Origin of the sequence: Candidatus Enterococcus murrayae (assembly GCF_017315985.1) — a bacterium.
Lineage (GTDB): Bacteria > Bacillota > Bacilli > Lactobacillales > Enterococcaceae > Enterococcus_A > Enterococcus_A murrayae.
Genome location: NZ_JAFLVR010000072.1, coordinates 1 through 57,671 on the forward strand (window position 1 = coordinate 1; position 57,671 = coordinate 57,671).

General features: G+C 41.7%; 43 protein-coding genes and 1 other annotated feature (1 of these 44 running past the window's edge). Of the genes, 11 read left to right on the forward strand and 32 right to left on the reverse strand.

Features of this window, described 5'->3' with window-relative positions:
- Nucleotides 1-104 precede the first annotated feature (104 nt).
- From JZO85_RS20880 to yjbM, 3 genes are read right to left on the reverse strand one after another with little or no spacing between them, the layout of a single operon-like run.
- Nucleotides 105-998 carry an RluA family pseudouridine synthase gene (locus tag JZO85_RS20880; protein WP_347401816.1) on the reverse strand — a complete coding sequence of 298 codons (894 nt, stop codon included), beginning with the start codon at nt 996-998 and terminating at the stop codon, nt 105-107.
- Nucleotides 999-1,002: 4 nt separating this feature from the next.
- The gene (locus JZO85_RS20885; protein WP_207110453.1) at nt 1,003-1,806 is read right to left on the reverse strand and encodes an NAD kinase; all 804 of its coding nucleotides are present in this window, start codon (nt 1,804-1,806) and stop codon (nt 1,003-1,005) included.
- Nucleotides 1,778-2,443 carry a GTP diphosphokinase gene (yjbM, locus tag JZO85_RS20890; protein WP_207110454.1) on the reverse strand — a complete coding sequence of 222 codons (666 nt, stop codon included), beginning with the start codon at nt 2,441-2,443 and terminating at the stop codon, nt 1,778-1,780. The genes JZO85_RS20885 and yjbM overlap by 29 nt, the downstream gene beginning before the upstream one ends.
- 205 nt (nt 2,444-2,648) lie before the next feature.
- Here yjbM and JZO85_RS20895 point away from each other — a divergent pair, with 205 nt between their 5' ends.
- Together JZO85_RS20895 and JZO85_RS20900 are read left to right on the forward strand one after the other, a co-directional pair.
- A complete protein-coding gene (locus JZO85_RS20895) occupies nt 2,649-3,257 on the forward strand; it encodes a CYTH domain-containing protein (RefSeq protein WP_207110455.1) in 609 nt (202 codons plus the stop codon).
- Nucleotides 3,254-3,901 (forward strand): DsbA family protein, encoded by a 648-nt coding sequence (locus JZO85_RS20900; protein WP_207110456.1) that lies wholly within the window; start codon nt 3,254-3,256, stop codon nt 3,899-3,901. The genes JZO85_RS20895 and JZO85_RS20900 overlap by 4 nt, the downstream gene beginning before the upstream one ends.
- A 32-nt stretch (nt 3,902-3,933) precedes the next feature.
- Here the strand turns inward: JZO85_RS20900 and JZO85_RS20905 are convergent, their stop codons facing one another.
- The 5 genes from JZO85_RS20905 to JZO85_RS20925 all read right to left on the reverse strand — a co-directional run bounded on the left by JZO85_RS20905 (nt 3,934) and on the right by JZO85_RS20925 (nt 10,398).
- Nucleotides 3,934-5,073: a class C sortase gene (locus JZO85_RS20905; RefSeq protein ID WP_242550478.1), complete on the reverse strand. Its 1,140-nt coding sequence runs from the start codon at nt 5,071-5,073 to the stop codon at nt 3,934-3,936.
- A 40-nt stretch (nt 5,074-5,113) separates the two neighbouring features.
- Nucleotides 5,114-6,292 carry a class C sortase gene (locus tag JZO85_RS20910; protein WP_207110458.1) on the reverse strand — a complete coding sequence of 393 codons (1,179 nt, stop codon included), beginning with the start codon at nt 6,290-6,292 and terminating at the stop codon, nt 5,114-5,116.
- Between the two features lie 323 nt (nt 6,293-6,615).
- A complete protein-coding gene (pepF, locus tag JZO85_RS20915) occupies nt 6,616-8,433 on the reverse strand; it encodes an oligoendopeptidase F (RefSeq protein WP_207110459.1) in 1,818 nt (605 codons plus the stop codon).
- A gap of 164 nt (nt 8,434-8,597) precedes the next feature.
- Nucleotides 8,598-9,596: a competence protein CoiA gene (locus JZO85_RS20920; RefSeq protein ID WP_207110460.1), complete on the reverse strand. Its 999-nt coding sequence runs from the start codon at nt 9,594-9,596 to the stop codon at nt 8,598-8,600.
- Nucleotides 9,597-9,753: 157 nt separating this feature from the next.
- Complete coding sequence (locus tag JZO85_RS20925) at nt 9,754-10,398, reverse strand: adaptor protein MecA (RefSeq protein ID WP_207110461.1); 645 nt, start codon at nt 10,396-10,398, stop codon at nt 9,754-9,756.
- Between the two features lie 278 nt (nt 10,399-10,676).
- Here JZO85_RS20925 and JZO85_RS20930 point away from each other — a divergent pair, with 278 nt between their 5' ends.
- On the forward strand, nt 10,677-11,282 hold the full coding sequence (locus tag JZO85_RS20930; protein WP_207110462.1) for an HAD family hydrolase: 606 nt from the start codon (nt 10,677-10,679) through the stop codon (nt 11,280-11,282).
- Between the two features lie 40 nt (nt 11,283-11,322).
- Here JZO85_RS20930 and spxA read toward each other — a convergent pair whose 3' ends face one another.
- On the reverse strand, nt 11,323-11,721 hold the full coding sequence (gene spxA / locus JZO85_RS20935) for a transcriptional regulator SpxA (RefSeq protein WP_010739854.1): 399 nt from the start codon (nt 11,719-11,721) through the stop codon (nt 11,323-11,325).
- A gap of 780 nt (nt 11,722-12,501) precedes the next feature.
- Between spxA and JZO85_RS20940 the strand changes: the two genes are divergently transcribed.
- Nucleotides 12,502-13,212, forward strand: a complete 711-nt coding sequence (locus JZO85_RS20940; RefSeq protein ID WP_207110463.1) for an HAD family hydrolase — start codon at nt 12,502-12,504, stop codon at nt 13,210-13,212.
- A 68-nt stretch (nt 13,213-13,280) separates the two neighbouring features.
- Here the strand turns inward: JZO85_RS20940 and JZO85_RS20945 are convergent, their stop codons facing one another.
- Genes JZO85_RS20945 through JZO85_RS20955 form a run of 3 tightly spaced genes read right to left on the reverse strand, consistent with a single transcriptional unit; the run spans nt 13,281 to nt 20,716 of the window.
- Nucleotides 13,281-16,460 carry a DEAD/DEAH box helicase gene (locus tag JZO85_RS20945; protein ID WP_207110464.1) on the reverse strand — a complete coding sequence of 1,060 codons (3,180 nt, stop codon included), beginning with the start codon at nt 16,458-16,460 and terminating at the stop codon, nt 13,281-13,283.
- Nucleotides 16,461-19,583, reverse strand: a complete 3,123-nt coding sequence (locus JZO85_RS20950; RefSeq protein WP_207110465.1) for an AAA family ATPase — start codon at nt 19,581-19,583, stop codon at nt 16,461-16,463.
- Nucleotides 19,583-20,716, reverse strand: coding sequence for an exonuclease SbcCD subunit D (locus tag JZO85_RS20955; RefSeq protein WP_207110466.1), 1,134 nt, complete (start codon nt 20,714-20,716; stop codon nt 19,583-19,585). The genes JZO85_RS20950 and JZO85_RS20955 overlap by 1 nt, the downstream gene beginning before the upstream one ends.
- 156 nt (nt 20,717-20,872) lie before the next feature.
- Between JZO85_RS20955 and JZO85_RS20960 the strand changes: the two genes are divergently transcribed.
- On the forward strand, nt 20,873-21,601 hold the full coding sequence (locus tag JZO85_RS20960) for a DUF554 family protein (protein WP_207110467.1): 729 nt from the start codon (nt 20,873-20,875) through the stop codon (nt 21,599-21,601).
- An 18-nt stretch (nt 21,602-21,619) separates the two neighbouring features.
- On the opposite strand, the gene JZO85_RS20965 is transcribed toward JZO85_RS20960, so the two are convergent.
- Nucleotides 21,620-22,243 (reverse strand): lysophospholipid acyltransferase family protein, encoded by a 624-nt coding sequence (locus tag JZO85_RS20965; protein ID WP_207110468.1) that lies wholly within the window; start codon nt 22,241-22,243, stop codon nt 21,620-21,622.
- A 75-nt stretch (nt 22,244-22,318) separates the two neighbouring features.
- On the opposite strand from JZO85_RS20965, the gene JZO85_RS20970 reads away from it, so the two are divergent.
- Nucleotides 22,319-23,053, forward strand: coding sequence for a tRNA1(Val) (adenine(37)-N6)-methyltransferase (locus tag JZO85_RS20970; RefSeq protein WP_207110469.1), 735 nt, complete (start codon nt 22,319-22,321; stop codon nt 23,051-23,053).
- The gene (locus JZO85_RS20975; RefSeq protein ID WP_207110470.1) at nt 23,043-23,318 is read left to right on the forward strand and encodes a GIY-YIG nuclease family protein; all 276 of its coding nucleotides are present in this window, start codon (nt 23,043-23,045) and stop codon (nt 23,316-23,318) included. The genes JZO85_RS20970 and JZO85_RS20975 overlap by 11 nt, the downstream gene beginning before the upstream one ends.
- A gap of 22 nt (nt 23,319-23,340) precedes the next feature.
- Here the strand turns inward: JZO85_RS20975 and JZO85_RS20980 are convergent, their stop codons facing one another.
- The 4 genes from JZO85_RS20980 to hisS all read right to left on the reverse strand — a co-directional run bounded on the left by JZO85_RS20980 (nt 23,341) and on the right by hisS (nt 29,693).
- Complete coding sequence (locus JZO85_RS20980) at nt 23,341-25,215, reverse strand: acyltransferase family protein (protein ID WP_207110471.1); 1,875 nt, start codon at nt 25,213-25,215, stop codon at nt 23,341-23,343.
- 309 nt (nt 25,216-25,524) lie between these two features.
- Nucleotides 25,525-26,403 carry a YitT family protein gene (locus tag JZO85_RS20985; RefSeq protein WP_207110533.1) on the reverse strand — a complete coding sequence of 293 codons (879 nt, stop codon included), beginning with the start codon at nt 26,401-26,403 and terminating at the stop codon, nt 25,525-25,527.
- 159 nt (nt 26,404-26,562) lie between these two features.
- Nucleotides 26,563-28,335 carry an aspartate--tRNA ligase gene (aspS, locus tag JZO85_RS20990; RefSeq protein WP_207110472.1) on the reverse strand — a complete coding sequence of 591 codons (1,773 nt, stop codon included), beginning with the start codon at nt 28,333-28,335 and terminating at the stop codon, nt 26,563-26,565.
- 59 nt (nt 28,336-28,394) lie between these two features.
- Nucleotides 28,395-29,693 (reverse strand): histidine--tRNA ligase, encoded by a 1,299-nt coding sequence (gene hisS, locus JZO85_RS20995; protein WP_207110473.1) that lies wholly within the window; start codon nt 29,691-29,693, stop codon nt 28,395-28,397.
- An 870-nt stretch (nt 29,694-30,563) separates the two neighbouring features.
- Nucleotides 30,564-30,770, reverse strand: a binding site (T-box leader).
- 173 nt (nt 30,771-30,943) lie between these two features.
- Between hisS and JZO85_RS21000 the strand changes: the two genes are divergently transcribed.
- The gene (locus JZO85_RS21000; protein ID WP_207110474.1) at nt 30,944-31,879 is read left to right on the forward strand and encodes an aldo/keto reductase; all 936 of its coding nucleotides are present in this window, start codon (nt 30,944-30,946) and stop codon (nt 31,877-31,879) included.
- A 127-nt stretch (nt 31,880-32,006) separates the two neighbouring features.
- Here the strand turns inward: JZO85_RS21000 and JZO85_RS21005 are convergent, their stop codons facing one another.
- The 15 genes from JZO85_RS21005 to JZO85_RS21075 all read right to left on the reverse strand — a co-directional run bounded on the left by JZO85_RS21005 (nt 32,007) and on the right by JZO85_RS21075 (nt 55,381).
- Nucleotides 32,007-33,011, reverse strand: coding sequence for a hypothetical protein (locus JZO85_RS21005; RefSeq protein ID WP_207110475.1), 1,005 nt, complete (start codon nt 33,009-33,011; stop codon nt 32,007-32,009).
- A 405-nt stretch (nt 33,012-33,416) separates the two neighbouring features.
- Entirely contained in the window at nt 33,417-34,388 is a 972-nt protein-coding gene (locus JZO85_RS21010; RefSeq protein WP_207110476.1) for a D-2-hydroxyacid dehydrogenase, read from the reverse strand.
- 176 nt (nt 34,389-34,564) lie between these two features.
- Nucleotides 34,565-35,248, reverse strand: a complete 684-nt coding sequence (locus JZO85_RS21015) for a winged helix-turn-helix domain-containing protein (protein WP_207110477.1) — start codon at nt 35,246-35,248, stop codon at nt 34,565-34,567.
- 100 nt (nt 35,249-35,348) lie between these two features.
- Nucleotides 35,349-35,579 (reverse strand): hypothetical protein, encoded by a 231-nt coding sequence (locus tag JZO85_RS21020; protein WP_207110478.1) that lies wholly within the window; start codon nt 35,577-35,579, stop codon nt 35,349-35,351.
- 54 nt (nt 35,580-35,633) lie between these two features.
- Nucleotides 35,634-38,993 (reverse strand): hypothetical protein, encoded by a 3,360-nt coding sequence (locus JZO85_RS21025; protein WP_207110479.1) that lies wholly within the window; start codon nt 38,991-38,993, stop codon nt 35,634-35,636.
- A complete protein-coding gene (locus JZO85_RS21030; RefSeq protein ID WP_207110480.1) occupies nt 38,986-39,354 on the reverse strand; it encodes an LPXTG cell wall anchor domain-containing protein in 369 nt (122 codons plus the stop codon). Before JZO85_RS21030 ends, JZO85_RS21025 begins: the two co-directional genes overlap by 8 nt.
- Nucleotides 39,355-39,365: 11 nt before the next feature.
- A complete protein-coding gene (locus tag JZO85_RS21035) occupies nt 39,366-40,409 on the reverse strand; it encodes a WxLIP family cell surface protein (RefSeq protein ID WP_207110481.1) in 1,044 nt (347 codons plus the stop codon).
- A 62-nt stretch (nt 40,410-40,471) separates the two neighbouring features.
- The gene (locus tag JZO85_RS21040) at nt 40,472-41,167 is read right to left on the reverse strand and encodes a WxL domain-containing protein (RefSeq protein ID WP_207110482.1); all 696 of its coding nucleotides are present in this window, start codon (nt 41,165-41,167) and stop codon (nt 40,472-40,474) included.
- A gap of 70 nt (nt 41,168-41,237) precedes the next feature.
- On the reverse strand, nt 41,238-41,918 hold the full coding sequence (locus JZO85_RS21045; protein WP_207110483.1) for a response regulator: 681 nt from the start codon (nt 41,916-41,918) through the stop codon (nt 41,238-41,240).
- A 443-nt stretch (nt 41,919-42,361) separates the two neighbouring features.
- Nucleotides 42,362-48,820 (reverse strand): InlB B-repeat-containing protein, encoded by a 6,459-nt coding sequence (locus JZO85_RS21050; RefSeq protein ID WP_207110484.1) that lies wholly within the window; start codon nt 48,818-48,820, stop codon nt 42,362-42,364.
- A gap of 297 nt (nt 48,821-49,117) precedes the next feature.
- Entirely contained in the window at nt 49,118-50,170 is a 1,053-nt protein-coding gene (locus tag JZO85_RS21055) for a hypothetical protein (RefSeq protein WP_207110485.1), read from the reverse strand.
- Nucleotides 50,157-51,545: a sensor histidine kinase gene (locus JZO85_RS21060; RefSeq protein ID WP_207110486.1), complete on the reverse strand. Its 1,389-nt coding sequence runs from the start codon at nt 51,543-51,545 to the stop codon at nt 50,157-50,159. Before JZO85_RS21060 ends, JZO85_RS21055 begins: the two co-directional genes overlap by 14 nt.
- A gap of 314 nt (nt 51,546-51,859) precedes the next feature.
- On the reverse strand, nt 51,860-53,299 hold the full coding sequence (gene proS / locus JZO85_RS21065) for a proline--tRNA ligase (RefSeq protein ID WP_207110487.1): 1,440 nt from the start codon (nt 53,297-53,299) through the stop codon (nt 51,860-51,862).
- A 317-nt stretch (nt 53,300-53,616) separates the two neighbouring features.
- Entirely contained in the window at nt 53,617-54,468 is an 852-nt protein-coding gene (locus JZO85_RS21070; protein ID WP_207110488.1) for a DUF368 domain-containing protein, read from the reverse strand.
- A 346-nt stretch (nt 54,469-54,814) separates the two neighbouring features.
- A complete protein-coding gene (locus tag JZO85_RS21075; RefSeq protein WP_207110489.1) occupies nt 54,815-55,381 on the reverse strand; it encodes an NAD(P)H-dependent oxidoreductase in 567 nt (188 codons plus the stop codon).
- A gap of 207 nt (nt 55,382-55,588) precedes the next feature.
- On the opposite strand from JZO85_RS21075, the gene JZO85_RS21080 reads away from it, so the two are divergent.
- From JZO85_RS21080 to JZO85_RS21090, 3 genes are all read left to right on the forward strand, one after another.
- Nucleotides 55,589-56,116, forward strand: a complete 528-nt coding sequence (locus JZO85_RS21080) for a CDP-alcohol phosphatidyltransferase family protein (RefSeq protein WP_207110490.1) — start codon at nt 55,589-55,591, stop codon at nt 56,114-56,116.
- A 95-nt stretch (nt 56,117-56,211) separates the two neighbouring features.
- Complete coding sequence (locus JZO85_RS21085; protein WP_207110491.1) at nt 56,212-56,688, forward strand: MGMT family protein; 477 nt, start codon at nt 56,212-56,214, stop codon at nt 56,686-56,688.
- 254 nt (nt 56,689-56,942) lie between these two features.
- Nucleotides 56,943-57,671, forward strand: partial view of a phosphotransferase gene (locus JZO85_RS21090; RefSeq protein WP_207110492.1) — the 5' portion only. Its footprint extends 459 nt past the window's final position; the window shows 729 of its 1,188 coding nt (coding positions 1-729); its start codon is at nt 56,943-56,945; its stop codon lies off the right edge, out of view.

Genomic DNA, 57,671 nt, shown 5'->3' on the forward strand with positions numbered 1-57,671 from the left:
TTTTTTATAAAGCAAAAAATAGCTTATTGTCGGTTCGGATATCATTCTGCTATTCTGCCCGACTCTTTTTTTCGTTTAAATTATTTGACGGTGTATTATAATTCCTAAATTGTTTCAGCTATTGTTGCCATATCAGGTGCTAATGGCAGCTTGAAATGCAGCTTTTCATTGCTGAAGGGATGGGGAAAGGATAAGGAGTAGCAATGCAGCGCCTGTCGTTCGATCCCTAAATCCAATCGGCCGTCATAGAGTTCATCCCCTAACAATGGACACCCAATTGCCGAAAAATGAACCCGAATCTGATGGGTGCGCCCCGTATGCAGCTGAACATCCACTAAAGCACATGTCTGATCGCGTTTTTCTAACCAGTATTCTGTTTCTGCCGTTTGTCCGGTTTCAATTACTTGGCGCTTCAATAAGGAAGACAAGTCACGGCCGATTGGCAAGGATATGTTGCCATGAGATTGTAAGGTTTCAACCGCACCAGAAACCAACGCCTGATATTTTTTGACAAATTGCTTCTGCTGCAATTTTTGGTCCAATTTTGCATGGGCAAAGCCATGCTTTGCAAACAGCATCAAACCTGTTGTATCCCTATCCAAACGTGTAACTACATGAACGACCTGATTGGCGTAGCCCTGTGCCACATAGTAGGCCTTGGCCCGATTGGCCATCGTCCCACGCGGATGATATTGAGCTGGGATCGAGGCGATTCCAGCTGGCTTGTTTACAACCAGCAGGTGTTCATCTTCGAATACGATCTCAATGGGAATGTTGTCAGCCAGCAGAGTCTCATGAGGTTCCTCGTCTGGAATCACAACAGTTACAATATCACGTGGTTTTAAAGAAAACAAGACGTTTTGTTCGGTCCCGTTCACTAAAATTTTTCCACCTTGAAATTTGATTTTAGCCAGTAATTTTTTTGAAATCCCTTGGCGTTTTAAAAAAGTCCGTACAAGTGAGCTGGTCTGCTCTTGATAAGTCCATTTGAATTCCACAAAATTAATCCTCTCGAATAAAGGCATCCTTCACTCGATGCCAAAAATGCATATGCCGATAAGAAGCGAAATGAATTCGTTCCTCCGCAATTTTATATTTAATCGACGTAATCCCTTTGCGATTGATATCAAGCTGGTCGATCGTAATCAGATGCTGCTCATTGCCCTTCAGCCGTACATCGATCCATTCATGGGAACCGATGATACTTGGCGAACCCAATGTACGAAAGACTCGGTTGTTCAATGAAGCAATTTCCGCTAATTGCATCGCGTTGATGCTTGGGTGAACCACAGCACCGCCGACACTTTTATTATAGGCGGTCGAGCCTGTAGGCGTAGAAATAGCCAAGCCGTCTCCGCGAAAACGCTCGAATAATTCTTCTTTAATATAAACATCCGCCACCATTGTGCGGCTGCCTTTACGAATCGTGGATTCGTTTAAAGCTAAGAAGTGTTTTTTCTCACCATCTATCGTTGTCAAAACAACATCCAAAAGAGGATAGCTGACGCTTTTCCCTTGTTCCTCACTTAAACTGTTCACCAATTCTGGCAGCTCATAATCGCGCCAATCTGTGTAAAATCCCAAGTGACCTGTGTGAACACCTAAAAAACGAACTTCATCTAACCGATGATTGTACCGGTGAAACGCCGATAGCAAAGTTCCGTCTCCGCCAATCGTAATCACCAGCTCTGGATTACGATCCACGATTTCTAAATCATCCTTCTTCGCTAATAAGCCACGCAGCCGCTGCAACACTCGAATTGATTTTTCTTCTTGATTATGGATGATTCCGATTCGTAATCCCACGTTGTCCCACTTCCTTTTTTTGCTCCTTACGATTAAACACGTGCTGTGCTTCTTGGATCTCATCACGAATGCTGGACATTTCCTCGTCTAACTGATAAGCCGCCTCTGCAGCGCGGAATAATCGTTTCTGGATATTTTCAGGTATTTGGCCTTCATATTTATAATTCATTGAATGCTCAATCGTTGCCCAAAAATTCATGGATAACGTTCGAATTTGGATTTCAGCTAACAGCTTTTTCTCTCCCTCCAGCATTTGAACAGGATATTCAATTACTAGATGATACGAACGATACCCGCTGGCTTTTCGATTTGTTATATAATCTCGCTCTTGAATAATCTTCATGTCATTTCTGCGGCGCAATATTTCTACGACTAAAGGAATGTCTTCAACAAATTGACACATGATGCGCATCCCCGCCATATCAGACATTTCATCTTCTAGACGATTCAGCGCGATTCCCCGCAGCTCTGCTTTATTAAGGATGCTTTCCACTGGCTTGACCCGTCCGGTCACAAATTCGATTGGGACATGATCCCCGCTCGTACGGTATTGCTTACGCAGTCCCCGCAATTTTATCTTCAACTCCGCTACTGCCAATTCATAAGGAGCAAGAAATGAATCCCAGTCTCTCTCCATCGCATATCCCTCGCTTCATTTTTCCATTCTTTCTTATCTTATCACAAACCTTCCGCAGAAAGAATTATCATATTTTTCACGCTTAACAAATATTACAAAATACTAACATTTTTATGGAATTAGTTCTAATCGTTTGACTATCTAGGTTATTCTATGTGAGGATGTCTTATATTAGGAATTTTCTAGAATCCGAGGTAAAATAAGTTTGAGTGAAGAAATTGAAATCGAATTCAAGAGTATGCTAACACAAAACGAGTACGAAGGATTGTTACGTTACTATGATATTACAAGTGATCAATTTGTAATACAAACCAACCTTTACTTTGATACAGCTGATTTCCAATTAAAAAAGCAAGGGATGGGCTTAAGAATCCGTCGCTTTGCTGACAGTGCCGAGGCGACTTTAAAAATACCGCGAGCGGTTGGGCTTTTGGAGGTCACGGATGATCTCACACTTGCTGAAGTAGATCGAGCCCTTGAAAAGACGCGCTTTGCCGCTGAAGCTGGCGAGATTTTAGACCGTTTGAAGCAATTATCTATTTCCCAATTAGACTTGCACCTAATTGGGAAATTAATCACAAAACGTGCAGAATTTACAATTCCTGAAGGAAAGCTCGCACTAGACGAAAGCTGGTACGGTGAGATGCATGACTTTGAATTAGAACTAGAGGTCAGTGATGCGGATTTCGCTGAAGATGAGTTTAATCAACTCTTAAAAACATTCGATTTGCCTTACCGAAAAACACAAAATAAAATTGCTCGAGCAGTAACTGAACAGCAACAGCGAGAGAAGGAAATGGAGGGGCTCCAATGATCGAAATTTATTTGTTTGTTAACCCGATCGGGAAAAAGTGTCTATCGCTTGAGCGACGGATCATTGATTTGATTAATGAGTATGATATGAAGATTCAGTTACGTCTGATTCCTATCATGAACTTAAACACCGTCTCGGAATTCATGCACCGAATCGGCGCCTCCGAAAAAGATATTCAATTGCGTACAGAGTTATCACAGGAGATTCATTCCGCGGCTTTAGATGTCAAGGCTGCCCACCTTCAAGGGAAAAAGCGTGGACGTGATTTTTTAGTTGAACTACAAGAAACAGTCGGCGTACAAAAGCAGCCCTACTCAAAGAAGCTGGCGATCCAACTATTTACTAAAGTTGGCGGTGACCTGGAGATGTTCTTAGAAGACCGTCATTCGGCATTTGTGCAGGAAGCTTTTCTAACGGATCAGCAGATTGCTCATGAAATGTCCATCACCTCACACCCTTCCGCCGTGATTTATAACTATGGCGGCGATTGTGATGCCGGGATTCGTATCGAGGGCTGTGATACGATCCATCATATTTTAGATACATATAATACGAAAGATTCATTGATTGCCTTCTTAGAATCTCAAAGTAAAAATACTCCGATCAGACAATCGGATGTTGATAATCACTTATCGCTAATCTAATAAAGAGTCATTGCCTAAAAAGCAATGACTCTTTATTTTTTGATTTGAACTGCATTGTTATTGGTAAAAATATAGCTCTTTTGTTGCTTAGTTAAATAGAGAGTTATTTTATCCTGCCGCAATTTCTTGATCCCTACTTTGAAGCTGAGCCCGTCACTATCTTTAATACAATAAACACCGCCAGGAATATTTTCAAAACGAGCGTGCCCTTCTTCATTTGTCGCTACCATTAATGGAATCCCCTGCCTTTGAACGGGGTGTTTCCCATTTTTAGTGTACATGGCGATTTCTCTGTTAGCCAAAACATTCCCCGCTTGATCTGTTCGCAGAATATTTAGATTAAATCGGCGCTTCTTCAAAAGATACATGTGAACCGCACGATAAATACCAAAAAGCAGGAGCAGCACAGTCAGCCCGACACCGGCTAAAATCAATAGTTCTTTTAACTTCCGAGTATCATCTGCCTTTTTAATTGCTTTTGCCATTTTTTCCGTATAAGGAACTCGGTGTCCCTTCACTAATAAGCGATGGCTATTAATCATGTATGGTGTACAGGTCAATAAAGTCACGACATCTCGGCCAGGTTCGATTTCGATCACTGAGGTATCACTTGGCTCGACCACATCAATTTTTTCTACCTCATAGGCTAATTTCTTTTCGAACAGTGTTATGACAAATATCTCACCCTTTTTTACATCCTCTAAATCGGTAAAAAGTTTTTTCTCCGGCAGCCCGCTATGAGCAGAAATAACTGAGTGCGTGTTGGGCCCACCCGTTGGAAAGGAGGTTCCCTGCAAAACCGTTGCCCCTTCTTGCAGCAGCTTTTCATTTGTTGTATCGAACAAAGGGAGCGTGACCTCAATCGTTGGAATACTGATTGCTCCGATCAAATGTTTACGGATATAAGCATCACTGACGATCTTTCGTTCATTATCATTCGTAAACTTAGGTGCTTTCGGAACCAGACCATTTTTTTTCAATTCTTCGTTGCGCTTTTTCATTCGCTCCTTCGCCTTGCGAACTTCTTCTTTATTTTGCTGTTTATTTTTTTCCTGTACCTCTTCCAATCTTTTTTGATCAACAAAGTCATTGACCGCATTGATATAGAAGGGATACATCATGACCAGCACCCCAGCCAAAAAGACGACGATCATTAAGATCTTACTGATCATTTGCTGTTTGGCACTTCTAGTCTTAGGCGGCCTTTTCACCCTAGTTCACCTTGCTTTCAATAATAAAATGCTTAATCTTCTGTTTGATATTCTTGTATCCACGGTGTTTAAGAATCTTGAATTTTTTATCCTTCAGCCGCCATACTTTTCCTTTTACGCTCAGGCCATTTTCTGTTTCAACACGATAGACACCGCCGGGAATTTGCTTGAACTCAATTTTTCCATAGCCGTCACTGACTGTATGAACAAGCTTGCCGTCAATCCGTACAACATCTTTCTTATGAGTGAGCAATGCGCGCACTCCTGGTAATGGCTCTCCATTTTCATATAGATAGAAGACAAAATTGTATTCCCGTTTTTTCGATTGGTAAAGGATGATTTTCCGCCAAACGAAATAACCAAAAATCAGTGAGAAGAATAGACAGCCGGCAATGAGATAATACACGCGTCGCCGATGATACTTTTCTGTTTCCTTGATTTTTTTAGCCGCCTCGATCGGATAGCCTACTCGATGCCCGGTAACAAGTAAACGATGACTATTGACCCCATAAGGTGTACAGGTCAACAGCGTCACCAAATCACGGTCCGCTTCGATTTTAAGCGCATTAAACTTATCAGGTTTCACAATCTTGATACGATCGACCTGATAAGCCAGTTTCTTCCCTTCAATATGTAAAAAGAACTTATCCTTCTTCTTAAGCTGCTCTAAATCCGTAAACAGCTTTTTTTCTGGTAAGCCTGTGTGCCCGGTGATTACCGAGTGTGTCCCTTTTCCACCTACTGGAAAAGAGGTCCCTTGCAGAACGGTGGCTCCTTTATCCAGTAAAAAGTCATTCGTCTCATCATAAACCGGCAAACTGACTTTTATTTTGGGAATGAATATTGCTCCGATCATATGCTTCTCATAATATTCCTTCTTTGGACTTTTCGTTCCCCGCAGAGAGGATTCAAATGGGTCATCGAAACTCCCGGCTCCGGGAATGATCGTCTTCAATTTTTCATTTTCCTTTTTCAGCTTCGCCAGCCTTTCTTTCTTTTCAGCTTCTGAGCGTGCCTCCATTTTATCCTGAACTTCTTCGAGACGCTGCTGATCAATGTAATTATTGACGGAGTCCACGACGAACGGGTACATAAAAATCAAAAAACCAGTAATAAACATGACCGCAATTGACAGCTTTAAAAACAAATCAATCTTGTCTCTTTTATTTGGTTTTGTCATTATGATCCCCCCCTCTATTCACGCTAATTTTCGCACAATAATTAACAAAAGAGAAATTCCATTTGTAAAATTTCTTTCAACTATTTGAATAAATCTATCTTATGAATACGAGGTTTTCCGCATGAAACAGGCGTTAAACCGAATTATTAATTATCGCTTTTTATAATTAGCTAGCTTCCTATAAATCGTTAAAAAGCATCAATCTTTAATAAAAATAAATATTTTCACCCTACTTATAAGTTTCACTCCTACGTCCTTTTTTTGTGAATGAGCCGACAAAAAAGCAGAAGCTTTCGCTTCTGCTTGCTTTTTTTATATTTCAATTAAGCCTTTAATTCTTCAACTAGTTGCTCTAGTTCGTCTAAACGCAAAGCAAAGATTTCCATAGCATCTTCAATATACGTTGGTTGCGTCATATCGACTCCGGCTTTTTTCATGACCTCGATCGGATAATCACTGCTGCCGGACTTCAAGTATGCCAGATATTTTTGTAGTGCTTCTGGTTCCCCTTCAACGATCCGCTTCGCTAGAGCACTTGCCGCTGAGAAGCCCGTCGCATATTGATAGACATAATAGTTATAGTAGAAATGCGGAATTCTTGACCACTCATCCTTGATTTCCTCATCGTTTACAACGATCGGTCCATAGTACTTCGCATTCAGCTCACCATAGAACTCGCTTAGGTGTTCGCTTGTCAATGGATTTCCGGCCGCATCTTCTGTGTGAATGAAATGTTCAAATTCGGCAAATTGAGTTTGACGGAAGATCGTTCCCTTAAAACCATCAAGAAAATGATTGATGATATATGCGCGAATCTTTGGATCTTTTTCCGTTTCCAATAAATAGCTCGTCAAAAGATTTTCATTCGTCGTCGATGCGATCTCGGCTAAAAAGATCGAGTAATCGCCGTAAACATACGGTTGGGTGTGGCGAGTAAAGTAGCTGTGAACACTGTGGCCCATCTCATGAACCAAGGTATACAGCTCATCCAAACGATCATGCCAATTCAGCAAAATATATGGCTGCGTGTCATACGCACCAGAAGAATAAGCACCGCTGCGTTTCCCTTGATTCTCTACTACGTCAATCCAGCGTTCAGCAAAAGCTTTCTTTACAACCTCTAAATATTCTTCGCCTAGTGGTTTTAATGCTTCGAGCGCCTTGGCCTGAGCTTCCTCATAGGTAAATTTAACTGGCGCCTCCGCCAAAAGCGGTGTATAAAGATCATACATATGCAGCTCTTCTAACCCAAGCAGCTCCTTGCGCAGTTCCACATAACGATGGAGTAATGGCAAATACTGATTCACAACTAAAGTCAATGTCTCATAGACGTCTTCTGGAATATGATTTCCGCTTAAAGCAGCCGCTCTTGCTGAAGCATAGCCGCGAACCTTCGCTTTATAATTGTGCCCCTTGATATGGGTACTCAATGTGGAAGCAAATGTATTCCGGAATTGATGGTAAACAGAGTACAAGGCTTTGAACGCTTTTTCGCGAACCTCGCGATCTGTACTTTCCAATAGCTGTCCATAAACACCATGCGTTAATTGAACATCTTCTCCTGCTTCATTTTTCACCACTGGAAATTTTAGATCCGCATTATTCATCACTGAAAAAGTATCTGCTGAACTGCTGAAGATCTCACTAGCTCCAGCCAGCAGCGCTTCTTGTTCGGCTGGCAAAACATGCGCTCTTTCCGAGATGATCTGTTCAACAAAATGACGATACAACTCCAGCTTTGGTTCTGCTTCAAAAAACGCCCAGATTTCTTCATCTGATAATTGCAGCATTTCTGGTTCGAACCAGCTGACCGCCTCGCTGACCTGTGCAATCAAGCTAGATGCACGCGCGTATAGTGCTTGATTCGTTGTATTAGCGGTATCTTCATCATTTTTCAAATGCGCGTAAACATAAATGACTTCCGCTTTGCGATAAATATCTAAGACATATTCGATCGCTGTTAAAAATTCTGCCGCACCTTGAGCCAAACTTCCTTTAATCTTATCCACTTCTGTTAATTCAGCGGATAAGGCTTGAAATTTTTCTTCAAATGCTGCATCATCAATAAAAATTTTAGTTAAGTCCCAAGTCAGTTCAGTGGGTACTTCCTGCCGTTTCGGCAATTGCTTTGCATCACTCATAAAAACACTCCTAACTTGTTTTGAGGCACTCTTCTCTTTAGCATAACAGGACTCTCATCGTAGCGTGTCTCCCGACTCACGTCCAACAAAGTTCAAGTGGCTTCTCTTCTATTCAATCACTCTCAATAGTACCACAATTTAGAAAAAAGTATTTTCAAAAGCAGTCAGGCTGATGAAACTTTAGCCTTTCTTTGACAAAAAATCGCTTCAAGATAAAGCCGTTCCAATATTTCGCGCTGATCAATTCGATGAAATAACCATTCTCTTTGATTTGCTGCTCGATAGGCCAGAAATTTATCAAATATTATAGATGCATTTTTCCCTTCCTTTTGGAACAAATAGCGAAATACCAGAAGATCCTCTTGATAAAAGAAGAAATAGCGGCTCGGAAAATACATCCAATCCGGTAAATAGAGCAGATGTCTTCGCTCTTGATAAAAATAATGCTGCAGTCCGCGAACCTTGGGATTGCTCTGAACAAGCATCAGACTCAGTGACTGCTTACGCTCATTGATACTTTCTATAGTAGGAAAAAGCGGAAGCGGCCGTTTAGTCACAGCAGTCTGATAAATTTCACTTAAGGGCATGGAGCAGCTAGGCCAGCGTTCCTCACAGTAAACCAGGCGATCGGTCTCATGAATGTGATAAAGCAAACGAATCTGATCCTTTTCTAACAACCATAGATGGAGTCCCTTGTACTTATCAAAGGAACAGAATTGCTTTTGCAGCTGAGTAATTTTTTCAGCTGGCCAAAGCTTTCTTCCTAATAGCCACCAGTCTTGATAATTCTGCTGATGATACCCCGTTATTCGTTCGGCCAGCCGCGAACCCTTGATCGAAGAGCATTGGATCTCTACTGCAAGCCGCTCATGCAATAAATCTGGACGTTGTGGTAAATCTGTGAGAGGCGCTTCCAGTTTCCAATCCCCTTCAAACCGATTTCCCCACTTAAAAATCAACTGCTTCAACTGGATATGCTCCGGTGTCTCTCCCTCACTTAATCCAAAACAACGATCATTACTTGTATGAGCAAAATGGGGAATCTTGATCTTCCCTGCTTTTCGGATCAGTTGCTCCCCGCAGTCTGGACAAAAATAATTTTGACTGTCTTCTATTTCCGAAGCACTGATCATCTTTTTTTCTTTTGTGTAAGCAAACAGCATTTCCTTCACCTCAAAAGAAAGATACGCAATTCACTTTGCTTCTATCCAAATTCAATGCGATTTATTTTGCTAGAGCAGTTGTCTTTTTCGAGGAATCAAAATTAAGTCGTGGAACAAAAAAACACCACCGTTCCAAAGAACGATGGTATTAAACACGCTAATTGAAATGAGCACGTGTAATCTCGATTGCATCACGATGCATTAGAAGCTTGCCATACTCTTCCAGCATTTCTGTAGAAACAGCTGAATCTTGAGCATATTCTAAAATCTCAGCGATGACGTCTGCTAATCCAAACTCACCGAAAACTTCAGGGTCAAAATAGACTTGTAAATAATATGTTTCATCCAATAGGTATAAATCACACCAAGCCTCATCTAAAAAGTGATAGCTCGCTAATTCGATCATGTCTTCAAAACTATTTAGTTGAAAGACTCTTAAGCGACTTACTTTTCCATCTTCTTCCAGACTCTCGGAATTAGCTAAAATCTGCTGACGAATCAATTGATCAAAATCATTTGTTTCAAAATCTGTGGAATTGTTCATTTTATTGATATCCTCAGGCGTCAGGTTTTTACTGATAAATAATTCCAGTCCGTCATTTTTCGGAAGTACTTGGAAAGTAACGGCCTCACTGCTTTTAAACTCATCCTCAATATCCACTTCCTCTAAAATACTATAGAAGAAAGATTCGATTTCACGATGGTTTCCCAGCAGATCTAAAAAAGTAATTCCCCGTTCAGCTAAATCTTCATTCTCGATAATGACACGGATCGTATTCTCATTGATGTGTTCCATCTCCATCTTGGCACACCTCACTTTAAAGATAGATTATATGTTCATTGTAACTGATTCCGTTTAAAAGTAAAGAAAGCCGACGAATTTTATTAAATTCCTATAAATAGAAAAGCAAATCTCATCTTCCAGCTCATTGTCTTGGGAGCCGAAAAAAACCGATGTTCTCCGATTCTGATCAGGTTCTCTTCTACACAGGAAAGTTTTTTATGAATCAATAAATAAAATCGACTATCTCTTGTTTGGACAATAGAGTGAAGTATACTTTTGCTTAAGGAGGGGTTTTGATGATCAAGAATATTGTCTTTGATTTAGGAAATGTTTTAGTTGATTTTGATCCCGTGCGCTTCGTCCGTGAAAAAACTGAAAATGAAGAGGAGCAAACTGCTCTTTGCTCGGAAATATTCGGTTCAGTAGACTGGCTGCGGTTTGATAAAGGGACCATCACAAAATCAGAACTTGCATTATCTGTAAAAACACGACTGCCGAAGAAATTACATGAAATCGCTGATGAACTGCTGTCAACTTGGTACAACGGTCTTCATCCACTGCCTCAAATGGCAGAGCTTCCGCGCCAATTAAAAGAAAAAGGATTTGGTGTCTATCTTCTATCTAATGCACCTCAAGACTATTACGTATATGAAGAAATGGTGCCTAGCCGCTGCTCATTTGACGGGTTCTTTATTTCCTCTGATTGGAAACTAGCAAAACCAGAACATAAGATTTTTGAAGCCTTTTACAGCCACTTTCGGTTAAATCCGGCTGAATGCTACTTTATCGATGATTCTGCAGCCAATATTTTGGCGGCTGAAGAAACTGGGATGCGAGGCTTCCATTTTAAGAAAGATTTTGCTGCGTTGAATACAGACTTGTCCAAATTTCTTCTACTATAAAAAAGCGAAAAAAATACCCCGCCTGTGCGGGGTATTCATTCTATAATCCAGCCATTAATTGGGCTTGACGTAATTCATATTGGCGAACGTCACGAGGCAAGAAACGACGAATTTCGTCTTCATTAAAACCAACCTGCAGACGTTTTTCATCGATCATGATCGGACGACGCAACAATCCAGGATTTTCTTTTACTAAGTCCAACAATTCTTTCAGTGACAATTCATCTAAATCCATGTTCAACTTTTGGAAAACTTTCGAACGGGTTGAAATGATCTCTTCAGTTCCGTCCTCAGTCATTTGTAAAATGGCCTTCAACTCATCAATGTTCAATGGCTCAGAAAAGATATTTCGTTCAACATAAGGAATCTCATGTTCCTGTAGCCAAGCACGTGCTTTCCGACATGATGTACAACTAGGGGAAGTATATAGTGTTAACATGCATATCACTCCTTTTCTTGACTCTCAATTTTTGTAACAGGTAATACTAGCTTCCTGCTATCTGTTTCTATTATACAAAAAAAAGGTAACAAAAAAAAGAGGAGCTCGACAATTTTTTTACAAATATTAATGTTATTTAATTTATTTCAACGCAATAGAGGGTGTCACGACAACACTGAGCTATTAAGATGAGAGAACAATGATTTAACTCTCATTTTACACAGTGCTATAACAGCTCTAAAAACTGTAACAGGAAGAAGCTGGATTTTACAAAAAAAACGACTCTTTCTAATTAAAAATATTTTTTTATTCATTCAAAACATTAAAATTATGTTTTTGAAAATAAAAAAGGCGCCGTTGAAACTCCGTATCTCAAGCCCTTTTTAGAATTATTTTAAAATAGTTTGAACGATAAAATATCTTGGGTATTATTTTAAAGTTATTTTATTGCGCTAGATAAGAGGAAATTCTGTATCAAATTTATTCACTAAAAAAATCTCATCAAACAGATACAGCTTTCAAAAAATCAAAATTCACCAAAATTTTTATAGAGTTTTCAAAAAATGGGAAACCTTAAAAACTCGCGCATTTTTCCCCTTTCAATCATTATTTTTTTTCGCAGGAATATTTTTGATTGATTGCCTCTCATGTTTTTTTCAATTTCACAAGGCAACTATAACATAACAAGCTTTATCTCAACGCGCGAATTTTCAGCTCATTAAAGATTTAGGGAGAGCATTTTTGGTATAATGAATCCAACTAGAATTTAGGAGTGATCCAATGATCCAAGGAATCGTATTTGATTTAGATGATACTTTATATGAACAGCAAGCTCCCTTTGCAGCAGCAATCAATTCCCTCTTCCCAACATTTCCAGCTAATAAGATGAACTCCCTCTTTATTCGTTTTCGCTATTATAGTGATTTTCATTATATGAAATCAATCACTGGGGAATGGTCTTTGAAAAAAATGCGGTACGAACGAATACGGCTCGCATTAGCGGACTTTGATTTTACTCCAGCAGACGCTGAACTGGATGCCTTTCAAACCGCCTACGATCGAGCATTGCAGACAATTTCACTTCCGGTTGAAGTCCATAGCGCCTTAGACTTTTTAGTCCAACAAAAAGTGCTGATGGGCATCATTACCAACGGACCTGTGCGTCGTCAGGAAGATAAACTCAACGCATTGCACCTGACCGATTGGATCGCACCGGAAAAGATTTTGATCTCAGATGGTGTTCAAATTCAAAAGCCTGATCCCAAAATCTTCAAACTAATGGAAGAACGGTTAGACTTGACAAATGAATCACTTTTATATATCGGGGACAGCTTTGACAATGACGTCATCGGTGCTAAAGCTGCTGGATGGTCCGTGTGGTGGTTCAATCATCAAAGAAGAGCAATCCCAAGTGGACAGACAGCCATTTTTGATGAAGAAATCACTAGCTTCAGCGATTTAAATAAGGCCCTTACAACAAAAATGATCTAACGCAAAAAAAAACGAAGGCTCCTAGACTATCGGAATCGATAGAGATAGGAGCCTTCGTTTTTGTTTGTCTACTCGCCTAAACTCAAGATCAGGCGAATATCTTCTTCGGTAAGCTTATTCGTTTGTTCTTCATTTCCTTGAATAACCTTTTGGAACAGCTCACGCTTTTCTTGCTGCAATTGATTCATGCGTTCTTCAATTGTTCCTTCAGCGATCATACGCCAAACTTCGACGACTTTCTTCTGACCGATACGATGTGCTCGTCCAGCGGCTTGTTCTTCCACTGCTGGATTCCACCACAAGTCATATAAAATGACGGTATCTGCCCCAGTAAGGTTCAATCCGGTTCCGCCGGCTTTTAACGAAATCAAGAAAACATCTTTTTCTCCTGCATTAAAAGCATCGACCATTTTGAGCCGATCGGAAACCTTGGTGCTGCCGCGCAAGTAGAAGCTGGAGATTCCTTCCTCCGCAAACTCCTTCTCAATGATCGAAAGCATGCTGGTAAACTGCGAGAATAATAATACGCGTCTGCCATTTTCCTTCGCAGCATGAATCAGATCCTTTACCTGATCCAATTTTCCTGATCCGCCTTCATAGCCCTCAATAAAGAGACGCGGATCGTCACAGATTTGGCGTAAGCGGGTCAGTCCTGCTAAAATGCTGACACGTTGCTTACGGAATGTTGCAGAGTCCATTTGATCGACCTCTTGGCGCATCCGCTTAAGGTATGCCAGATAAACAGTCTTTTGCTCATCTGTCAGACTACTCAATACATTCGATTCAATTCGTTCTGGCAGTTCCTGCAAGACCGTATCCTTGTCGCGTCGTAAAACAAATGGTTGGATCATCTTGGCGATCTCTGAAACAGCTAATTGGCGGAAACGGCCAATCGGTGGGAAAAATCCCGGCATAACTGTTTGGAACAGTGACCACAGCTCTTCCAGATTGTTTTCAATCGGTGTACCGCTCAACGCAAAACGATGCGGTATCGATAAATTTCTTAAGGCGCTGGAAGTCTTGGTTGAAGCATTTTTCACCATTTGGGCTTCATCAAGAATCATGTATTGATACCCCATTTTTTCATGCAGATCAATATCTTGTCGCAGACTGGCATATGAGGTAATCACGATCTCACCCGCTTCAGAAAGCAGCTGCTCTCTTTCGCCGCGACTTCCTGAAATAACAATAGATTCCAAGCTAGGAGCGAACTTCCTGATCTCTGCCTGCCAGTTATACACTAGACTTGCAGGAGTCACGATCAACGCTTTGATCGGCTGCTGCATCTTCTCAGCTAATAAGAAGGTGATGACCTGAATCGTTTTCCCAAGCCCCATTTCATCGGCTAAAATGCCACCGAAGCCATAATCGCTCAGCATTTTCAACCAACGGAAGCCGGCTTCCTGATAGGGCCGCAAGGTTGCTTGAAGATTGTCCGGCATGGCTGCTCGATAGTTTTCTGGATGGGTCAAGTCCTCTACCATCGCAGTAAAGCTTTCGCTGAACTGGGCTTGTGGATTATCCTTCAATCGCTGCTCCAGCATAAGCCCTTGGCTCTTCGGTAAACGAATCAAGCCGTCTTTAGCGCTGATTTTCTCCCGCAGCTGATTGATCATTTCACTGGTTTGTTGAAAGACCTCCGAATCAAAGGAAAGAACTTCTCCATTTTCCAATGCGTAGAAGCGATCCTTTCGCAACAAACTGTTGAGCACCTGATCGATCTCATTATCTTTAATCCCCGTTACATCGAACTTAATATCGAGCCATGAGCCCTCTTGATTCACTTCGATCGATGGCTGAAATTCCTCGCCATCCAGGAATAGCTGTCGTAGTTTTTTCCCCATACGAACTTCGGCGTAACGCCTGAATTCCTCAACCTCTACTTTAAAGAAGTAATAAAGATTGTCCTTGACCGGCAATTTTTTCTCAAAACCTGTATCGATTTTTTCGTAGCGATAGGTATCAAAAAGGTCTAAAATTTGTTTTTCCTTCTTGCGATCCCTTAATATTTCAACATTGTTCGGCAGCTTAGGCTGATGGGCTTCATTCGTAGAAAAGTAGGCATTGCCGTAGTGAAACTCCGCTTCCGCCTTGATCATTCCTTTGATTTTTCGAAAGATCACTACCGCCCGCAATGGTTCTTCCTTCATAATTTCCGCTACATCCTCTGAGACGATCACGCGCCCGATTTTCCGCAAATAAGGAAAAACTTCCGTAAACAATTGTGAAAGCTGACGCTGCTCATAGGCAATCACTGGTTCCTTCAGCCGTTTCATTAATTGCTTCAGGGTGATGTATGTGTCCTGCTGCTCGTGAGTCATTAAATAGTAGGAATTTTCTACAAAGCCTAAGAAATAATTGCTGTAGTAATTCGTAAAGCCATCCTCGATCGTCAAGCCAAAATCATTTTCTCCACGTTTTTCTAAAGTGAAGGACAATGGCAATTCTTGACCTTCATGGACTTCTGAATACGTCTTTTCCCCTAAGCTTATGCTCAAGTTTCCCGTCTTTTCCATCGCCTCCAGCAACTCCTGCATACGATGAACTGGTAATAAAAGATAGCGCTTATCTAGTTTGCCCTTGACCTGCAATCCTGCTTTGCCCAACAGCTGATAGGTCTCACTGATTCCTACAAGATCCTCGATCAAGTCGCGGCATTTAGGATCAAAGGCCCCTGCCTCGATTTGAAATTTGTATTGTTTGTTGACTGTATAGGCCGAATCCGTTTGATAAGCATGCAGAAAATCATACAAATTCTTCACGATATAGCTGCGCTTGCTGATATTACTGCCGATCCGCAGGGACACAGCTAAAACATCCAGCTCTGGATGATAAGGATTGGTTGGGATCGCTTCTACTACAAACTCAACAAATAAGGACTGCAGCGGTTCTGCTTCCTTCGCCAAGCGAGAAAAGCCCTGATTCAATAAATCCGCAAAGGAAATACTGCTTTCCATCTTCTTCGGCAAGACAGTTTCTGGCTTGATCACGCGAGAGAGTCCCTTTTCTCGTAAATACAACTCGACTGCCACTGTATGCTTGCAATAACCGTGCTCTTCCCAATATGGACAAGCACAAATATCATTTTCTTTTCCACTGCCATCTAAATCAACCAGATAAAGTTCGCTGCCTAATACTTCACCATGCCAAACGCGTCGAGCCGGATCTGCCTCAACGGACAAGACTCGCCCCTCTTTCAAGTAAGTTCTGCCGCGTTCGATCACTTTTTCTGGAATACTCCATCTCATTTACGCTTCACTCCATCCTTCTAGCTGGTAACGAATGCTGCTGCGTCCCGTTCCGCTAGTTTCCACAATAATTTGTTGTGGGATACGTTCTTTCAATTCTCTGACGTGACTGATAATGCCGATCATCCGTCCCGCATTTTCAATCCCCTCTAAGGCTTCCATCGCCATCTCCAGCGCCTCTTCGTCTAAGGAACCGAAGCCTTCATCAATAAATAGCGCCTCGATAGCGATCCCACCAGCTTGATTCTGGATCACTTCAGCTAAGCCCAATGCCAAAGACAGCGCGGCAATGAAGCTTTCGCCACCTGACAAAGTATGGGAGCTGCGCGCTGCGCCCGCATTGTCATCATACACATTGATCTCTAACCCGGTATTTCCTTTAGAGCGGCCGGTTTCTTGCTTCAGTTCAAAATGATAGCGTCCCTTTGTCAATTGATGAAGCTGCTGATTGGCGCTCTGCAAGACCTCTGCCAAATACCATTGTAATACATACCGCTCTAGGCTGATCTTTTGCGGGTTGTCCCCGTTCATTGTTTGATACAGCTGGATCATTTGGCTCAGCTCATTCAATTGCTCCTTGCTTTGATCCTGCAGGACCTCAATTTTTTCAATCAGCTCGCGCTGCTGCCGCAGTTGATTTTCCTTAGTATAATACTGCTGTTGAAATTGAGTAACCTCCTCCTCTTTTTCCGCCAATAAAATTTGCATGGGTTCCAAATCAGGCTCCTGCTGCTCCTTGATCGTTTCGGCTAAGCGCTCCTGCCGATCCTTTAAAACTACAAGCTCTTGATCAAAAGCGGTGATCGCTTGTTCCAACAGGGATAGATCGATTGGGGACGCGGCTAATTGTTCGATCGCCACTCCCGCTTTCGCTAAGTGCTCTTGCAGTTGGTCTCGGTACTTTATAAGACTATCCGCTGTTTCCTGCTGCTGCTTAGCTAACAGCTTTTGATTTTCCTGTAAGCGAATCCGCTCCTGCTCGATTTCTTTCATCCGCTCTTGATGTACTCGCAGCTGCTTGCGATAGTCATTTAAGCTTTCCGTTAACTCAGTAATCCGTGCTTCTAAAGAAGTCAATTGCCAATCGGCCGTCTGCTCCTCTAGACTAGCCAGCCTACCTTGTAAAATCTGGAGTTCGCCATTAACAGTAGTCAGATTTGCTTCCACCTCTGCTTTTTGCGTTTGATTCGCTGAGATTTCTGCTGTCAGCTGCTGAAGCGCCTGATTGCTTTCTGAGAGTTCCCTCAGAGCATCAGCCGTTTCCTTTTGACGTTCACTAAGAAACGTCTTCAGCTCTCCCAGTTCAGCGGCCACCTCTAAGTGATAATAGTCTTCAACAGTCGTTTGGCAGCTTTTCACTTGCTGTTCCAGTGCCTCTTGAGCAGCCAATCGTTCATTTTGCAATTGGTCAAAGGCCTTCATCGCTACTTCATAGCGGGCTTCCGCCTGTTCTCGGATAACTTCCAACTGTTTGATCCGAGCCTCCTGCTGTTCAAGTGCAACCTGCAGCTGTCCCAAATTGTCTGTTGACAGCTCAGCATGCTGCGCGGGATCAGGATGCTCCTTCGATCCGCAGACCGGACAAGGTTCGCCAGGCAGCAGATCCATACTTAAGCGAGCAATCTCTGCCGCTGCCCACTGACTTTTTAAGCTCTTGTAGTCAGCCAGCTCACTCGTTAATTGATTGCTGGTGCGGCTGGCGGTCTCGACTAATTGAGCCAACTTGATTTGCTGGTCCTCTTCTTCCTCCTGCTGTTCAAAAATCTGCCTATCCAGCTCTTGCAGCTGGACGATTTTTTGCTGGAACTGCAGCTCTTCGTAACGTCGATCCTGCCAAGCTTTTTCAGTATCTTGTTTAGCCTCCAGCGTCTGTTTCTTTTCTTCGTGCGCCTTTACCTTTTCATTCACCTGAGTCAAGCGATTTTGCTGCTGCGTCAGTTGGTTGAGCAGTTCTGTTTTTTGTTCTAGCAGCTGCTCTCTTTGCTTCACTAAAGGTAAAAAGGATTCCAAGCTTTGCAGCTCTTTCTCCTTGGCTTGCCAGTCTGCCTGATCCTTTTCAAACGCTGCCGCTTGTTTCTGACAATCCACGTAGTGTCGTTCCAGCTCTTCGGCCTTTTGGTGATTTTCATTTGCCGCTTGTGTTTGCTGAATCTGTCGCTTTTCTAATTCTTGCGTTCGCTCATAGGTTGGGCGGATGCGTTCTATTTTTTTCGCTTGGGCGAATTGCCGTCTGTTTTCTTCTTGCTCAGGAATACGTTCTTCTAATTGCAAAAGCTGCTGCTGCGTTTCACGCGCTTGACGGAATCTCTCAGCAAGCTCCTGTGCCTTTTGAAGCTTTTGCTGCAGCGCTTTTTGCTCAGTCTGCTTTTCAGCAAGTGCCCTTTGGCTTTTTGCCAACTGCTGTTTCTCTTCTATTAAATAATCTTTAGCCAGATTCAAGGACTCCTCATAGGTAGCCCCCTTTTCACACACGACCTGTTGAAATAATTGGTCGATTCGTGTCGTCAGTTCGCCAACCGCTTTTTCTAGCTCCAGCTTTTGCAGCTTTAGATTATCAGTGAAATTACGGTAAAAATTCGTTCCGAATAAACTGCGCAAGACTGTTTCTTTCTCTGTACTGTTGGCGTTTAGGAAGGTTCGAAATTCGCCTTGTGGCAGCATCACGATTTGACGAAATTGATCCTTTTGCAAATGCAGAATCTGATAGATCACTTCATTCACCGCATCTATCTTCGTATACGCCTCCGCCTCTTGACCTGCGTCATTAAAAATACTTAGTTGAACCTTTTGATTTTTTGTCGTCTCGCCTTTGCCGTTCTTTTTGGCTAAAGTCTGCTTCGGCCAACGCTCGATAGAATAAAGCCGTCCTTGGTGCTCGAATAAAAATTGGACACGCGTCTCCTCCGTCGGTTCGGCAAAGGAGGAGCGAATCTCATTCGACGAGCGCACCCCTCCTGAAGCATCCCCATATAGGGCAAAGGTGATAGCGTCAAAAATGGTGGTCTTACCTGCACCGGTTTTCCCGCTGATCAAAAACAGCGGCGCTTCAGACATTTCTTCAAAATCCACTTCTTCACGCAGAAACGGACCAAAATTTTCCATAATGATTTTTTTTGGAAGCATCAGCTAGCGCCTCCTTTTTTTAGAATCGAATGCAGTCCCTCTTCGATCCAATTTTTTTGCTGAGGTGTCAACTCATTTTGAGAAACTTCCGTAAAGAATTCCTCCGTCAGTGCAATCGGAGACTTTTCCTTGATATTCTCCGTTTTTAACCGTGTTTCGACCGCAGTCTCAAAGCCATTCGCTCGTTCCACCTGAATGATACGCGGATAAACCTGCCGCAGCTGATTCATCAGATTAGGGATCACTGCTCGATCCTCCAAAAGAATCGAAAGATAGTTCTCACGATCGATCGTTGAGTAAAAGGACGGCGTCAGCAATTTTTCAAAATCGGCCTGCAGCTCTTGAACTTCATGGAGCGGTGTCAATTCTCGAAATGAAAACGCCCCCGTTTCGGTCTCCACGATCCAAACGCCTTTTGCCTGATCCTTTTCCGAAAGGGAATATTTTAACGGCGAACCGCTATAGCGCGCATTTGCCATCTTCAATGCATCCTTGCCGTGCAGGTGGCCTAACGCCACATAATCAAAGTCCTCCAATAGCACGCCATTGATTCCATCAAGACCGCCTACCTCAATCTTGGTCTCAGAATCCGTCTTGCTGCTGCCTGCCACGAAAAAATGACTCACTAAAACATGCTTTTTCTGCGGATCAAAGCTTTCTTTAATTTTTGCGATAACTTTCGGCATGGCTGCCTGAATCGTCCGCAATTCTGGGTCTTCAAAATAAATACGCGCATCAACAGGTTCGAAATACGGCAACAGGAAAAATTGCGTATCCTTCATTTCGATCGGTGAAAAAGCTTCCTGCAGCCGAGTATGAAGATGAAAATTCGCCTGATTGAACCAAGGCGCTCCTGTGGCCAAACGCGTAGCGCTGTCATGATTGCCTGAAATAGCTAATAGCGGAAATTGCTCTGTCAGATTCCAATCGACGATGGTTTGATTTAATAACCGAACGCTATCCTCAGAAGGGACAGAACGGTCGTATAAGTCGCCTGCGATCACAATGGCCTCGACCGCTTCCTCCTTCGCGATTTTTTTGATTTGATCAAGAATGTATGCTTGATCTGGCAGCAGGTCATAGCCGTGGAGTTTCTTTCCAATGTGCCAGTCAGCTGTATGTAAAACTTTCATTGATCCACCCTTTTCCTATTTTAGTCCTTCCCAAAAGTATAACACGATTTCCCATTTTTTTCTGCTCAGCAAGCGGATGTTGTCCCATAAAAGTCTTTCTCTTCAACGCATTTTAGGCTACGATAAGTGAGTGCAACGAAAAAAGGAGGAAGCTGTGTGCCAATTGGTATTATTATTAATTCATTTTCAATTATTATTGGTGGTCTCTTAGGCGGGTTCCTAGGACACCTGCTCTCTGAGGATTTTAAGGAACAGATTACATTGATTTTCGGTGTGTGTTCGATGGCGATGGGAATTCCCAGCATCAGTCAAATGGCAAATATGCCTGCCGTGATCTTAGCTATCATTTTGGGAACTTCGCTAGGGCTGCTTTTACAATTCAATCAAAAAATCAATGGGGCGGCTCTGCTGCTGCAAAAACCGATCGCTAAGTTTCCGCAACCAACGTTGAAGCTGTCCTACGATGATTATCTGAGTACCCTTGTGACGATCGTTGTCTTATTTTGTGCCAGCGGAACTGGAATTTTCGGCAGCCTGACAGAAGGCATGACGGGAGATCATACGATCTTGATTGCAAAATCAATTTTAGATTTCTTTACTGCCGCTATTTTTGCCTGCAATATCGGCTATGTGGTTTCTGTGATTGCGATTCCACAATTCATTATTTTCTTCGGTCTATTTTTGTTTGCGACAGTCATTTTTCCATTAACTACTCCTTCAATGATTTTGGATTTCAAAGCCTGCGGCGGATTTTTAATGTTAGCGACCGGCTTTCGCATGATTAAAGTCAAGATGTTTCCTACCGCCGACATGATACCAGCGATGCTCCTTGTGATGCCCATCAGCTGGATCTGGTCGACGTGGATCATGCCCTTATTTGGATAAAGAAAAAACGCTGAGAAATCAGCGTTTTTCTTTGGCAACATATTTATAGTTTGGATTGATCTCTTGGTCAAGCTGATCAAAAGCACCTTGTACCCGTCTTTCTACTTCAGCTAAGCCTGCTTTGTCCATTTTTTTGATATCTGAAATATCAATAGGATCGCCAAAACGAATAATCACCGGTGTTCGTTTGAACAACTGCGAAAATTTCGTTGGCCCTTGATAAACAGAAGGCACGATCGGCTTTTTCGATAGACGAGAAATCAAAGCCATCCCGCCCTTTAATTCTGACGAGTGGCGCGTTCCGCTTGGAAACATGATCAAGCCTTTATCAGATTCCTTTAACATCTTCACTGGCCGCTTCACGACACTAGGCCCCGGCTTATCCCGATCCACAGGAAAAGCGTTGAGATGAACCAGAATAAAACGCAGCACAGGATTTTTGAATAGTTCCGCTTTGGCCAAAAAACTGAATTGTTTTGGCGATGCGCCAAGTGCCATGTAGACTGGGTCCCACCAGGTACGGTGAGGCGCAACCAAAATATAATTTCCTTCTGGTAATTTCTCTTGATTTTGATAGTGAGCATTGCCATTTACAACAGCTAAGATTGCTCGAGCGATTACGCGAATAAATTTAAAAAACATTTTTTCTTCCTTTCAGTTACCTAACTAAACGTAGTATAATACAACAGTATGATTTTTTTAAGGGGGCAGAAGAAATTGTTAAGAAAAGGTGAACGAATCGATCAACTTTACGCAGAGGATATCCAGATTATCCAAAGTTCCGAAGTCTTCTCTTTTTCCATTGATGCTGTTTTATTAGCCAATTTCGCCCGTGTACCCAAACGTGGGAAAATCATCGATCTTTGCGCCGGAAACGGAGCGATCGGTCTTTTTTTAAGCCGTAAAACAGCAGCGGCCATCGATCAGATCGAATTGCAGCCACGCCTAGCTGACATGGGGCAGCGCAGCATTGCTCTGAATAATTTAGAAGAACAGCTGACCATGCATGAACTGGACCTGAAAAACACCTTTGATGTCTTCAGAGCGGACTCTGCTGACCTAGTCGTCTGCAATCCGCCCTATTTTAAGGAATTGCCTGCCAGTCAAAAGAATCCGAATCCCCACCTGGCAATTGCTCGTCATGAGATTCACGCAACCTTGGAGGATGTCGTTAGTGTCTCTGCAAAGCTGTTAAAAATGAATGGACGCTTCGCGATGGTTCATCGGCCCGACCGTTTTCTGGAGATTGTAGATTGTCTGCGCGAAAATCGCATCGCCCCCAAAAGAATCCAATTCGTTTATCCCAAACCAGGAAAAGAAGCAAATACCCTGCTGATCGAAGGGATCAAAGACGGCAAAAGTGAAGGACTGCGTTTTCTTCCACCATTATATACTTATGATCAATCCGGCAGCTACTCTGCCGATCTACAGGAGATGCTTTATGGCAACTGATCAATTTTTTTACGTATTACTTTGCAACGATAAAAGCTTTTACGGCGGCTACACGACGGACCTAGCTCGTCGCTTAACCGAACACAATGCTGGTACTGGCGCAAAATACACCCATCCACAAAGCCGCCGGCCCGTTCAAATGATTCATGCCGAACGCTTTGAAACACGCAGTGAAGCGACCAAGGCCGAATTCGCATTTAAAAAATTACCCCGCAGACAAAAAGAAAAATACCTGCGAGACAACCAAAGAAAAAACGTTTTGTGAACTCACAAAACGTTTTTTCTTTCTATACACCTTTTAAAATTTCCTTTGCAATCAAGTGGCAATAATGTGTTGAGCCGACATCATTCGGATGAACCTGATCGTCATAAAACCAGTCTGGATGATCATTACTGAAATCATACCAGTCAATCAGATGAACATTCTTATATTCCTTCGATGCCGCTTCTAAGTTGGCATTCACATCATTTTGCCAACGACGAGTCGGAACATGGGTGTTGATAATAAAGACTTGATGCTTATTCCCCAAAACATTCATGATTTGAGCAAAATCGTCTTTACTGAATGCTCCGTTCGTACCTAGACTTAATAAGATCGTATCGCTCAACTCGCCCTTATCCTTCAGGGCCTGCAGCAATGGCGGACTATCCTTTAATTGTCGACCTACTTCACCATCAACGACCATTTTAGGGAAAATTTCTGTCAGCCCTTTTGAACCAGCCAACAAAACAGAATCGCCAAATGCCGTCACCTTCAAGTTTTTAGCCTTAGTGATCTCACGATTACTTAAATCATACTTGTCTGTTAGGCTTTGCGGCTGCTCAGCGCTACTGGCTTCACCAGATTGAGCCGTACCGCTAGAATCCTCGACTGGAGGCTGCTCCGTTTTATTTGCAGCTTTTTTATTTTGTTCGATTTGCTTTTGCAGGGCCTGCTGATTCGCATCAACACTATTGGTCGGAGCAATGATTACCCCTACAACTGCGATCAACGTAATCAAGCTGGAAAAAATGAAGCCGATTTTTCTGCGGCTCTTGACTGGCGCCCAAAATGATTCCTTGAGCGTCGCAAAAGTCTGGCGATAATTGAACGAGCGTAACGGTCTTTCTACATAGCGATAAGACAGCTCTGTGACAAAAAGAATCAAAATAACTTCCATGATGGTATGAAGAAACGTATGATTCGCTACATTGACCTTTGCTTCATAAAAGATCATCACTGGGAACTGGTATAAATAGATTCCGTAGCTGCGTTTTCCGATCCAAGTAAAGACTGGATTCGTCAGCCAGCGATTCCAGCTGGCGCCCGGATGAGCGGTGATCGCAACTAGTATCACACTCAAGAGACTCACTAAGAACATCCCGCCATAATAAACAAACGATAAATCATCTCGTAAAAACAAGAACGCTAGAATCAACAATATTAGTGAACCTAATCCGATGCCATTCAAGATCTTCTTGGCCTGCGATGGTATTTTCGCCTTCAATCGCGTGCTTGGCCAAATAAACGCCAAAGCGCCCCCTAATAGAATCGAAAACAACCGCGTGTCTGTTCCATAATAAACACGAGTAGGATCTTGTCCCGGTACAAATAGGACAGCCATCAGAATCGCTGAGAAAAGAGCCGCGCCTAGTATCCCCAGAAAGACTTTTCCCTTATTTTTCACCAGCTTCATCAAAAGGACAAAAACAATCGGCCAAAAAATGTAATTCTGCGTCTCGACAGCCAGTGACCAAATATGCGTAAATGGAGACTCGCCAGAAAAGCGATCAAAGTAGGACATACCGTGATTGATCTGCCACCAGTTATTTACATAAAACAAACTGCTGATGACATTGCCCCGCAAATTATTCAAAAGATTTCGCTGAAACAATGTTATGTACGCTGAAGCACCGACTAGCATCGTAACCAACGCAGGATACAACCGTTTCATTCGACGGTAATAGAACTGCTTGATATCGATACGCCCTGTCTGCCTCCATTCCTGTACTAATAAATCCGTGATTAAGTAGCCTGAGACCACAAAAAAAACAGGAACTCCTAGATATCCGCCCCGCATTTGCGCAGGCATTAAGTGATATAATATTACGCCGATTACTGCCAAGGAACGAATCCCGTCAAAACCAGTAATATAGCGACTATGTTTTAGTCTTTTTCCCATAAGTTTACTTTCCAACTTTACTATAGAATGTCAAATTAACTATACGTATAAATTTAGCAAACTGCAACATTTTCTCAATAAAAAAAGCATTTCCTAAAAAAATAAGTTTTAATCACTATACTTTTTGATGAGAAAGTCTGATTCTGCCTAGTTTTTCCTAAATAAGAACGCTACTTCTCCTTCTCCTATTGTAGCAAAGTTTTGAAATAGAACATGATCCTTTATACGAACATCTTATCCCTCATTTCGAGGGGGAAAGAAGCGCGTGAAGGAATATATCGAAAAAAGCTGAGACAATTGTCCCAGCCTTCAGTCCATTGATTCTTCATAAAACCGACCCATGATCCGTACATTCTCTGAGATACTCACAAAGGCATCTGGATCATTTTCCCGCATGATTGATTCTAGTAATGGCAGCTCAAAGCGTGTGACAACAGTAAACAGAACTGTCTGTTTATCGTGCTTATAGGCCCCTTCTGCTTCATTGATGATTGTGATGCCCCGACGCATCTGATCTTGAATACTAGCAACCACACGATCTGGACACTTGGTCACAATCATGACCTGCATCTTACGCTGCTTAGTATAAAGAGCGTCCGTCAACTTCCCACTCATAAAGATCGCTAAAGCAGAGTAGAACATATACTGCCAGCTGAATAAAATTCCGGCCATCAGCATGATGATAACATTAAAGATAATCGAGATCGAACCGACGGAACTACCTGTCCGTTTGCGGATCGTGATACTCAAAATGTCTAAACCACCAGAAGATAAACCGTTTTTCAAGGCAAAACCAATGCCGACACCCATAATCGCTCCACCGAAGATCGCACAGATGATCGGGTCTTTCGTCAAGGTCGTCTGTGGGATGATATGGATAAAGAAAGATGTCAAGAAAACTGTGATGAAAGTAAAAATCGTAAACTTATGACCAATCTTAAACCATGCTAAGAAAAATAATGGCACATTGATCAAAAATAACGTGATGGAGACTGGTACAGTGAAGCCGATCACGCGATGCGACAAAGTCGTTAGAATTTGCGCAAAGCCCGTGGCGCCGCTGGAATAGATGTGTCCTGGCTGGTAAAAAAAGTTTACGGCAATCGCCGCTAAGAATGCATAAACAACTGCGACAGATAATCGGGTGGCGTAATCGTGGTGCGGCCACTCCTCTATCTTCTTTTTCATCATGTTATGTCCGCCTCATTTCAAAATTTCACTCACATTATACGTATTTTCATGAAAAAAAGAAAGCACCTGCCATGGCGACAGGCACTTCTCTTAGTATATTCTTAGAGTTATGAAAATTTTTGAAACGGAATAGGTCAAAACATATCCTTTATTTTTTTACTCTTCGATGTCAGTCACGTTAATATTCAACTCATAAAGCTGCAATGGTGAAACCGTGCTTGGTGCATCAGACATAGGATCTGCTGCTTTACCATTCTTAGGAAAGGCGATAACTTCACGAATATTGTCTTCACCAGCAAGCAACATCGCAAAACGATCCAGACCAAGGGCAATTCCGCCGATTGGAGGGAAGCCATAATCTAACGCTTCTAATAAGAAGCCAAATTGTTCATTAGCACTTTCACGAGTGAAGCCCAGTGTTTCAAAGACTTGCTCTTGCAGCTCGCGAGTATTGATACGCAATGACCCGCCACCTAACTCGTACCCGTTTAAGACGATATCATAAGCCTGCGCATAAACTTTTTCTGGATGCTCCTTCAAGTTCGCAATGTCTTCTTCCATCGGCATCGTAAATGGATGGTGAGCAGAAACGTAACGGCCCAACTCTTGGTCAAACTCAAATTGAGGCCAATCAACAACCCATAGATAATCAAAACGATTTTCATCGATCAAGCCAAGCTCTTTGCCGACTTTTGCACGTACTGCTCCTAAAGCAGTCACAGCAGTTAAGAATTGATCCGCCGCAAACATCAGCACATCGCCCGCTTCTGCGTTCGTCGCTTTTTTCAAGTCTTCACTGACGCCGCCCATGAATTTCGCGATCGGTCCGGTTAATTCACCGTTTTCGTCAACCTTGATCCAAGCCAAGCCTTTGGCACCGAATTGACCAACAAATTGACCCAAACGATCCAATTCCTTACGTGAATATTTGTCAGCTGCACCTTTAGCGTTCAATGCTTTAACCACACCGCCATTGTCTGAAGCCATACGGAAGACTTTGAAATCCGTCGCAGCAGCGATATCTGTTACATCGATCAATTCCATGTCAAAACGTGTATCCGGCTTGTCCGATCCGTAACGTTCCATCGCTTCATCCCAGGTAATTCGTGGGAATGGCAAGGTTACTTCCACACCGCGAACATCCTTCATGACTTGTGCGATCATCGCTTCTGTATATTCTTGAATTTCTTCAGCCGTTAAGAAGCTGGTTTCAATATCAATCTGAGTAAATTCTGGTTGACGGTCGCCACGCAAATCTTCATCACGGAAGCAGCGAACGATTTGATAATAGCGGTCAAATCCTGCAGTCATCAATAATTGCTTCAAAATTTGCGGTGATTGCGGCAGCGCATAAAAATGGCCGGCATGAACACGTGATGGCACCAAGTAATCACGAGCGCCCTCTGGTGTAGACTTCGCCAAGTATGGTGTTTCAATATCTAAGAAATCATTGTCATCCAAGAAACGACGCACAGACTGAGTCAAACGATGACGCATCATCAAGTTTTGTGTCATTTTTGGACGGCGCAAATCCATGTAACGATATTTTAAGCGAACTTCATCGCTGATATTTTGTTCATCTTCAATTGAGAACGGCGGTGTTTTTGCGCTGTTCAAAATGGTGATATCTTCCCCTTTAACTTCAAAATCACCTGTCGCCATTTTTTTGTTGACAGAGCCGGCATCCCGACGGATTACTGTCCCAGTGATTTCCACAACAAATTCGCTGCGGCATTGATCCGCAACCTCCCAAGCGGTTTTTGATTCTTCCGGATTGAAGACCACTTGCACGATGCCTTCGCGGTCACGCAGGTCAATAAAGATTAAGCCGCCTAAATCGCGACGTTTTTGTACCCACCCTTTTAATGTCACTTTTTGATCCAAATATTCCTCGGACACTCGTCCGCAATAGACTGTACGTCTAGCCATTTTTTCATTCCTCCATTTATTTAAGTAATCTACCCTTTTATAGGTGAGATTTATTTCAGTTAGTCAAGCTTTGGCATGGTCATTTCATCATAGATCGCTGCGAAATCTTCATAAATAGCTGCTAATGGGAAGGCTTTTTCTTCCCTAGTAGCCGAATCCTTCACATTGATCACACCTTTTGCCAATTCATCTTCTCCCAATGTTAAGACAAGCTTCGCCCCTTCTTTATCAGCGGTCTTGAATTGAGCTTTGGCTTTTCGTCCCATAAAGTCACGATCAGCAGAAAAACCAAATCCGCGAATCGCTTGAACAACCTTTAAGGCTTCCAGATTGGTCGATTCACCAAGTCCTACTACATAAGCATCTAGACCTGCTGCGCTCGGGATCATCACGTCCTCTTGCTCGAGAGTCAATAGAATACGTTCGATTCCCATCGCAAAGCCGATACCCGGTGTTTCCGGACCACCCAGCTCTTCAACTAAACCATCGTAGCGACCGCCGCCGCAAATCGTTGTTTGAGCACCCATTCCCGGTGCATCACTCATGATTTCGAAGATCGTGTGGTTGTAATAATCCAATCCACGGACCATACGGTGATCGATTTCGTAAGCAATATCCAGGTATTCCAACGTCTTGGTAACACCTTCAAAATATTCTTTTGCGTAATCACTCAAGTAATCTAAAATGCTTGGTGCACCCGCAACGATCGGCTGATCCTTGCGATCCTTGCTATCTAACACACGCAAAGGATTTTCGTGTAAACGACGACGTGAATCTTCACTCAATTCTTCTTCATGAGCTTCGAGATAAGTAATCAACGCTTGACGATAATTCGCCCGTGTCTCCTTATCACCCAAAGTATTGATCACTAGACGCAATTGATTGATTCCTAATTGTTTAAAGAAGTCCATCGCCATCGCCATGATTTCCACGTCTAAGCTTGGATTCTCACTGCCAAAGGCTTCAACACCGATTTGATGGAACTGACGCAATCGCCCTTTTTGCGGACGTTCATAACGGAACATTGGGCCAGTATAGAAAACCTTGTAAGGCTTCTTGAATTCTGGTCCAAATAATTTATTTTCAACATATGCCCGTACAATCGGTGCGGTTCCTTCAGGACGAAGGGTCACATGGCGATCTCCCTTGTCGTGAAAGTCATACATTTCTTTCGAAACAATATCTGTAGTATCACCTACGCTGCGGGCAATTACCTCGTAATGCTCAAAAATCGGCGTACGAATTTCTTGATATTGATAGTCGTTGAACACTAGACGCGCAGTCTCTTCAACAAACTGCCATTTTTCGCTTTCTCCCGGTAAAATATCATTGGTCCCTTTTGGTCGCTGATAACTCATGGTTGGTCTCCTTTTTCCTATTAATGTATTTATTTTTCTTCTCAGAAAAATAAGTTTGATGGTCAAGCCGTATATCATTCTGCTAAGTGTGTTTATCCTCAGTTAGCCTTTTCTTGATGTTCTAGCTAAACACTTTGTATGCTGCGAAAAGCAGAACTGACATCCTTTTTCCTATTAATGTATTTATTTTTCTTCTCAGAAAAATAAGTTTGATGGTCAAGCCGTATATCATTCTGCTAAGTGTGTTTATCCTCAACTAGCTTTTTCTTGATGTTCTGGCTAAACGCTTTGCATACTGCGAAAAGCAGAACTGACATCCTTTTTCCTATTAATGTATTTATTTTTCTTCTCAGAAAAATAAGTTTGATGGTCAAGCCGTATATCATTCTGCTAAGTGAGGCAATCCTCAGTTAGCTTTTTCTTGATGTTCTAGCTAAACACTTTTGTATACTGCGAAAAGCAGAACTGACATCCTTTTTCCTATTAGTGTATTTAATGTCCTGACTTGTTAAGGTAAGAAATGAAACTGGTAAACTAGCAGCTAGCTCGTACTATGGAAATCATTTTTCTAAAAACCAGAAAAATGAATTTATCCTCGTACGCATATCATCACGCTAAACTGACTGAGCAAAAACAGGTTTTATCATGGTGATACATATTTCCACTGTTAATACTGCAAAAAGCGTGACTGACAAGCTAGCTCGCAATATTGGATGTTCATTTTTCCAAAAATCGGAAAAATGCGCTTATCCTCGTACGCATACGATTCTGCTAGACAGCTTGTCCACTATATTGTTATGAACGTAAAACTACCGTTCAAATACAACAAACTGCAAAAAGCAGAACTCACAAAAAGCCCTTGTTCGAATGAACAAGGGCGAAAGTTTCGCGGTACCACCTATTTTTAAAAAGAGTTCTCCTCTTTTTCTCTAGCAATTAACGCTTGCGTAACGGAGCGGCTTTGCACGCACTCATCTCCAGACTGTCTTTCAATTACTTCTCACGAAATTGCTTTCAGCCAAGGCAATTCTTTCTGTACGTTTTTTGGTAATTTACTGGTTCCTTCATAGATATTTCATTGATGTTTTTATCTCTTCTTAAGCTACTAAAAAAAACATCGAAAGTCAAGTGATTTCCAGGCTATATCTGAATAATAAAAAAGAATGGTCGCTTTTTTCCATACTTTATTTTAAACTTGAAAAAGAATGAGCGTTTCTTTAATGAAACAAAAAACAAGGAGTGGAAATTAAATGACTGATGTACGAGTTGGAAAATCACAAGTCTACGCGAGTGCCCTTGGCTTGGGTACCAATGCGGTAGGCGGACACAACCTTTATCCTAATTTGACCGACGAAATTGGAAAAGACGTTGTTCGTACCGCTATTAACAATGGCATTACTTTGCTGGATACGGCTTTTTCTTATGGGCGCGGACGTTCCGAGGAATTGATCGGGGAAGTTTTACAGGAGCCGGAATTTGACCGCTCACGAGTAATCGTAGCAACCAAAGCCGCTCATGACATGCAGCAGGATGGCAAATTCAATAACTCACCAGAATTTTTGCGAAATGCCGTAGAAGCTGCTCTGCAAAGACTTCAAACAGATTATATTGATATCTTCTACATCCATTTTCCCGATGAAGATACGCCGAAAAATGAAGCCGTGGCTGCTTTGCATCAATTGAAAGAAGAAGGGAAAATTCGTGCCATCGGAGTCTCTAATTTTTCATTGGAGCAGCTAAAAGAAGCCAATCAAGACGGCTATGTCGATATCGTCGAGGAACGCTTCAGCCTGATTCACCGAGAGCATGAGCAAGAATTATTTCCATATTTAAAAGCAAACAATATCAGCTTTGTCCCTTACTATCCACTAGATTCTGGCCTGTTAACAGGAAAGTATGACAAAGAAGCTCACTTTGAAGATAGTGATTTACGCAGTAAAAATCCTGACTTCAAGGGAGAACGCTTTGCAGAAATTATTAAAAAGGTTGACCAATTAGCACCAATCGCGAAAAATTATGATGTGACCATTACCCAGTTAGTCTTAGCGTGGTATATGAAGCACCCGCAAATCGATATCGTCATCCCTGGAGCAAAACGCCCAGATCAAGTCGAAGCAAATGCCAAGGCAGTTGATATTCGATTAGCCACTGAGGATTTCGATAAGATCGATCAACTATTTAAATAGAAGAAAAAGAATTGGTTTTTTCTTCAAATCATGACAATCATGTAAAGACGAGTACTTTGGTGCTCGTTTTTTTGCGTATTATTTTCTAATTGGGGATAGGAGTACCATCCTCAAATCAAACACGCAGCTACACCTTGCCAAGTAGTTTTTTGATTGTATATTCCCAGCTTTTCTTCTCGGGTACTTGCTTACTATGCTCCTCAGCTTTGTCGGGCCGCCTGTTGGAGGTTTGCGATTCTTGCGGATTCTCAGCGGTTTTCTTTATATGAGGACTCTTTGTCGCAATAGGATTATTCGCGAATGACCTCGCACTTCCCTCATTTAGCGGCAAATTCTCCAAAAGTGAATGCAGTTTGTCTGCTTGATCTGCCGTACCTTGATCGAGCGGCTTTTGATTGATACGTTCATTTGAAGACTTTGAAGTCAGTTCTTTTTGTTCCGTTCGTACTGAAATCTGTTGCTTATCCTCAGGCGACTCCAAAGCAGGCGATTCTTCCTGCTCTTCTGGATCGGCTTCGTGCCACGCATCAATACTCGATAAAACGCTTTTGAATTTCACGTATTCTGCAAAACGACGAACTCCTGCCGCTTGGAAAATCGTTAAAGTAGTCAAAATTTCTAACACTTCGGCGGTCTCACCCTCCAATCCTCGAGAAACACGTTTTGTATCTCGCAGTGTCCACGTGTAGCGTTTCCCATTCGTATCTTTAAAAATCGAGACAAGATCAAATTGAAAATCGGATTTTTCAGCCGTTTCTCGGGCCTTTTTCTCTAATAATTCTCTATATAAACAAGTTTCCTTGGTAAATTCATGATATTCTTCTTTATTCTTAAATAGACGATGGATAACCGTTTGCCATTCTTCCTCATCGGAAAAATAGTTCTGAAAATAGACACAGTGACGGCGCAAACAATCATTAGGTTTGGCAGTCAAGTAGATCTCGCGGATGATCTCTGGAAACATAAAGGAAAAATCAGCAACCGAAAGTGCGTCGCGAATCAGAAGAGCTACAGCAGCCTCAACAATCTCTGCGGCATTTCTTGTTTGTTCATAGCGCTGAATCACACGCTTCTCCAAACTCTTTCTCAACATACCAAAAATTTGTCTCTGCCCTAATACTGCTTCCTTCATTATTTCATCCTCCATCCATTAGTCTGTAGTTACTATCTTATAATCATTACTATGTAACCGTTCACAACGATATTTTATACATAAAATAACTCGGTTGTAAATAGGTTCAGCTAAGTATTCTTATCCGTAAATTTTTATAAAGCTTTTGGGTAATAACTTTTTCGACTATTTACTATCTTTATCATTTGGATTATCAACTTAAAAAATAACTATTAATTATGTACTGTGTTTAGCAATGCTTCGTCAGTAACGTTTATGTATTTTTTTCAAATAGACTAAGTGGTCTCAATTTCCGATTATGACAATTTTTCTTAACAAAAAAGATACCGCCTCATTAAAAAAGACGGTATCTTTTATCAGAATGCTCATCCATTTTTCCATCATTTAAGCAGAAATACTGAACTTCTATCCTCTTTTATTTACTACGTTTTTCTCTTTTCCAGCTAGAAAAGCCGCAAAATTATCTACAGCGATTCCCATCAAGCGGGTCCGTGTCTCCAGCGGTGCCCAAGCAATATGAGGCGTGATAAAACAATTTTTAGCTTTTAACAATGGGTTATCTTCCGTCATCGGCTCTTTCGAAACGACATCAACTCCCGCTGCATAAATTTTCTCCTCATCCAACGCTTTAGCCACTGCTTCTTCATCCAACAGCCCTCCGCGTGCAGTGTTCAGCAAGATGACTCCATCCTTCATTTGCTGGATCGCATCCTGATTGATCATTTTTTCCGTCTCTGAGGTTTGAGGGACATGCAGACTGATAATATCTGCTTGTTGATAGAGCTCCTCTAAGGAAACCTGACGCAGCCACTCAGCCTGCGACTCCTTTGGTCGATGATTCCAATAAATGACATTCATATTGAAAGCATGAGCGATTTTCGCGACTGCTTGCGCAATCTCGCCAAAACCGATCAATCCTAATGTTTTCCCTCTCAACTCCATTAACGGCGATTTCCAATAGGTGAAATCAATGCTTTTCTGCCACTCTCCTTGGTGTACAGATTGGTTGTGCAGACCTACTTGGTTCGCGATCTCCAATAACAATGCAAACGTGGACTGCGCCACAGCATCGGTTCCATATGCCGGAATATTTGTGACTGGTATCCCTCGTTTTCTAGCTGCCTCTGTGTCTACAACGTTATACCCTGTCGCGACCACACCAATATATTTTAATTGAGGCACAGCTGCCAGAACGGCTTCATCAATTGGTGTCTTGTTTGTTAGAATCGCTTCCGCATTGCCGATCCGTTCAATAATTTCCTGCTTATCAGTATAAGAAGTCCGATCATAAACCACAACTTCTCCATATTCTTCAAAACCCTGCCAGCTTAAATCCCCTGGATTCAATGCGCGACCGTCTAATACAACAATTTTCATATGATCCCTCCATCATGATCGATTTCTCTTATTCTACCTACAATTATAGGAAATGAAAAGAACCCCACTTTGAAGTAGTAGTGCTTGACCCGCTCGTACCGATAAGCTGCCAAAATTTTGCCCACAAAAAAATGATCAAAAGACGTATTTGACTTTTGATCATTTCATTTTACATATTATGCAAAGAATTCTGATGATAATTGATAGCCCTCTCCCCAAATCGTTTTAATCGCCTCTTCAGACAAGTTGACCATCTCGATTTTCTTTCGCAATTTTTTTACGATTGATGAAAGATGTGACAAATGTGAATTCGTTACTCCAGTTCCCCATACCTTGTTGCATAAGTCTTCCCGAGTAATCACCTTACCATTTGAATGGTACAGCACATTAAAGACTTTTTCTTCCAGCTTAGAGAGATTCAGTTGGTACATTTGATCTGGAATTTTGATTTTTGCCCCAAAGCTAGAATCAATTCCGGCTCTTCTGAAGCTGGTATGATCCGAGTGAAGAAGCGCCGAATCCATCAGCTTTTCTCGCAATGAATCCATGCCTAGATTGATCGTAGTAACTTCTTTGATTGTGACTAACTCTTCCGACTCCGTTGCTTCTCCAACCTTTCGAAACAGCAGGTTCTTTTTCGCTTCAAAAAGCGGCAATAGAAAATTGATCTCTGTATTCGATACTGTTTCACTAAAAATAATGAATTGGAAATGGTTCATCAAGTCTGGATACGCTTGGTTCTGAATCAAGTAGTCAAGCAGACTAGAGGAACATAGTACTTCATAGTTTAAATATTGCAATTTTTCTTGCAGATCGCCATCAGATAGAATATTTCGCGTTAATATTAATACTTGGCTCATATGTATTCACCTTCTTTGCCTTTAATAAATAATAATAGTTATATTACAGGTATTTTTATAAGAATAGTTGAGGTACTCAAAGAAGTACCTCAATATTCACTTAAAATGTAAAGCTGTTGATTTGATTTTGAATATCCAAGTAAACAAAGACTGCACAAGCAAATGAGGCAACCATAACAAGTAGTAGTGTCCAGTCCAGTATTAAAAACCTCTCCGTCAACCCACGTTCTTTCTTCAGTTCTTTGTCCTTTATATAGCAGCTAACAAAAGCGATCAAAGACATCACTCCGATAGCCCCAAGAATAAACACCCAATACATTGGTTTCATCATTTGCACATCCCCATCCACTCGATTTTAATTTTGATTCTTCAATTGCCTGAACAATTATAATGTGTCATCCAAGGTCCAAGTAAGTTTCCCATTGAACGTATAGCCAGCTTGACCATTTACATTCGCCGGCACTTCCAGTTTTACCTTATCAAATGGAACACGATAATCCCAAACGCCTTCCCCATCAGCTTTGGGCGCTTCCGATAAGGTTACAGAAGATCCGCCGGCAGTTAACGCAAGACTTTTCTGCCAAGTCGGATTTCCGCTAGTGCCATTAGGAATTGGAGTGGCTGTTTCTGCCCCACCTGCATCTGCGATCTTGTACAAGGAGATATCACTTAACGTTAGTTTAGGCGAAACAGCAGCTGTTTTTAATGCATTTCCTTTTGAATTTGTCAGCTCGCTTAATTTACCCACGACCTTCCAATCTACACGGTTGGTAGTTTGCATTGAATCTGTCACACGAACCTTGAAACCATCCGTCTGTTCAGACGCTGAATGTCTCTTTGTGTCTAAACTATACGTTTGTGCCTTCTTACTCGCTTCATTTTTTCTGCCAAAATCAAAACGCTCAGGCGCTGATAAATTCAGTAGTTCTGGAGCTTTCGCTTTGATTGTGACCCATTTCGTTTCACCCACTCGCGAAAAGTTTTTCCCTTGAACATTGAAATACATATTCGCAGTTTGGCCTGGTGTCGCGTTATCGTTCACTTTTGTTACGGTAGTGATTACCGCTACTTTATCCTTATTAATCTGATTATCCAATGCATCAACTACTGACCAAATACCTGCAGGTGTCGGCACATATACCCCGTCTATTTCTACGCGAGCACCGTTTACATATTCGCTTGCCTGACTGTCAAGCGGCTCTGTATAAAGATTCAATATCGCATGCGGTGTACCTTGCAGGCTATTTCTAAAATCAGGCTTCATCAAATATTTTGCGTCTTTACTGTCAACCGTTGCTCGCCAATAAATCACTCCGCCCTGCGGAATCTCAGTAATTTCATTGCCATCGATATCCGTAGGTACTAATTTGACTGATGCCGCTGTAGCAATATCATAATCCGCATCAAAGGTAATCGTTCCCGAAAAGACAAAATCAACTATGGCCGAGTTTCCAGTATAGCTAAAATCTGCTGAAGGTGAACGGCTATCCAAATCATAGTTTGGATCGTCAATATTTAGAATATTAGTTCCCGCTTTTATAGAAGGTGTTGCCGTTCCCCAGCCACTACTTTGTACGAAGCTCAAGCCGCCGCTCGCATCCGTATTTAAAACATCGATCTCATAACCGATAGGTGACGTCTTTTTAGTAGCGGTTCCACCATTCTTCGGCACCTTAATCCCTTGTCCGGGAGCATATAAGCGTGTTAAGGTTGGAAGCTTCTCGAGTGGCGTAATATCACTTATATGATTATTACTAGCAAAAATCCTTTGAATTCGTGTGTGCGTCGTAGGCTTGATCGTTGAAAAAGCCTTATCCTGCAATTCATTTTGACCGATATGCAGATCAATAATGGAATCCGGTATATGCACCATTTCAGCATCTGTGACTTTATTCGTCTCCATATTGATTATTTCGATTACGGTAAATTGCTTCAACCCATCTAATTTTTCCAGCAATGTTTTTGTATTCAAGTAATTCGATGTCGTCGATGTAAAAAGACCTTGCTCCTTCATAAATAGCGTTTTCAAAGAATTCTTGGCAGCCTCTAATCCCATATCCTCAAAACGAACAAATAGATTGTTGCTAAAGTTTACCTCCTGCAGACTTGTACAGCCCGAAAGATCACCTTTGATGTCTGATAGCTGATTATTATTAGCAATTAAATGGGTTAGATTCGATGCCCCTATCAGACTATCTATATTTTCTAAGCGATTACTATAACAATAAAATGCCTTTAAGCTTTTAGGATTGATTGCTGTAATATCCGACAAAAGCCCTTTTAAATAAAAGGCTGTACCTGAAGACGCATTGATTTTCATTTGTGACGCACCAGCGTTTTGACTTGAACATCTCAATTCCTCCAAGGTATCTGTATTTTCGATCCCCGAAAGATTGGGCAACAGATTATTTGAAACATCCAGCTTGACTATTTTGTTTGTTGTCAACAGCGGAGTCAATGTTTGGATTAAGTTGCTTGAAAGGTTCAGCTCCTTAATCGCTGTTTTTCCTGCAAGCGGACTGATGTCTTCAATCGCCTGATTAGATAAATTTACTTCGCTTAGTGCTGTACACGTACTTAGAGCAGTGATCGCATTGGCGCCTCTTAATCCACGTGTATGATAAGTCGGTGTATGGATGCCTGGATCAAAAACCAGCTCAGTGACGCCGCCTGGATTTTCATAATAATAATCGCGACCATTGTAATTTGGTGAGCCAGTTACCACTAGTTTGCTCAATTTGCTATAGTTTTCTAGACCGTCCAATGTGTGCAATCCCGGATGACCTGCCAAAGAAAGAACCTCTAAAGAATTCGCGCAGTTCAGTCCTTTTAATGATTGAAGTCCGTATCCTACGTAGGACGGCTCCGCTTCGCCTAGCTTTGCTAACGTATCTCCCCGCTGTTCATTGTATTTATTAAAGGAGATTTCTCGCAGCTTCGTCGCGCTTTCTAGTCCTTCAAAATTGGCAATGGCTCCGTTTTGATTATACGTATTGTTTTCTGAGCCATTTACATTTATGACCTGTAGTTCTTTACAGCCAGATAGTCCTTTAAAAGAAGTCAACTTGTTTTGTGCAGCTGAGAAGACTTCTAGTGAAGGATGATCCTTCAGCTCATCAATATCAGTTAACTCTCCATGATAACAAAGAAGCTCCTTCAGCTTTGTCAATTTTTTGAACCCTGTTGGCAAGGCGGTAAATTGATCACTTCCTCGTCCAGTTGTGCTATTTCCGATAAAATTCAAGGTTTCTAAATTAACTGCGTATTGCAGCCCTTCTAAATTAGAGATACTTGTGTAATCTCCACTGATCGACCCACGAGTCAATGAGGTTAACATCTCCATCTGCACTTCCGTGATCGGTGTCCCGTCAGGAATACTCTGACCATAGGTCGAATGATTCAAGGTTGCACGAATCCATTGATACAGGGCTGGATCAGGGATAGTAACTGGATCATTAGCAGCTTGCGGCTTGATCTTATCTGTATCTGCTTTTTCCTTGCTTTCCTTTGTTGACTCAGTGGAATCCTTTGTACTACTTGAAGATGTTTCTTCTGTCTCTTCTTCAGTTGAAGCGGTAGTTGACTCAGTGGAGTTGATTGTTTCCTGTACTGGCACTACCTCTTCGCTTACTGGTGTTGTAGCTGTCGGTTCCTCGGTCACAGCCTGAACGAGCTGGCTGCTTTCACCCAAAGCTAATAAAACGATCACTGTAAAACTGAAAACCTTCGTTAAACGTTTATTCAATTGGGCGCACCTTCTTTCTATCTCTGTGAGTGACTACAATTAGAATCAACGCAACTAACAGCATTCCCGCTAGACTTAACAAGAATTGCTGCTGCATATTTGTCTGCGGCAATCTGCGGTAGATTCTAGTTTGACTTCTTGCATCCACAACACTTGGTGTGCGGACATTCGAAGGCTGCGTCGGTTCTTCTTTTTTAGTACTCGGCAGTGTGGGTTCATCCTTGTTGGTATTAAAACCGATTCCTGCCTCTGTTTCGGCATTGTCTACTTCAGCTGCACTCACGGTAAATGGCTGAACACCAATAGTCAGGAAGGATACTATTAAAAGAAGGAAAGATAGGAATGTCTTATTCTTTTTCATCATCTTCTCCTTTACTTCTTTCTTCGGATGGAGCGATTTCGGTTTATCAAAGCAATCACTAGCACCAGCAAAGCTGCGGCTAATACGATCGTTGCGATCGGTACCCAACTAGGGGTGATTACCTTATCTACGGTTTCTTCGTTTAATTTATTCGCCGCATCGTTTGTAATCGAAACCTCTTTCGTCCATTTCCAAGTTTTTTCTTCATTTTGAGCGACGATTTCTACTGAATATTTGCCCGCTTCCACGTTTTCTAATCCTAATGGAACCTGATACGTAAAGTGCGTGTTCGGCGCTACAGAAAGGTCTTCGCCTTTTTTCTCATAAAGAACCTTGTCCGAGCCCTTCTTCCGAATCTTCACACTCATCTTTAATTGGTCGATCATTTTGGGCTGATCATTTTGCAACGAAATACCGACTACCTTGCTGCCATTTGAAAGCAGAACATCCGCATTTTTGAAATGCAGCTCGCCGCCAGAATTGTATTGCGTCGCATCCTCAGTCAACACCATCCCGATGGTATAGCCAGTCTCTACTTTTAAGCCGGTCTTTTTGCTTTCACTGCTGTTAGGAATCCCGATCAATCGAACCGCTCCGAGCTTGATCCCAGCGAACGCTTCCTGTGGTGGAGTTATTTCCAATTCAATCGTTTTCTCTTCATAATTCTCAACGGTGACTTCCTTAAACTCCTCTGGGACCTTAACAATCGCCGTGACAGGATTCTTTAAGGTATCATCCAGCTCTGGCTTATCGACACCATAGTCGATCGAGGCTTCGGAAGAGGTCACCGCATCATTTAGCGATACCTTAACTGTCCGAGCTTCTTTTCTGGTGCTTGTGATTTTCAATTGAACTCGCTGAACCTCCCCAGGAACAACTTTTAAAAAGTAGAAACTTCTTGATGGATCAACCTGATTAGAAGGAAGCACTGTCTCAACAGTGAATCCCATGGTGTCCCGATTTTTTTTATCTTCATTTTCATCAGCAAAAACGGTTGATGAAAACGACATTGATAAACAAATGAAAACGAGTAAACTAGCAACTATCCTTTTCAACGTACAAACCTCCGTCAATTTGAAATTGATTTAAGGATAGACAACGCTATCCTTAAACTCGACTATAATGTGTCATCCAGTGTCCATGTAAGTGTGCCTGAGTAGTAGTAGCCTTTTTCACTTTGCTTACCGCCCACACCTAGTTTGATATTTTCAAGCGATGCTGCCCAATCTGATGAATTCTTTTGATCAGTTTGACGCATCAATTCTTTTGTCGCTCCACCAGCCTCTAATTGTGTTTTCGCATTAACTGTTGGTACGGTACTGTTTTTCGCAGCGGCATGTCCTGCTGCAGCTTTGATCGTTGTTGCATCTGTATTCGGATCATTTTCTCCTTCGTAACCATGAGCCTTCGAATCAAAGAATAATTGAGCCTTAGTTAATTTCTTCGTTGGTTGCCCAGTTGCCACGATTTCGCCCAACTTCGCATTAACCTTCCAAGTATTTGTATCATTCACTGTGCCCGTTTGGTCATCTTTACGTGTATCACGTACTACAACGTAATAATTATTCGTGCTCGCTTCTGAGAACTCTGTGTACTTGCTGTTTACATCGTTGTATTTCCCGAAGTCTAATTTTTTAGGTACCCAGCGTAATTGTAGATCTCCGTCATTTTCCCCAGGAATATGTGCGTCTACGAATCCGATACCTACTTCAGTGTCGCCCTTATCTACTTCGGTAGCGTACGCACTCCCCACACCAATCGCGCCTAGTGTTGTTACCGCAAGTGCAGTGACAAAAGTTTTTTTCATTTTCATTATTCTTCCTCCAATAATTTTTTTTTGAAAAAAGGCTTGGTTGCCTTAATCCCGAAACTTAGTTGTTCGCCTATTCACTCCATTTGTAGCCATACCCGCGAACCGATGAAATACTAAAAAGTGACAGCTTTGATCTTAAACGCTTGATATGGCCGTCAATCACTCGTAAGTCGATATTTTCAATATCATTGCTCCAAAGCTGCTCGGCGATATCTTCACGACTCAAGGCTGTCCCTTTATTTTTTAGAAAAAGAACTAATAGGTCATATTCCTTCTTAGTTAAGGGAACGACCTCATTTTCCTTTTCCACGACCCGTCTCTTTGTATCAACCGTGATTTGCTCAATCGTTGAACTCAAATTGTAAGAACTGACTGCTTCAGTACTGACTTCTTTTTCTAACAAGTAATGAATGTATTTGAGCATGATCATGAGGCTCTTATCTTTGCTCAAATAGTGATCGACACTAATATCGATCGCATCCATCTCTACCTCCTCTTCTGGAAAGGCTGTTAAGATGATGCTGCGGATCGCAGGATTGATCTCCTTTAAAATTGTCAATAACTTGACGCCATCCATTTCCTTCATACAGAAATCCGAAATAACCAAGTCATAATTGTTCTTAGTAAATTCAGCCACAGCCTTAATAGGCGTGTTCAGATATGTCACATCATAGCCTTCATGGATAATCGCTCGTCGTAATTTCTCCGCATAGTTTTCATCGTCTTCTACCAATAGAATTTGCTTGTTCACTTTATATACCTCCATCAATCGTCTGCTTCTCAACTTAACTGTTCAATAATCTATATTTTTCGTTTATATAACGGTGTTTTAATTTAGTTAGTAAAAAATTAATTAATTACACCCTAAATAACGTTTCCTGCTAATTATAATCTTAACAAAAGCTAAAGGTTTTTTCAAAACATTATTATATATTTTTATTATTTTTACCGTTAAATTTGTGTGTTTTGTGCGCTAAACGTGCGTATAATGCACGAACAAGACGATATCAGGATATTTTTCCCTAATAATATCTTTATTTTATTGTTGTTTTCCCAGAAAAATATCTTTCTTGCGAAACTGCTGTTTCTCTCGATATAAACAAAAAATAAAATAACTATTTTTCTTTTTAGATTCAATAATAATAAAAAGGCTTAGAAGCATATTAGAATGCTTCTAAGCCTTTTATCCTTATTCTATTCTTCTGTATCCTTTTTGCTTCTTCTTAGCCAAGCCAAGATAGTTGTACCCGCTAAGATACATAAACCTAAAATGACAGTCAGTGGACTCTGAGATTCCGAACCAGTTTTCGGCAAGTTCTTCGCTGAAGTATCCGTGCCTCGATAGATACGGCCAGAAAGATAGGTACTCCGCGAAATAGATGTTCCTGTACCTGAATCACTTGTTCCAGGCAGCTTACCAGGATCATCCTTCTTCGTCCATTTAGCGACAAGTGTCATTCCGCCTACAGGCATTTCGATCACACCGCTAATTTTCTTATCCTTCAAATACCAGCCGGCAAATTCATAGCCTGTGCGAGTTGGTGCTTTAACCTTGTCGATATCGACCTTCTCACCCGTTTTAGCCACGATATTTTCTGGGCGTGACGCTTCATCTCCGCCATTCACATCAAACTTGATCGTTTGATCTTCAGCCTCCCAGATCGCGTAAACAGTGATCTTGTCATCTGCTGTGGCAGTCAGATTTTTAAGCGCCTGTTCATCAGTAAATTCAACTTTACCATCCTTCTTGCTTGCCCAGCCAGTAAAGCTGTAGCCGGCTTTGGTAAATTTGTTTTTCGTTAACTTCTGCTCTGTATCATATTCAAACGCTTGATCAGCCATTGTTCCAGCTCCGCTGTTGCCATCGAAGACAATCTTGTAGCTGATTGGTGTCCACTCTGCTCGCAGATTCTTACCGCCAGCAGGCATCGCAAAGCTATCATCTGACTTCGCTGCCGCCTCATACCAGCCTTTGAAGGTATAACCTGTGCGAGTCGGTGCCTTCACTTTTGTCAAATCAACTGTTGAATCCGTTGGTGCCACGAGGTTTGCTGGTTTTGTTGCTTCATCCCCGCCATTGACGTCAAAGGTAATCGTTTGATCATCTGCTTTCCAGTTCGCAAACAACGTAATCTTGTCGCCATCTGTAGCCGTCAAGTTTTGAACGGCCTGTTCATCTGAATAAACGATTGGATCGCCCTTCTTCGTTGACCAGCCAGTGAAGCTATAACCCGCTTTGGTAAACTCATTTTTCCTTAAAGACTGATTTAGATCATAGTCGAATTTTTGAGCGGCCATCGTACCTGTTCCGCTATTTCCATCAAACTCGATAGAATACTCGATCGGTGTCCATTCTGCTCGTAAAGTTTTCCCACCTGCAGGCATTTTGAAAGTATTCGTCGCTTTGGTCGCGCCATCATACCAGCCAGCAAATTTATACCCTGTGCGAGTTGGTGAAACAACTGTAGAGATATCAACAGCCGAATCAGTTACTTGAACAATATCAAGCGGTTTTGTCGCAACGTCGCCGCCATTGACATCGAAGGTCACTGTTTGATCCAATGCTCGCCATGACGCATATACAGTTACTTCAGCATCATGAGTGTCACTTAGATTCATCACGTTTTGTTCGTCAACATAATCATAGCCTAGACTATTTTGAGCTTTCGACCAGCCATCAAAAGCATAGCCGTCTTTAGTAAAGGTATTCTTCGTTAGATTTTGTGCTGCATCGTAAACGAATGCTTGCTTCGCCATCGTGCCTTTTCCGGTATTGGCATGGAAATTCACTTTATAAGAGATGGCCTCCCATTCAGCCTTCAACGTCTTTCCGCCTACAGGCATAACAATCGAATTTCCTACCTTCGTTGCCCCATCATACCAGCCAGTAAACTTGTAGCCTTTTCGAGTTGGAGCTTTGACAGATGAAATATCTACCACTGCATCTGTACTCGAATTAATGTTTCCAGGCTTCGTAGCAGGATCACCGCCGTTGACATCAAACTGCAATACCTGTGCTGTCGCTGACCAAACAGCATAAAGCTTGATCGTATCGCCGTCTTTAGCCGTCAGATTATTTACGGATTCTTGATCGACATATGCCGATTTACCCGTACTGCTGGTTGCCCAGCCGACAAAGCTATAGCCTGATCGAGTAAAGGTATTCGCTGTTAGATTTTGCGCCGCATCATAGGTGAACTGCTGCGCTGTCATCGTACCTGTTCCTTTATTCGCGTCAAATTCGACTTTATATTTGTTCGCTTTCCATGCAGCCTTCAGAATCATACCGCCGGCAGGCATCTTGATCGTACCAGTGACTGCTGTCGCTCCATCATACCAGCCATCAAATGTGTAGCCTTTTCGAGTTGGAGCTGCCACTTTAGAAATATCGACATTGGTGTCTGTCTTTTCAATGATGTCATTTGGCTTGCTAGAGAGATCTCCGCCGTTCACATCAAATTGAATCGTTTGATCTTGCGCTTCCCAAATGGCAAACAGCTTCACGACACCATTGTTTGCGGTACTCAGATTACTTACAGAAGCTTCATCCGTGTATTCCGCTGAAACAGCATTCGCTGCCTTCGCCCAACCAGTAAATTTATAGCCAGGACGAGTAAATGTGTTTTTCTTCAGCTTAGCTGCGATATCATAAGTGAAGGCTTGATCGGTCATGCTGCCTGTACCGTTGTTCTTGTCAAATTGAACGGAATAAGCATTCGCTTCCCAAATGGCATAAACCGTCTTATCCGTAACAAAATCAATTTGTGTCCCATCGGTAAAGTCTGCGGTAACCGCCGTAGCAGTCGTTCCCCAACCTTTGAATTGATAACCAGTCCGCGTTGGATTTGTCACTGCTGATAAGCTTACTGTATCACCAAAGTTATAGGCTTTTACATCCGCATTTGCTGTCGAACCATCATTTTTCTTGTAGGTAACATTGACTGAAACAGCCTTCCAAATTGCCTTCAAGTTTAATTCGGTTGAAGCAGAAGTAAAGTCGATTTTATCCCCCGGTTGATACTCTTTGCTAGCATTTGCTTTATCCTGCCACTTAACAAAGGTGTAGCCTGTCATTGTAGGTTTCTTCGTAGATAATGTGATCGAGCCTTTTCCAGAAGTATCAAGCAGCACAGCCTGATCATCCGGCATATTTCCTGCCGCTGTTTCCCCTGGTGCCATGAAGCTCGGCAGATTCTCGTCATACGCTACTTTGGCAACCTCCGTACTAAAGGTGATTTCAGAACTTTTCGCATTCAATACCGTATTCAATCCAATTTCCTTCGCAGAGTATTGGAATTGATTGACAGCCTTTTGATTGTCCGCATCCGGTACTAAGAAATTCATAACAGTGTCTAACTTGTCATTTGGTGCCACAATGTGAGAACCAAAATCGATGTATATCGCTGTTACATCCTTTATATCTAACGGAGGAGTCGTACTGAAGCCATGGCTTGCTAACTTAGCAGCATTCCATGTTTGCAGATCAGTACTGTAATCTGGCAATGAGCTTATCGGCTGTGTTGTGTAATAAACCGTACCGGTTGAACTATCTAACCCTGTAAAATCAATATTTCCAGTTGAACCGCGACCATCTGATGAAGAAGGTAAAATATCATACAAACGAACGCTTGTAAAACTTGTATTCCCAATATTATTGATCGTCGCCTTCATTTGCGGTGTGCCTTTTTTATCGACAGCAAAATGCGTTGTTTCTGTCCAAGCATCACCACTTGCCGCACGACCAGCCGAATCACCGTTTAGTTTTGACGCGTAGACGATGGATAATTGTGTATGAGAACTACTAGTTCTTCCTGAGTATGAACCTAAGACGGTATTGTCATGACCCAAATTTTTCGCCATACCATCTGAAAAGTTATTGGTTGCTCGGTCCATTTGAAGAAACTTATCACTAGAAGCGGCAACAGCTGGGATCGGATAGTTTCCTACAGGTGTTCCGGATGCTACCTTGAAAGCCACAGGGATTTTAAAAGCTACTCCTGCTTCTACTTGAGGCCCATCACCTGTAACTTTGAAGCGATAATAATTATATGTTGCATCAGAGTTCAATAGCTCAACTTGAACAGCTCCTGGGTGATTCACACCATTTTTTTCATCATAAAAATCTTTGTTGTTTCCAGGATCTTGCATTTCTAAAACTTTCGGAATAGCTACAGAAATGATAGGGTTTTTCCAATCTGAAATAGCGTGTAAGGTATTGTACCCTTGAATTTCATAATTCACTGTATCCCCTGGTTGTCGACTATTTGCATCCCCGCTCGTAAAATTAGCATACGCATCTGTCGTATAATCTGGCGCATAAATCACTTCTGCGCTATTCATTTCAATTGAAGTCGAAGCAGGAGCTTGCCCATTCTCCTCATTGTCATAAGTCAAGTATCCACCCATTTGGACCTTCGATAACTTATCCGTCGGAATGGTCGAACCATCCGGCCACTTTCCATTATCCCAATTTTTGGCAGAATATCCAAAAGCAAAGCCATTTCCTGTTGGCCATGCCCCCACCGTTGTTCCATCAGTCCCCATCGGTGTGACGGTTACTTTACTAATGTATTCACCGGTAGCAAGAGCAGGTAACGTAAGGGAATGTACTCCACTCTTAGGTGTTGTTGTTTCTGTACGAGACGTTCCAGTGGAATTTGTTATTTCAAACTCCGCTTGATAATAACTTTTAGCTACTGTGTTATCAAGTGTTGTCCCATGTATAGTGATTCCATTGAAATTAATTTTTTCCGAGCCAGTACTCTTTTGATATAAGGTAAAGCTGGTTCCAGTAATATCTCTTTTCCCGGTATTCTTATACGTATTAGTATGCGGATAAGTACTAAAACCAATCACATAATTTGGTCTACTAGTAGACGCAGGTTTATCCAATATTACAACCGCTTTTCTGTCCCCTGATACTCCTGTATTATGAACTTTAAGACCATGTGTCAACTCCCAATCCGGTTGGGCCTTTTTTGTGTAGGTAACTGTATCTGTTACTGTTGTGGCTTTCGCATTGATTTTCTTGGTGATCATTCCAATGGTAATTGAAAAGGAATCATTTTCTGCAATTGAACTCGGCGGAGTAAATTGTGTATCCATTTGCTGCTTATTAACATTTACATTTCCAGCCAATTGCCATAAGTTAAAATCTGAACTCTGATCGGCTATATCTCGATAGTACCGAGTGTAGCCTGTCGGTATGCTTGAATCATCACTAGTTGTTTTTCCATCTGTTCCAAAATAATCTGTCATATTAGTTGAAAGAACTGATCCAGTCGGCACTTCGACAAAAGCACGATTCTTCGCGGTCCCATCTAACAGCCATTGTTTATTATGATTATTTTTCAATTCCATTCGATTTGTGATTGGCCCCGTCGTATAATCCGTTGTTTTAGGGTTAAATAAATTAAGGGTTGTTTCTATCCCATTTAGCGCATTGCTCTTTAATTGTACCTTGCTTGATTGTGATAATTGAGCAGCGGAAGAGTCATATGCTGTTGCCTGTAAATCTTGCCAAATTATTTGATCTGCAGGTATCTTAGCATCATAATCTGAGTTGAATTTAAAACGCAAGTTGACCGTTTCAACGGTCGTCTTCGTTTCCTTCAAATGAATGATCAGCTTTTGATTGGTCGTGTCATTTTCATAATGATCAACGACTGAATCAGCCGCAGGTGCAGCTGGTGTAACTAGAGAAAAAATTGGATCAGTCATTTCAAAATCTTTGAAGATTGGATTCGTCGTATCAGGTGTGAAGCCATACGGAATCTCGACTTTTACACCCTTGATTCCCGCAGTGCTGATTGATAACGGAACAGCTACTGCATATTCAGTCGGAGCTATGCCAGTAACCGGATTCGTATAAGTTCTAAATGTCGTATCAGCATTGATTCCGACAATCACCTCATTCGCTCTAGGCGCTTTCTTTGTCTTTGTCGCTTTTTTGTTCTCTTGTTTTTCTTCCTTGCTTGATTCAGTTGTTTCCTTTGTTGCTTCTTTTGATTCTTCAGTTTCTTCTTTGACTTCTTCCTTTTCTTCTACGTCAAAGGCCAGCTTTTCACTTTCGTAATCTGCAGCTTCATCGAAGACGGTCAATTCATAATGTCCAGCTTTTTCAGCGGTTAAGAAAAATGTTGTCGCTGCCGCTTCTTCTTCAGCGATATTTTTGATCGTTAGTTCACGTTTTTCTTCGTTCCATGCAAAATCTTCGCTAAGCTTGTTTTCTCCGTCAAGATGATCCTTTTCATCGAATACTAACCCTTCTGGCAATGAAAGAGCTGCTTGAGTCAAGTTTCCAAAAAGCTTCAACTCGATCTTGTCGCCTGCTTCGATCTTATCAGAGCCTTTTCGTTTAAGTGTCATGTTAGGAACAACTGCTTCTTCTTTTGTCTCTTCTTTTTCTTCTGTTTCCTGAGGTACGCTTGATTCTGTTGTTTCCTCTTCTGGATTTGCTTCCTGTGAAGAGACTGGTGCTGATTCCTGTTTTTCTGGTACTTTGATATCGCTTTGAACAGACTCGAGTGTCGCTCCAGTCTGTTCGGTTGGTGCCTCGATCGTGATTGACTCCGCAAAGACAATCCCCGTCGGCATCAACGTGCTAAACAATAAAATGGATGTTCCAACATATGCAATCGGCTTCTTTTTCATTAATATCCTCCCCTTTTAACTTCACCTAATATTCCCATTGATAAACCTTTTTTCCTCATTATTTCTCCTCGTTATTTAATTTATTTTAGGGTTATATAATTATGATAACAAATTAATAATAATTTTAATACGATTTTATCAATAAAAATTATGTTCATCAAACATATTTTCGTGTGTTTTGTGAAGTTTAAGTGTTTTTATGATAACTAATGATATTTATAATGATTATATGTAATGAAAAACTATCGAGAAAATCCCGTATCATACGGTTTCCTCGATAGTTTCGTCAAAAACGTGTTATTCTTGATTGGTTTTAAATCTTCTATTCAAGAAATAGAAGAGGGGCAGGACGATCAATACAGAAAAGAAAACGATCGTATGAACAATATAGTTTTCATAATCTCCAACGATCAATGTTCGCGAGTGGTAGGTCTCGACGAATTGTTCACGGGGCTGATTTAACCGTGTCGTCAATTCCTTGAGATCGATCTGAACGGTTGCGTCCTGCAACTGCTCTTGAATCCCAGAATGTTCGATAAGATAGGCTTCCAACTGATTCTTTTCCGCCAATGTCGTTGCTTGCTCTTGCGTTAGATAGATTTCCTGTAAATCATAATCCTGAGCGGACCCTTCTATTCCAAATGAAAAGGCAGTCGGCAATAACAATAGTAGAAAAAATCGTTTGCTTTTTTTCTGATGGATAATTTTGTTCAGCTCTTGTGTCTGTAAATAGACGAAAATAATGAGGACAATGACTAGAATCGTCGGACAGATTGTCAGTAACAGAATCATATACGTAAACATCGTCCGGTATTCAATATTCCATGCTCGCTCCTTTGAATCTCCGGTGAGGTTCTCATATTTTTGCAGCTGCACCTGCGAGTATTTTTTATTGGCATGGATCTCATCGCCGCTTTTATAGGCGTGGACTGTTTTTTGAACGTTCTTTTCAAAATTGTAAAAGGTAAGACGACTTTCTACATTATCTAATGTCTCTACTTTGAATTCATCGATCGCAAGTGTTCGGCCATCTCCTAAAGACCAAAAATGAATTTCCGCCATTTCAGCTAGTTCCTCTTTACTTAGAGCCTTCAGATTTGCCTTCTTATCATACTCAAACGCTCTGCCGTCTATTCCTACCTGCTTTTGTTCAACGATCTTTCCATGCTTGGAGGTGATCGTCACCTTCAGCGGTATCGTGGTTTGCCTTTGTTTGCTGCTAATGGTGACATTTGGAAAATATGTTCCTGAACAAAGAGCGTTCTCCGATTTCTCTTCCGCAAAAGAGCTGACAGGAAACCCCAGCAACAGCCAGAATAAAATAAATACAACTCCCCTATTTGTCTTCATCACATTTCTCCTCATTCGGAATCACTAGTCGTGTGACTACATAATTTTCCTCAATTAGATACTCGCAAGAGCCATGTAAGAACTTTGCCAAATCTTTGATCAAATAGATTCCGTTGCCGCTGCTGTATGAGTAATCCTTCGTGACTTTAGGCTTTAGAAACGGCGACTGATTACTTTCCAGAATCGTTTGGATATGGTGGTTCTGAGTGACATTCTTAAAGGTCAAGTGCACATCCTTATCAACCTGCTCAAGCAAGATTTCTAATTCCGAATTTTCTAAGGTGTAATGAACCATATTCGAGCTGATATTATGAAGCAATAATCGAACGGCGACCTTATTTTGCCAAATCATCGCCTGCTCCGGTCCATCAAAAAAGAAGCTTAACTTCTTGTGCTTCAATTCATTCATTTGATATAGCTGAGAGGTTCGCACCATATCGACCAAATCAAACTGCTCAATCCCCGCATCGAACTCATACATATTTTCTCGCAATTGATGCAAAATATCGTTAATCTCCAATAGTAATTGATTGTAGATTGCGATTTCATTTTTGAAGAACTCCCGCTGTTGCCGCTCCTTGGTTTCAATCAGCTTCATCTCACTTTCCAATAGCTGGTTATGCAGCGGTCCTTTTAAATCATGCACCATCGCTTTTGATAAGTTGATCGTATTTTCTAAATGTTCTCGTTCTAAAGCCAAGGCAATCTCAAGATGTGTATTTTTTCCATAGACGGAATGCAGCGTATGCTTTTGCTTCAAAAAGAAGTTATTTAAGCGTTCATTCAGCTGATCGTCTACTTCCGTGAGTGCTTGCTCATCCAGCTCGTTTCGTTCCGCGCGATCCAATGACGTGGATATTTGATACAGCGGGGTCAAGAGCTTGCGCTGCAGCCAGATAATGATTAGGACTAATGCAATATAGATCAGTAGTATCAGCACATTGAACTTCACAATAAAGTCCTGCAATACCTTAACGAAGGGCACTTGGTAAATGACATACCACAATGACCCTTTTTCTCCATTGATTCGAGTTTGCTCAAAGGACTCTAAAAACTTCGCATTATCATTTACCACGCCTTTGATTTTCGCATTATCAGCCAGTTCGATGGTTGAGTATAGGCGATTTCCCTCTTGATCGCGGATAATCACCTCAAGAGCCACATTCTCAACGATTTTATCCAAGTCGGCCTTCCAATGCTTTGTCTGCAACGCCTCCTGAATATCTTTTTGGACCTGTTCAATATAAGCATCCTCCGCATCACGATAAAGATTACGGAACACATAGACACTTTGCACGATGACGCACACAAAAATAACGTAAATAATAATCGAAACAAACAAAAGACGTTTGTTGAATAGATAGTTTCGCTTCATTCAATTTTTCTCCATTTTTCGTTATATCAATTATTTATTATACCTTAAATATATTGAATAAAATCACTTGATCTAAAATAATCCTTTATCTTTCATTTAAAATAGTTAATAACTTCGGTAAAATAAACAAAAAAACAAGTCTGGAACAATCAAATGTCTTTGATCGTTCCAGACTCTAAGAATATAACCGCACAGATCAACCTTTTTGGGAAACCAAATTCCCGACCGTCCTGCTTACTGGTGGCTGATTGATAAAACAGTAATCGCAAAAACTTTCTATATATAAAAGTGATGCTGTAGCGGACTTCCTCAAATTAATAAGCGCGCGCGATCCAAACAGTGTGTTTCGCAGGCTTTCCACTAACGATGTCGACTGTTTTTTCAACAGGCGGGTTAAATGGAATATTTCGTGTCGTGAAGCCAGTCTCTTCTTTGATCTTAGCTTCAGTTTCATCGCTGCCATCCCAACCAATCAAAACAAATCCTGGGATTTCGCCGGCTTCTTTAGACTTTTCAATGTGTGCTTTCAACTCATCTAAAGTATCAATATCAGTATGTTCATTCGCTTCATAGCGTTTTTGCGCACTTACGAATAAACGTTTTTGCATAACATCTAGTTGTTCCACGATGTAATCTTCGATACTGTCTAATGACACGGATTCCTTGTCATCAAGATCACGCATTTTGATTACGGCTTGATTGTTCTCTAAGTCGCGAGGCCCGAATTCTACTCGTAATGGCGCACCCTTTAATTCCCATTCGTTGAACTTATAGCCTGGTGTGTTGTCTGTTTCGTCGATACGAACACGCAAGCCTTTTTCAACTAACGAAGCTTTCAATTCATGCAAGCGATCAAGAATAGCTGGGTTCTTTTGCCAAGGTCCAACTGGAACCAAAATCACTTGTGTTGGTGCTACTTTTGGTGGTAAGACAAGTCCTTGTTCGTCCCCATGAACCATGATCAATGAGCCGATCAAACGAGTTGAGATTCCCCAAGAAGTCGTGTATACATGCTCATGTTCGTTATTACGGTTCAAGAATTTAATGTCGAAGGCTTCCGCAAAATTCTGACCAAGGTAATGAGACGTTCCTGCTTGGACGGCTTTCCCGTCACGCATCATTGCCTCTACAGAATAAGTATCCACCGCTCCGGCAAAACGTTCGGAAGGTGTTTTTTGTCCACGATATACTGGAATCGCCAATGTGTCTTCGATCAACGTAGCATACGCTTCTAGGATACCCATTGTCCGTTCACGAGCATTTTCTTCTGATTCATGAGCCGTATGACCTTCTTGCCATAAAAATTCTGACGTACGCAAGAATGGCATCGTCTTTTTCTCCCAACGGAAAACGTTCGCCCATTGGTTGATTTCATAAGGAAGATCACGGTAAGAATTGATCCAGTTAGAGAAAGCATCCCCGATCAATGTTTCAGAGGTTGGACGCAATGCATATGGCTCTTCTAATTCTTCATCGCCAACCTTTGTCAACCATGGCAATTCTGGTGCAAAACCTTCTACGTGCTCTTCTTCTTTTTCCAAGAAATGTTTAGGAATCAGCATTGGGAAGTAGACATTACGAATGTCTTGTGTTTTTAGGTATTTGTTAAAGTCCTCTTGAATATGTTCCCATAATTCCCAGCCATCTGGTTTAAAGATGATACAGCCACGAACAGGTGAATAATCCATTAAGTCAGCTTTTTGGATTGTCTGTAAATACCATTTTGAAAAATCTTCTTTTTGTAAGTTTGTCATTCATGCTTCCTCCTAAAAATAAAAATAAAAAAACCGTTCCATCCCTACAACTTGTAAGGACGAAACGGATAATTTCGCGGTACCACCTTGCTTGGTCAGACTATGCCGACCCAACTTTCAGCTCCAATAACGCTGGAGTCGCGTGCTGCTTTCACAGCAATCAACTTTGGTAGGTTCATAAATCTCAGAGGGCGTGTTGATCTTTCAGACGGTGAATCAACTCTCTGCTGCCGATAAAATTTATTACTAGTCCAAATGCTTAACACCATATTAAAGACTTCTCATCAAAAATGCAAGCCCCAATTTCAAATTTTTTTCTAATCTTCTGGAACATAGCGTTCTTCTAGACGGCTCATCCACCATCCTAAAGCCGCACCTAAAACACATAAAACCGCACAACCAAGGAATCCAAGGAAGCCGATTCCGCTATAATCTGTCGGTACAATCATGACCGTTGAAGCAAAAACAATCCCTAAAATAAAATGATACATCGGTGCATAATAACGGCTGAAAACCCAATCCATGACCTTCGATAAGCTCAAGACCGTCACTAATCCGCCGATCCCGATAGGAATGATGACACCCATATCGACTGTTTTGAAGCCATCGGCCATCGCCTTATACATGCCCATATACACTAAGAAGTTTGAAGGGCTGAGACCTGGCACGATCAACCCTAAACCAATCAAAGCGCCTGCGATCATCCAAGTGAAAAAGTTTTGGTCAACGGTACCGAACAAGCCAGAGCCCTTCCATAAGAACAAGAAGCCGACAACAAAACTAACAGCGATAATCACATAATCCTTTGTTCCTCGCCCTTTCTTTCCTGCTTCCTTCCACAAGGCCGGCACTGTTCCGATGATACAGCCGACAAAGAACCACAGCATGATCGTTTCAAACTCGCCCAGCAAGAAGCTGACCGCAAAAGAAAGTACGAACACTCCTGTTAAGCCGCCTAGACCGACTGGAATGAAAAATAAGACATTCTCTTTAAAATTCTTTGTAATGTGCGCCAAAAATGAAATAATCCGTTCATAAATACCAAATACTGCTGCCAGAGCTCCGCCGCTGACACCTGGTAGAATAAATCCCGAGCCGATGAACATTCCTTTGATGAAGCGTAAAAACCAGTCGCTTTTATTCGGCTGTGTTGCTTTTTCGTTTTCCATAAAAAAATAAGTCCTCCTAGTTCATTTAAAAGAGTTCATTCTTCACAATGGGAAAAATGAATCCATCTGTTGTTACATATACCATTTTGTTGCCCAAAATAAAATAGGTATTTCTTTTGTACCTTAGCAGTGTACCGATAAAAAGTAGGCGGCGCAAGACCATCTAGCGGCTAGATAGAGAAAACTTAAAGAAACTTTTGAGATTGCGACAAAAGTTTATTTTCTGTTAAAAGTTATTTTTTCTCCTCAATTATTTTACTTAGTTTGAATCGACCGCCTACCAAAGCAGCTGAAGTGATAAAATAAAAAACGGAGCTCACCATTTACTGCTGAGCTCCGAATCCTTTTAAATTTTACTATAAACCGAATCAAGATATTCTTGACGCTCTTCCTCCGTCAAATTTTTCACTGAGCCGATATGATACCAAGAAATATTGCGCATACCAATATCCTCTAATGTGGTCGTCAACTGATGTTTGTAGCTTCGGGTGCAGTGCTGCTCCAAGCTTTCTGTAGGCTGGTCAGAGGTGGTGAAGACTACGACCGAATCGACCGATAACAAAGGCTGAATGCCGTTGCCGCCATCAAAAAAAGCGAAATCATTTAGCAGTACTTTATCAAGAAAGCCCTTTAAACTTGCCGGTGAGCTGTACCACCAAATGGGAAAGATCAATACCAACTGTGTCGTTTCCCGCAGCAAGCTCATGTAATGCAACACCAATGGATCTAAAACGGAGCCACTTTGGTAAACGGCCAATTCCTCTTGCTTCATGACTGGATCAAAGCCGTCTTTATTTAGATCGATCACCTGATAGATTTTTTGATCTTGGTCCAGACCTGCGACCAATTTGTTCAGGACACCATGATTAAAACTGCCCTTCCACGGATGATCAATAATCAATGTTGTTGTCATTTTCGTCTCCTCTTTACCCTTTTTATCAAAAGTAGCACAAATTCATTACATTTTGATTTCAGTTACATGTCAAACAAGCTAAGAACATGATAAAGTTAAGTTATAACTTAGAAGAAATACCCTTTCTTTTTTTACAAAGACACCCGTTCAAGGAGCGGATTCTCTACCAGAGAAATAAAATTGATCCACTGATAAAGGAGCGATTGTTTGAAGTACATACCTAATCTATTGACCATTTTTCGCATCTTAGCTTCCCTGTTGATACTCGTCGTCTCTGATCGTTTCTTCTTTCCACTTTATTTCTTTGCAGGAGTGACAGATATCCTCGATGGCTGGATCGCTCGAAAAATGAATTGGATGAGCGCTTTTGGCACTTTTTTAGATAGTATCGCTGATTTGATTTTCTTCATCGTCGTCGTGCTAAAAATAATTTTAACGATCAAATTGCCGGCATTTCTATTGTGGGGCGCACTAGTCATCGTACTGATTCGCTGTCTCACTTATTTAATTGGCGCCCTTCGCTTCCATCAATTCGCCAGTCTGCATACCTATCTGAACAAATTGACTGGACTATTGCTCTTTTTATCTCCGATTCTTTTGCTCATCATTCCGGTCACTCCTTTTGGGATCATTCTTTTGATTTGCGGCTGCTTAGCCGCTATCGAAGAATTTTTGATCGTATGGACTACTAAAAAGCTGGATAAAAATGTGCCGACGATTTTTCATAAATATTAAACTGTCTCATTGCATGATACTTTTCTACTGGGTAAACTAGTCATAGGACTTACGCGCGTAATGACTACTAATTGGACTGTTAGGAGGTGGCCCTCATGGCAAATGAGGATCAAAAGGATTTCAATGCAATGCTGAATGAAGATAAAGGAATGCCGAAGATGCAGATTGTCACCGATGAGGCGACGATCAAACGCTATGGCGGAACAAAGATGTACTTCGCACCCCCATTGGATTATGATGCGCTTATGAAAAGGATCCCTTATGGCAAAATCATTACTACCAGTGCGATCAGAGACTTTCTAGCCAAACAAAACGGCGGTGACTTCACCGAGCCAATTACAGCAGGTGCTTTTATCTCGATCGCTGCTTGGGCAAGTGAACAGCGTGACACAGACCCCACACCTTATTGGCGAACATTAAAAGCAAAAGGAGAGCTCCAGCCGAAGTTTCCCGGCGGTGTGGAGGCGCAAATCGAAAAGCTTGAAGCTGAAGGGCATACGATCATTCGCCGTGGCAGAAAAAATTTCCGTTATTATGTTGAAAATTACGAAGAATCAATGTATGAGTTATAGCCGTTTTCTTTACGAAGACGGTTTTTTTATTGTATTTTTTTGCTCAATTTATTTGCACTTTTCTGGTAATTCAAGTCATGAAAGGCTTTTCCTTGATTCACTCTACAGTGCATATTTTTATTATATATTTTCCTACTGAGATTCGATAAAATGGTTGATAGGATAGGATTTTTGCGGGATATCCTTTTTATTTAAAGGCTTTAATGAGCTTCCAGAAAACATTCTATTTTTCAATTTCAAACAGGAGGAAAACGATGGAGATTAGTGAACATACGCTCGCAGATTATCTGCTTCAACGAACCACCCTTTTCAATAAAACTAGTCCCCTCATCGTGACGGCTCTTTCCAACGAAAAGGACAAATACGTTGATGGCTATTTGAATTATCTTTATATCCTCAAACAAGGCAATAAAAAATACATTACGAAGCATTCAAAAACGACCGTCTCCAGCGGTATCGCACTAGCTCCGATCGATCCAAAACGGAATTATTTGGAGTACATGACCTATCAGCTGCGAGCCGGTTTAGCTCCCCAGATGGTTCCTGAAACCTATTTTGCCGATCCCACAGCCCATCTTTTTGTTATGGAGGATCTCTCCTACTTAACGGTCTTGCGCTTTTCACTTTGCCGCGGTCAGCAATTTCCGCGTTTGGGAAAACAGGTCGGAGAATATCTTGCTCGGACACATTTAGCGACAGCAAAAATGAAACTATCCGCCGACTATTGGCATGCGTTAAAAAGCTATTTTCAAAATGGCGACATGCGAATCATTATCACAGATTTCATTTTGAAGCCGCCGCCAAGAAATGCTGAACCGAAAACAGCCTATGAAGAAGCACTGCTGGATATTCTAGATGCAATTTTAGAAGAGCCTGTCATAAAGCAAGAGTGGGACACCTTGATTGAACGTATTTCTACTAAGGACGAGTGCTTGATCCATGGCGATTTTCATTCTTCCAATATTTTTGTTTCGCAGAATTCT

Excerpts from the sequence above, each read along its gene's own strand:
- yjbM (WP_207110454.1), bottom strand. The coding sequence starts at position 2,443 with ATGGAGAGAGACTGGGATTCATTTCTTGCTCCTTATGAATTGGCAGTA.
- JZO85_RS20900 (WP_207110456.1), top strand. The coding sequence starts at position 3,254 with ATGATCGAAATTTATTTGTTTGTTAACCCGATCGGGAAAAAGTGTCTA.
- JZO85_RS20905 (WP_242550478.1), bottom strand. The coding sequence starts at position 5,073 with ATGATCAGTAAGATCTTAATGATCGTCGTCTTTTTGGCTGGGGTGCTG.
- JZO85_RS20910 (WP_207110458.1), bottom strand. The coding sequence starts at position 6,292 with ATGACAAAACCAAATAAAAGAGACAAGATTGATTTGTTTTTAAAGCTG.
- pepF (WP_207110459.1), bottom strand. The coding sequence starts at position 8,433 with ATGAGTGATGCAAAGCAATTGCCGAAACGGCAGGAAGTACCCACTGAA.
- JZO85_RS20920 (WP_207110460.1), bottom strand. The coding sequence starts at position 9,596 with ATGCTGTTTGCTTACACAAAAGAAAAAAAGATGATCAGTGCTTCGGAA.
- JZO85_RS20925 (WP_207110461.1), bottom strand. The coding sequence starts at position 10,398 with ATGGAGATGGAACACATCAATGAGAATACGATCCGTGTCATTATCGAG.
- JZO85_RS20930 (WP_207110462.1), top strand. The coding sequence starts at position 10,677 with ATGATCAAGAATATTGTCTTTGATTTAGGAAATGTTTTAGTTGATTTT.
- spxA (WP_010739854.1), bottom strand. The coding sequence starts at position 11,721 with ATGTTAACACTATATACTTCCCCTAGTTGTACATCATGTCGGAAAGCA.
- JZO85_RS20940 (WP_207110463.1), top strand. The coding sequence starts at position 12,502 with ATGATCCAAGGAATCGTATTTGATTTAGATGATACTTTATATGAACAG.
- JZO85_RS20945 (WP_207110464.1), bottom strand. The coding sequence starts at position 16,460 with ATGAGATGGAGTATTCCAGAAAAAGTGATCGAACGCGGCAGAACTTAC.
- JZO85_RS20950 (WP_207110465.1), bottom strand. The coding sequence starts at position 19,583 with ATGCTTCCAAAAAAAATCATTATGGAAAATTTTGGTCCGTTTCTGCGT.
- JZO85_RS20955 (WP_207110466.1), bottom strand. The coding sequence starts at position 20,716 with ATGAAAGTTTTACATACAGCTGACTGGCACATTGGAAAGAAACTCCAC.
- JZO85_RS20965 (WP_207110468.1), bottom strand. The coding sequence starts at position 22,243 with ATGTTTTTTAAATTTATTCGCGTAATCGCTCGAGCAATCTTAGCTGTT.
- JZO85_RS20975 (WP_207110470.1), top strand. The coding sequence starts at position 23,043 with ATGGCAACTGATCAATTTTTTTACGTATTACTTTGCAACGATAAAAGC.
- JZO85_RS20980 (WP_207110471.1), bottom strand. The coding sequence starts at position 25,215 with ATGGGAAAAAGACTAAAACATAGTCGCTATATTACTGGTTTTGACGGG.
- JZO85_RS20985 (WP_207110533.1), bottom strand. The coding sequence starts at position 26,403 with ATGAAAAAGAAGATAGAGGAGTGGCCGCACCACGATTACGCCACCCGA.
- aspS (WP_207110472.1), bottom strand. The coding sequence starts at position 28,335 with ATGGCTAGACGTACAGTCTATTGCGGACGAGTGTCCGAGGAATATTTG.
- hisS (WP_207110473.1), bottom strand. The coding sequence starts at position 29,693 with ATGAGTTATCAGCGACCAAAAGGGACCAATGATATTTTACCGGGAGAA.
- JZO85_RS21000 (WP_207110474.1), top strand. The coding sequence starts at position 30,944 with ATGACTGATGTACGAGTTGGAAAATCACAAGTCTACGCGAGTGCCCTT.
- JZO85_RS21005 (WP_207110475.1), bottom strand. The coding sequence starts at position 33,011 with ATGAAGGAAGCAGTATTAGGGCAGAGACAAATTTTTGGTATGTTGAGA.
- JZO85_RS21010 (WP_207110476.1), bottom strand. The coding sequence starts at position 34,388 with ATGAAAATTGTTGTATTAGACGGTCGCGCATTGAATCCAGGGGATTTA.
- JZO85_RS21015 (WP_207110477.1), bottom strand. The coding sequence starts at position 35,248 with ATGAGCCAAGTATTAATATTAACGCGAAATATTCTATCTGATGGCGAT.
- JZO85_RS21020 (WP_207110478.1), bottom strand. The coding sequence starts at position 35,579 with ATGATGAAACCAATGTATTGGGTGTTTATTCTTGGGGCTATCGGAGTG.
- JZO85_RS21030 (WP_207110480.1), bottom strand. The coding sequence starts at position 39,354 with ATGAAAAAGAATAAGACATTCCTATCTTTCCTTCTTTTAATAGTATCC.
- JZO85_RS21040 (WP_207110482.1), bottom strand. The coding sequence starts at position 41,167 with ATGAAAATGAAAAAAACTTTTGTCACTGCACTTGCGGTAACAACACTA.
- JZO85_RS21050 (WP_207110484.1), bottom strand. The coding sequence starts at position 48,820 with ATGAAAAAGAAGCCGATTGCATATGTTGGAACATCCATTTTATTGTTT.
- JZO85_RS21055 (WP_207110485.1), bottom strand. The coding sequence starts at position 50,170 with ATGAAGACAAATAGGGGAGTTGTATTTATTTTATTCTGGCTGTTGCTG.
- JZO85_RS21060 (WP_207110486.1), bottom strand. The coding sequence starts at position 51,545 with ATGAAGCGAAACTATCTATTCAACAAACGTCTTTTGTTTGTTTCGATT.
- proS (WP_207110487.1), bottom strand. The coding sequence starts at position 53,299 with ATGACAAACTTACAAAAAGAAGATTTTTCAAAATGGTATTTACAGACA.
- JZO85_RS21070 (WP_207110488.1), bottom strand. The coding sequence starts at position 54,468 with ATGGAAAACGAAAAAGCAACACAGCCGAATAAAAGCGACTGGTTTTTA.
- JZO85_RS21075 (WP_207110489.1), bottom strand. The coding sequence starts at position 55,381 with ATGACAACAACATTGATTATTGATCATCCGTGGAAGGGCAGTTTTAAT.
- JZO85_RS21085 (WP_207110491.1), top strand. The coding sequence starts at position 56,212 with ATGGCAAATGAGGATCAAAAGGATTTCAATGCAATGCTGAATGAAGAT.